This window comes from Collinsella aerofaciens (genome assembly GCF_901212495.1).
GTDB classification, from domain to species: domain Bacteria; phylum Actinomycetota; class Coriobacteriia; order Coriobacteriales; family Coriobacteriaceae; genus Collinsella; species Collinsella aerofaciens_H.
This window is the reverse complement of the sequence record NZ_CAAKNY010000082.1, coordinates 20,632-63,241: the sequence shown is the minus strand read 5'-3', so window position 1 is coordinate 63,241 and position 42,610 is coordinate 20,632. Positions and strand designations below refer to the sequence as shown.

35 protein-coding genes and 2 tRNA genes are annotated in these 42,610 nt (G+C 61.9%); 4 read left to right on the top strand and 33 right to left on the bottom strand.

Annotation, left to right across the window (positions count from 1 at the left end):
* Positions 1-12 precede the first annotated feature (12 nt).
* The 16 genes from SFLMC1_RS10090 to SFLMC1_RS10015 form a co-directional block, all read right to left on the bottom strand.
* Positions 13-85: transfer RNA gene (locus tag SFLMC1_RS10090), tRNA-Phe, on the bottom strand.
* A 135-nt stretch (positions 86-220) separates the two neighbouring features.
* Positions 221-505, bottom strand: a complete 285-nt coding sequence (locus tag SFLMC1_RS10085) for a ribbon-helix-helix domain-containing protein (protein ID WP_152074060.1) — start codon at positions 503-505, stop codon at positions 221-223.
* Positions 506-825: 320 nt separating this feature from the next.
* Positions 826-1,185 (bottom strand): DUF192 domain-containing protein, encoded by a 360-nt coding sequence (locus SFLMC1_RS10080; RefSeq protein WP_226814251.1) that lies wholly within the window; start codon positions 1,183-1,185, stop codon positions 826-828.
* Positions 1,182-1,658 carry a hypothetical protein gene (locus SFLMC1_RS10075; protein WP_152074062.1) on the bottom strand — a complete coding sequence of 159 codons (477 nt, stop codon included), beginning with the start codon at positions 1,656-1,658 and terminating at the stop codon, positions 1,182-1,184. The genes SFLMC1_RS10080 and SFLMC1_RS10075 overlap by 4 nt, the downstream gene beginning before the upstream one ends.
* A complete protein-coding gene (locus SFLMC1_RS10070) occupies positions 1,658-3,823 on the bottom strand; it encodes a hypothetical protein (RefSeq protein WP_226814252.1) in 2,166 nt (721 codons plus the stop codon). The genes SFLMC1_RS10075 and SFLMC1_RS10070 overlap by 1 nt, the downstream gene beginning before the upstream one ends.
* On the bottom strand, positions 3,795-4,295 hold the full coding sequence (locus tag SFLMC1_RS10065) for a TadE/TadG family type IV pilus assembly protein (RefSeq protein WP_226814253.1): 501 nt from the start codon (positions 4,293-4,295) through the stop codon (positions 3,795-3,797). Before SFLMC1_RS10065 ends, SFLMC1_RS10070 begins: the two co-directional genes overlap by 29 nt.
* A complete protein-coding gene (locus tag SFLMC1_RS10060; RefSeq protein ID WP_152074064.1) occupies positions 4,270-4,488 on the bottom strand; it encodes a hypothetical protein in 219 nt (72 codons plus the stop codon). Before SFLMC1_RS10060 ends, SFLMC1_RS10065 begins: the two co-directional genes overlap by 26 nt.
* A 1-nt stretch (position 4,489) precedes the next feature.
* Entirely contained in the window at positions 4,490-4,849 is a 360-nt protein-coding gene (locus tag SFLMC1_RS10055; RefSeq protein WP_152074065.1) for a hypothetical protein, read from the bottom strand.
* 164 nt (positions 4,850-5,013) lie between these two features.
* Positions 5,014-5,247, bottom strand: coding sequence for a hypothetical protein (locus SFLMC1_RS10050; protein WP_152074066.1), 234 nt, complete (start codon positions 5,245-5,247; stop codon positions 5,014-5,016).
* Positions 5,248-5,257: 10 nt separating this feature from the next.
* A complete protein-coding gene (locus SFLMC1_RS10045) occupies positions 5,258-5,899 on the bottom strand; it encodes a type II secretion system F family protein (RefSeq protein ID WP_152074067.1) in 642 nt (213 codons plus the stop codon).
* A complete protein-coding gene (locus SFLMC1_RS10040) occupies positions 5,896-6,810 on the bottom strand; it encodes a type II secretion system F family protein (protein WP_261981437.1) in 915 nt (304 codons plus the stop codon). The genes SFLMC1_RS10045 and SFLMC1_RS10040 overlap by 4 nt, the downstream gene beginning before the upstream one ends.
* A complete protein-coding gene (locus SFLMC1_RS10035; RefSeq protein ID WP_152074069.1) occupies positions 6,795-8,123 on the bottom strand; it encodes a CpaF family protein in 1,329 nt (442 codons plus the stop codon). The genes SFLMC1_RS10040 and SFLMC1_RS10035 overlap by 16 nt, the downstream gene beginning before the upstream one ends.
* The gene (locus SFLMC1_RS10030) at positions 8,120-9,769 is read right to left on the bottom strand and encodes a P-loop NTPase (protein ID WP_152074070.1); all 1,650 of its coding nucleotides are present in this window, start codon (positions 9,767-9,769) and stop codon (positions 8,120-8,122) included. Before SFLMC1_RS10030 ends, SFLMC1_RS10035 begins: the two co-directional genes overlap by 4 nt.
* Entirely contained in the window at positions 9,769-10,428 is a 660-nt protein-coding gene (cpaB, locus tag SFLMC1_RS10025; RefSeq protein ID WP_226814254.1) for a Flp pilus assembly protein CpaB, read from the bottom strand. Before cpaB ends, SFLMC1_RS10030 begins: the two co-directional genes overlap by 1 nt.
* 252 nt (positions 10,429-10,680) lie before the next feature.
* Entirely contained in the window at positions 10,681-11,634 is a 954-nt protein-coding gene (rsgA, locus tag SFLMC1_RS10020) for a ribosome small subunit-dependent GTPase A (protein WP_187323949.1), read from the bottom strand.
* Positions 11,635-12,112: 478 nt separating this feature from the next.
* Positions 12,113-14,794 (bottom strand): cation-translocating P-type ATPase, encoded by a 2,682-nt coding sequence (locus tag SFLMC1_RS10015; protein WP_152074071.1) that lies wholly within the window; start codon positions 14,792-14,794, stop codon positions 12,113-12,115.
* A gap of 441 nt (positions 14,795-15,235) precedes the next feature.
* Here SFLMC1_RS10015 and pyk point away from each other — a divergent pair, with 441 nt between their 5' ends.
* Together pyk and SFLMC1_RS10005 are read left to right on the top strand one after the other, a co-directional pair.
* Positions 15,236-16,696 (top strand): pyruvate kinase, encoded by a 1,461-nt coding sequence (gene pyk, locus SFLMC1_RS10010; protein WP_152074072.1) that lies wholly within the window; start codon positions 15,236-15,238, stop codon positions 16,694-16,696.
* A 422-nt stretch (positions 16,697-17,118) separates the two neighbouring features.
* A complete protein-coding gene (locus SFLMC1_RS10005; RefSeq protein WP_152074073.1) occupies positions 17,119-18,192 on the top strand; it encodes a hypothetical protein in 1,074 nt (357 codons plus the stop codon).
* Here the strand turns inward: SFLMC1_RS10005 and SFLMC1_RS10000 are convergent.
* From SFLMC1_RS10000 to pheS, 6 genes are all read right to left on the bottom strand, one after another.
* Complete coding sequence (locus tag SFLMC1_RS10000) at positions 18,189-19,037, bottom strand: hypothetical protein (protein ID WP_152074074.1); 849 nt, start codon at positions 19,035-19,037, stop codon at positions 18,189-18,191. The genes SFLMC1_RS10005 and SFLMC1_RS10000 overlap by 4 nt on opposite strands.
* 79 nt (positions 19,038-19,116) lie before the next feature.
* Complete coding sequence (locus SFLMC1_RS09995; protein WP_152074075.1) at positions 19,117-19,887, bottom strand: energy-coupling factor ABC transporter ATP-binding protein; 771 nt, start codon at positions 19,885-19,887, stop codon at positions 19,117-19,119.
* 44 nt (positions 19,888-19,931) lie between these two features.
* Positions 19,932-20,768: an energy-coupling factor transporter transmembrane component T family protein gene (locus SFLMC1_RS09990; RefSeq protein ID WP_152074076.1), complete on the bottom strand. Its 837-nt coding sequence runs from the start codon at positions 20,766-20,768 to the stop codon at positions 19,932-19,934.
* Between the two features lie 4 nt (positions 20,769-20,772).
* Positions 20,773-21,831: a cobalt transporter CbiM gene (gene cbiM / locus SFLMC1_RS09985; protein WP_152074077.1), complete on the bottom strand. Its 1,059-nt coding sequence runs from the start codon at positions 21,829-21,831 to the stop codon at positions 20,773-20,775.
* Between the two features lie 248 nt (positions 21,832-22,079).
* On the bottom strand, positions 22,080-24,533 hold the full coding sequence (gene pheT / locus SFLMC1_RS09980) for a phenylalanine--tRNA ligase subunit beta (protein ID WP_152074078.1): 2,454 nt from the start codon (positions 24,531-24,533) through the stop codon (positions 22,080-22,082).
* A gap of 184 nt (positions 24,534-24,717) precedes the next feature.
* Positions 24,718-25,794, bottom strand: a complete 1,077-nt coding sequence (gene pheS / locus SFLMC1_RS09975) for a phenylalanine--tRNA ligase subunit alpha (protein WP_040359117.1) — start codon at positions 25,792-25,794, stop codon at positions 24,718-24,720.
* A 505-nt stretch (positions 25,795-26,299) separates the two neighbouring features.
* Here pheS and SFLMC1_RS09970 point away from each other — a divergent pair.
* Positions 26,300-27,877: a carboxypeptidase M32 gene (locus tag SFLMC1_RS09970; protein ID WP_152074079.1), complete on the top strand. Its 1,578-nt coding sequence runs from the start codon at positions 26,300-26,302 to the stop codon at positions 27,875-27,877.
* A 304-nt stretch (positions 27,878-28,181) separates the two neighbouring features.
* Here SFLMC1_RS09970 and glmM read toward each other — a convergent pair whose 3' ends face one another.
* From glmM to SFLMC1_RS09915, 11 genes are all read right to left on the bottom strand, one after another.
* The gene (glmM, locus tag SFLMC1_RS09965) at positions 28,182-29,513 is read right to left on the bottom strand and encodes a phosphoglucosamine mutase (RefSeq protein ID WP_152074080.1); all 1,332 of its coding nucleotides are present in this window, start codon (positions 29,511-29,513) and stop codon (positions 28,182-28,184) included.
* Positions 29,514-29,516: 3 nt separating this feature from the next.
* Complete coding sequence (locus tag SFLMC1_RS09960) at positions 29,517-31,874, bottom strand: DUF4012 domain-containing protein (protein WP_152074081.1); 2,358 nt, start codon at positions 31,872-31,874, stop codon at positions 29,517-29,519.
* A 139-nt stretch (positions 31,875-32,013) separates the two neighbouring features.
* Entirely contained in the window at positions 32,014-33,036 is a 1,023-nt protein-coding gene (locus SFLMC1_RS09955; RefSeq protein WP_187323947.1) for a DMT family transporter, read from the bottom strand.
* A gap of 125 nt (positions 33,037-33,161) precedes the next feature.
* Entirely contained in the window at positions 33,162-33,866 is a 705-nt protein-coding gene (locus SFLMC1_RS09950; RefSeq protein ID WP_152074082.1) for a signal peptidase I, read from the bottom strand.
* Positions 33,866-35,926, bottom strand: a complete 2,061-nt coding sequence (locus tag SFLMC1_RS09945) for a DUF2357 domain-containing protein (RefSeq protein ID WP_152074083.1) — start codon at positions 35,924-35,926, stop codon at positions 33,866-33,868. Before SFLMC1_RS09945 ends, SFLMC1_RS09950 begins: the two co-directional genes overlap by 1 nt.
* Positions 35,927-35,995: 69 nt before the next feature.
* Positions 35,996-37,687, bottom strand: a complete 1,692-nt coding sequence (locus SFLMC1_RS09940; protein WP_152074084.1) for a hypothetical protein — start codon at positions 37,685-37,687, stop codon at positions 35,996-35,998.
* Positions 37,680-38,423, bottom strand: a complete 744-nt coding sequence (locus SFLMC1_RS09935; RefSeq protein WP_152074085.1) for a signal peptidase I — start codon at positions 38,421-38,423, stop codon at positions 37,680-37,682. The genes SFLMC1_RS09940 and SFLMC1_RS09935 overlap by 8 nt, the downstream gene beginning before the upstream one ends.
* A gap of 60 nt (positions 38,424-38,483) precedes the next feature.
* Positions 38,484-39,287, bottom strand: a complete 804-nt coding sequence (locus SFLMC1_RS09930) for a hypothetical protein (RefSeq protein WP_152074086.1) — start codon at positions 39,285-39,287, stop codon at positions 38,484-38,486.
* A gap of 2 nt (positions 39,288-39,289) precedes the next feature.
* Positions 39,290-40,276, bottom strand: a complete 987-nt coding sequence (locus SFLMC1_RS09925) for a hypothetical protein (RefSeq protein ID WP_152074087.1) — start codon at positions 40,274-40,276, stop codon at positions 39,290-39,292.
* Between the two features lie 13 nt (positions 40,277-40,289).
* A complete protein-coding gene (locus tag SFLMC1_RS09920) occupies positions 40,290-41,126 on the bottom strand; it encodes a hypothetical protein (protein ID WP_152074088.1) in 837 nt (278 codons plus the stop codon).
* A gap of 11 nt (positions 41,127-41,137) precedes the next feature.
* Entirely contained in the window at positions 41,138-42,022 is an 885-nt protein-coding gene (locus SFLMC1_RS09915) for a hypothetical protein (RefSeq protein WP_152074089.1), read from the bottom strand.
* Between the two features lie 230 nt (positions 42,023-42,252).
* Between SFLMC1_RS09915 and SFLMC1_RS09910 the strand changes: the two genes are divergently transcribed.
* Positions 42,253-42,327: transfer RNA gene (locus tag SFLMC1_RS09910), tRNA-Val, on the top strand.
* Positions 42,328-42,610 lie beyond the last annotated feature (283 nt).

Here is a 42,610-nt window from a genome sequence, read left to right as displayed (position 1 = left end):
GTCAATTCAAGGTGGCGGGGAAGGGAATCGAACCCCTGACACGAGGATTTTCAGTCCTCTGCTCTACCAACTGAGCTACCCAGCCATTTGAGGCGTGCCTTGTTTCAAGGCTTGATTAGTATAACCAAGGACGTGCTCCGGTCAACCGAGAATTTTAAAAAAGTTTTTGAGCGCGCCATCGGCCACGACCTCGATCCTATAGAGCGGCACGTCAGAGGCATCAACCCGCCGCAAGAAGTTTTTCACTCAGGGCCGCACGGGCAAACTCACTTGGCGTCATCCCCTCGGCAGCCGCCCGTCGACGAATAGCTTCCTTCATTCCCAGAGGAATCTTGACCGATAACGTTGCCGTTCCCTCACCCGAGAGTGGGGGCCGTCCATGCACGAGCCCACCAACGGTGTGTTCGCCATCCGGAAACTCTCCGCGCTCGTACGACTCACACCACGCGTCAATCATTTCATCCGTTACAACCTGACCATTGGCGGTCGTATATGTCTTGCCCATCATCGACCCCTTTGCCGAGCTCGCTCGATCTCTTGCCAGAATTTCTTCTGAACCGGAGACAAGGCATGAATAATGAGCCATCCACGAATAAGTTCGACCGCAACAAGTTCCACACTTCGACCATCAGGAAGCCATCCAATGGCAAGCCATCTCGGCGGCTCGTCTTCCGCCTCGCGGCAAATACACTCAGAAACCGCGAGCCAGGCACCAAGCACCTGTTTTCCGTCAGGTGCTTTTTGGCGTTGGGATGGATCTCAACATCCATGTATCTCCTCCATCTTACCCAATTTCGTATGACGAAAGTCATCTGTCGCCAATTCTTACGCCGGCACTTGTTGAAAGGCAGGGGGCGCGGTGAGAATTGAGGGGCGCTCCAGCGTGGCCCAGGCGCATGGGTGGGAGCACATGCGCCATGGGCGAACGTTTTCGCAGCAAGCAAGGACATTGCCATTGCGATCGATAAAGGCGATATCGATGGGATAGGCCATAAAGCAGGTGTGAACCGAGGAACAGCGCGGAAACGCCATGACAAGCGGCAGTCCGCTGGCGGCAATCGGCCGCCGTCCCAGCATGCCGCGCAGACGTACGGTAAACGACTCCGCCACCACAAACTCGGCCGGCGTCCAGCCCAACCTATTGAGCGCCCGCGCGTAGGCGATATAGGACGAGACCGCGGTCACATGACCACCCCCGGACGCCATGGATCGACCATCACCGCGCGTTCATGCGTGAGCACGGCCGGCGCCCCCAGAGAAACGCCGGCGATGCTCAGCGAACTCGGCCACGGCTCGTAGTGCATGGTGCAGGTATAGGTCCTAAACGTGCCAGAAAGAGAGAGCAGACCACCATCCGATGACGTCGTGCCTTGCTCGCTCGAGACCTCGACCTGTAGGTCATATCCCTCCATGGCATCCTGAATCTGAACTTGAACGGTCGCGGAAGCGTCAATGGAGCTCTCGTCACCCTCCCCGCCCGGCGCCACAGCGTGCGCCAGCACGATGTCGGGCACCACGCGGTCGAAGCGCGCGACCGCGCCGGCAAAGATCATGACGTTGTACGCGATGAGAGCCAGCACGAGCAGGACAGGCGTGACCACGGCCATCTCGACCGTCGCCTGGGCACGCTCCTCGCGCAAGCCCGTGCGAATGCCCATTACGACCCACCGCCAAAAGCTCCCACCAGCGTGGCAACATCGACCGTGAGTGGGATGGAGCCGCCGCCGGGCAGCGGGATCTCCGCAAGTGTGAACACCGCGCCGCTGATGGTGCGCTCGACGTGATATTCCAAGGCCTCGCAAAGTGCCTTGGGGTCAGTCACGCCCAAGGGGATTTTTCGCAGGGTATCTTGAGTTTTGGAGATGCCTGCGATATCGGATCCCGGACTTTTGATGACATTGGCGGTATCGGTCAGCACCGGTTTTCGCAGACGCAAATCGCACGGTTCGAGTCCCAGCGCCGCCACGGAGGACGAGACGGTATCACCGAGCCAGGACGCGATGGAGCCCAACGCGCCGCTACCCCCTCCCAAGCCACCGATCAGCTCTCCCATAAGCTCGTCGGCCGCACCCTGGATGTCTCCGTACCCCACGAGCAGGCGGCCCCAAACATCCATAACGCCGTCGAGCACGCCGGCAACGCCGCCCGAACGCTCCTCCAGCGTCGAGAAAAACCGCGAGAGAACGTTATTTTGTGCCGTCGCATCATCGGGCGCGAGCACTGCAGCAGAAATTGCACCACGATCGCCAAGCTCAACTGCCGTGTTAAACGAAGAGTTGAGCTCGTCGGGACTGGAGATGGCGCCCGAGACCGCAAAGGCGACCACGCCGTTGCGGCCGGGCGGGGCGATGCGCGGGCGCTCACCGGAAAGTTCTTTGATGGCGGTATCGAACGCATTGCCCGCACGGTCGGCTTCATCCTCGGTCTGGCGCTCGAGTTCGAGCTCCTTGTTACGACAGTCGACATAGTCCTCCAGGGCGTCTTTAAACTTGTCAAAGTGATACTCGAAGCCGTTTTCGATAGAGGTTGAAGGCGCCGCAACAGCACCAAGCGACGAAACGCCAAAATGGCATTTGCTGCATTTGTCCTGTCCATCGTAATCGGCAACCGAAGCAAATCCGCTCGGCGTTCCTTTCTTATAGTTAGGGCAACTTGTTCCGTAATGCAGGTACGTTTTGCCATCGTTCACGCTAGTCGGCCACACCGCATCGGTATAGAGTTCCGTCGCCCGAACCTCATCAGAGTTGCGCGGCAGCAACGGAATATAGGAGGAGACCCTGTCTCCGTTCTCGGTTATAAATGCCCGATCGACCTCCGCGCTCGCATAGGTATAAAACGCCTTACGCGCCGCAGACTCCGCCTTCATCTCGACACTCGGGCCTTGGGGCTTCTCATTTGTCAGACGCCAATGGTAGTAGTCCTTCGCGCGATCAAGGGCAACTTGAGGCTCCCATGTAACGCTCGATGAATAATGCGGATTTTGAACACCGGAGAGATCCGTTAGACTTTTTGCGCGCTCCCACATACACGAACAGCTGCCGACCGAACCTTTATCCGATCCACCGCAATCCGCTAGCCAGGCGCGCTCTTTAGCCTTTGCCGTCTCCTCCGATGCTTTTTGTAGCTCCTCGGCCGCGCGCTCCAGATCTTCCGACGCATCTTTAATGGCATCAGTCGAGATTTCGGATCCTTCGAGCGCAACAAAATCCGACTCGGATGTTCTGGGCACGGCAAGCGCCGTACCGGTATAGGTCACGCCATCGGTATCCTGCGCCGACACTGCCTGCATGGCGCGCGCGGCAACCAGGTACGGCAAGGCAGTCTCGATCTTTTGCAGGCCCTTTGCCGCGCTTTTGGCAAACTTGTTACGCATTTTAATGATCTGGGTTCCCGTATCGATGATATCGCTGCCGACAACCTCGGCGCCCGGAATGAGAATGGCAACCAAGCCGGTGCCGATCGTGGCAAACCCCGCCAGGCCCAAACTCAAAATGCTCGCATCCACCACCGTGGCGGCTGTGTGATAGGACGACACCACGTTGGCGCCCGCCAGTGCACCGCTATCGGCCGCCACCTGGGTGTCTCCAGCGCGCGACATGCTCCATATCGCCGCGGTCGACGAAAACAGCAGCGTAAGCACCACCAGAATGACGACCGCAGAGGAGAGCGTGGTATAGGCACCGTCTTCGATAAACAAGTCGATACCGGCACGGCCCATAAAGCCGCCCCGCTTGCGGCGAGTGCCTGGTCGACGGCGGGCCGCAAACCCTTGCGTCACCCGCAGCAGGCAGCGCCTAATCCCACGCAGCAATCCATGAATCATAATCTCCCTCCAGCCATTCGGGACGCGATCGATACGAGACGTCAACCTTGAGCTCGACATAGCCGCCCTCACCCGCACTGCCCATGGCCTGCACAAATGCACCGATCACGGGCAGCGGCTTAACCTCGCCGGCAACAGACACGGACGAAACGCCACCGGTACCGGCCCGCCCCAACTCGATATCCCACGACAGCGGCCCGCCGGCATGAAAAATCGAGACGTTGGGCACCGCGGCAAGTCTGCGGCGAGTGAACTCCTTAAGGCCATCGTCGTCCTCCACCGTCGTCGTGGTCATAAGCCGCGCGGTCTCGGCGGCGGCAGACTCCATGACCGCGCGCGTATAGAGCAGGCACACCGGCTGCAACGCGAGCAAGATAAGCGTCAAAAACATCGGCAGCAAAAAGGCGGCCTCGACCGTAGACTGCGCCCGATCCTCGCACGCGATATCAATACAGAGCGATGTCCTTGGCACCCGTCGCGGCATCGATAACCGACGATGGGGCGACGCCATGAGACGCTGCCCGCTCGACCAGTGCCGCCAAGCGCCCATCGGCGCCAGCGCGCCAAAGCCCCGCAATCGCCAACACAATCGATAACAACGCCACGGTGACGATGGCGTATTCGACGGTCGACTGAGCAGATTCCTCACGCAGGACATTAGGCATTTCACGACCCCTCCTTTGACTCCGTTGCTTGCGGAACCAGACGCACGGCACGCAGGCGGCACGAGGCATCGCCGGCATCCGCAGCAACCGTCACCATATCGACCCAGCCCCGCCCATCGCGCACGATGGCGCCCCATACGTTGCCTTTAATATCGAGATAGCCGCTCAGGGCGAGCTGGGCCGTGGGCACCTCGCGGTAGGCGCGCAACAGGTCTGCCGCCGCCTCGGTCATCGGCCGGTCCTCGGACCATGCGAGTCGAACCGCGATCGTGTTGTCTGCAGACGACTCCGCGCTGGCCGCCCGCTCGTCGAGTGTCTGCAAAAAGGTCCGAGCCGTGACGGCGGCATTCTGACCGCCCATATCTCCCGCGTCTTCCGCTTGTGACACCGCTGCCGAGCCCGATCCCAAATCGGCAGGAGCACCTGGACGCTGCTGCCGCGCAACACCCAGCCCCCAAAGCGTCACCGCTATCGCCACGAGCAAACAGACGAGCACCAGCGGCGAACCAACAGGCCGCCTGCCTCCTACAGGCTGTTGATGCCGTCTTTGATCGCGTTCCATAGTTCTTCGACTTTGCTCTTAAACGCGACGATGGCGATAATCGCGATCACTACGAGCACGCCGACCAAGATGGCGTATTCGGTCGTGCCCTGCGCGCTCTCCTCCCGCAACAGCGCCTTGGCACGCTGGCGAGCGCGGATTGCCCGGCAAAAAGCCCAGCTCCAAGCCTTGCCCGCCATGTCGGTCATCGTATTCATGTATTCCTCCCTACATCATCCCGCCTGCTCCCAGCAGCGGGCCCAATATGGACAGAAGCAACGCCGGTAAAATGAGCGTGCCGGTGGGAATCAGCAACTTGACCGGCGCACGCTCGATCTCGCGCTCGACTGCGGCGCGATGGGCCGCACGGATCTCGCGACTTTGAGCAGCCAGCGTCTCGGCCAGCGGAGCGCCTAGGGCAAGCGCCTGCCCCACCGTGATGGCAAAGGTCTCGAGCGCCCTCACGTCCAAATCACGCGCGGCAGCCAACAGCTCGGCCTCGCGCGTCCCCACGCCCACCTGCCACGCCATGCAGGCTCGCTCAAGACGGACGGCCAGCGCCGACCGACGATTGGCACAGAAAATCTCGAGCGCCGCGTCAAACGAAAGGCCGGCAGAAAGCCCCAGGCGCACCACGTCGATCATCTCGGACACCTCACCGAGCGACACCCGCGCCGGGCCGCCCGCCCCAATCACGCTCTTCATTCGCGCGGTCAGGGCATCAATCACCGAGCAGCCCACAGCAATGACCAGTACCGCCTCACGCTTGCACGTCTCTACAATCTTGCGAGCATCCGCTCGCTCCAAACCTGTCGCGGCAAATACGCTCAGGGCACACAGACAAGCCGCGACCCCGACCAGGGCGCTCATAACTCCACCCGCATAATGCGCCGGATAACTACCAGGGCAACGACGTTGAGGGCAAGTCCCAGCACCACGGCGCCCGCACCAGCCGGCGTCGCAAGACCGCGACGAAAGTCTGCCGAAAGCAAGGCCAGTACCGCACACATGCCTGCCGGCATCGCCGCGACCATGTGTGCCGACATACGCGCCTGTGACGTCTTAACGTCCAGACGGCGTTTGAGCTCAATGCGCTCACCCACCATGCTCGACGCCTCGGACAGCAAGCCGGCAAGCGGAGCCCCGGTACGCTGCGATACTTTGAGTGCCAAGGTGACAAGCGAGAGGCCGGGGGCATCGATGCGAACGAGTAGGTCATCGAGTGCGTCGGTCGCCGAGATACCGCAATCGATTGCCGCCGCCACCCGCAAAAACTCGGTATGCACCGGCTCTTGCGCATGGGCGCCCACAAAGCGCATGCCCTGTGCCAGCGAATGCCCCGAGGCAAGCGACATGGACAACGCTGTGAATGCCTCGGGCATGGCCTCTTCTACATCATGCTGTTCGCGTCGGCGATCGAAGGTGTCACGCGCGGCGCCCACGCCAAACGGCGTCGCCAGCCCCAAGACAAAGCCGATGAGCGACAACGACGCAACGGCCAGCAAAACGCTGCAGATACCGCTCGACAGCAGCAGAAATGACAGACGAGACGCGTTATCCTCAATAGCAAGCCCAAGGCGATCTGTGGGGATCAGCGACACCCACGAGCGGGCAATCTTTGTCAGCAGGTCGTTTTCCGCCACCTCACGCGGCAGCTTCTCCGCCATCGATTCGAGCGTCTGGCGCGCCAGCTCCGCCGGCGGCATCCGCGGCACACGAGGTTCTACCCCACACGCCGTCGCGACAGAAAGCCCCGCCAAACCCCCTACGACGAGGGACATAGCGATCTCCATTCGTCCACCTCCTCTTGTGTGAGCGTTCCCGACCGCAAGCCCTCCGCAATAAACGGCGGCTCGCGGTCGAGCGTCCAGGTGCGTTCGGCGGCATCGAACGTCACATAGCGTTCGAGCTCAACACCGCCCGACACGCCGCGGCGAACCCCCGAATATGAAGCCACAAAGCGCCTGCCATCTGCATGACGCGCGGACATCACGATGCCGTCGAGCGCCATGGCGATCTGCTCTTCGATAAGCTCACTCGGCAAATCGATGCCGTAGCGCGCAAGCAGCGTCAGGCGAACCACGGTCTCCTGCTCGGTACCCGCATGGAGCGTGGTGAGCGAGCCGTCGTGGCCCGTGTTCATGGCTTGCAGCATGTCGCAGCACTCGGCACCGCGCACCTCGCCCACGACGATGCGGTCGGGGCGCATGCGCAGAGCATTGGTCACCAGGTCGCGAATCGTCACCGCACCCTCGCCCTCGATTGACGCCTCACGCGCCTCCAGACGAACAACGTGTGGGTGATGTGCAAACTTGAGCTCGGCGGAATCCTCGATCGTCACGATGCGCTCGCCGGTGGAAATCTCGCACGACAGCGCGTTGAGCAGCGTGGTCTTGCCCGACCCCGTGCCTCCCGCAACCGCCAAGTCCTGCCGCAACGACACCGCGCACGACAGCAGCTGCGCATACCAAAGCGGCAGTGACCCCAACCCCACAAGCTCGTCCAACGAACAGATACGGTCCGAGAACTTACGGATGGTGAGGATTGGCCCGTCGATCGCCACGGGTGGAATCACCGCGTTGACGCGATAACCCGTCTTGAGGCGGGCGTTGACGATGGGGCTACGCTCGTCGATACGACGGCCGAGCGGCGAGATGATGCGGTCGATGAGCACACGGATCTGCTCGTCGTCCTCAAACGCATGCTCGATGGGATACAAAACGCCGCTGCGCTCAAAAAAGGCAGAGCGACAGCCGTTGATCATGATTTCGGTAACGGTGTCGTCCTCGATGAGCGGCTGCAGCGGTCCCAGGCCCACCACGTCATCTAGGATCTCGTCGATGATGGTCTCACGCTCAGGCGTCGCCAAGTCGGTCGGCTCTTCCACGTTGAGCGCCGCTTCCACCGCCGGACGTAGCTCAGAGCGGGCAAGGGCCGGATCGACGTAGGCACTGATGCGCGCCACCTCGTCGTAGCCCATGCGGTCCATCACCGCACGCTTGGTGCGGCGTTTAACGGCACGGTGGCGTCCCGCATCAACGGGGGCAGCCGCGGCGACCGCGCCAGCGGCTTTAATCCTCGTCTGCAGACTCATCGCGAATCACCCTCACGCGACCAGGGAAGACGAATGCGCGGGCGCTCGGTGCGGGTCGCGCGGTCGGCGACCATATCGCTCCAGGGACCGACGGCGCAGCCCAGCTCCACGAGCATCTCGCGCGTGGCCTCGCGCACGCTGGTCGCAAAAGCGCTCGTCTGACCCACCGCCTCGTCGGCGCGACCGAATGCCATGAGCGCGGCCAAGTCCTGACCGCCATCGGCAATGCGGATCTTGGAGCTCAGTGCGCAGGCGATCTCGAAGCGCATGGCGACGTCCTCGTCGGCACCGCGCGCACCAAACCGGTTGAACACGGCGCTCATGCGCGTGCGTGGCACGCCCACACGGCTCGCCAGCTCAATGACGCGCGAAGCGGATGTCGCGGACGATACCGCTGCATCGCCTACGACCAGGCAACGGTCGCTCGCCGCCACCGCGGCGGCCACGGCATCACCCCAAAAGACCGAGGTGTCGACAAAGACCACGTCGGATTCGCGACACAAAACATCGAGCAATAACTCCACCGGACGTGCCATGAGCTCGGCCTTCTCGGGGGCCGCGACAGGTCCCCAGAGCGTGAGGCCCGGGGCGACGCGCATCGATGCGGCCACGATATCCGGCTCGGCAAGTGCGCCCGCCGCCGACGGCTCGATAAGCATCGCCATATCGTGCGGGGCATCGACACCCAGCAGATCGTATAGGTTTCCAAACATGAGGTCCAAGTCGAGCACAGCGGCACGCAAACCCAACAGCGACGCCGCATGCGCCATGGTGGCAACGATCGTCGACTTGCCGCAACCGCCCGAACCCGAAACGGCGCAGACAACCGGTGCCCGACGCGACGGAATCGAAGCGCCCGCCGACGGCGCGGGAGCTGACGGTGCAGGAACCGGCGACACGGACGCGGGCGACAACATCCCCGTCTCCCCCGCCGCGGTCACGCGCCGAGCCCAAGCCGGCATGGCAGGCTGCCCGGGCTGCGGTTCCGAAGCCAAAGACGCAACGGCACACGGCTCGTCAGCCCCGGCAAAACCCTCGACCTCGTCGAGCTCATCAGCCAGATTTACGCCGTGCACGTATCCCATTTCTTCAGCCAGAACGTCATCGCCATACGGTACCGGCCCTCCAGCGTCATCGTATGCAAGGGGATCCCGGGGGCGCCGACCATGCTCGGCTTCCGCTTTTCCATATTCATCAACACGCGGGCCTCTTGTAGCGCGAGGCGCCCCTGGTTCCCTATCAACAAAAGCATCGGGCTCATTCGTCATGCGCCGATCGGAATCAACCGCTCCCTCACCCGCGCGCCCGTTGCCGCACAAACTGTGCGCAGCGATGACCTCGGTCGCCCCCGCGCGAAACAGCCCTTCGATATCCGACGGGTCGAGTGTCTCGATCAACACGACGACGCGACTCACACGGCCCTCGGCCGTCAGGCGCGCAACGGTCTTCCGCACGTCTTCGGTATCGAACAGAGACGCCGCGATGATGGCGGCACCGCGGCGCGACGGAAACGCCCGCGCCATGGAGACCAGCCCGTCCAGGTCGCCCACGCGAAGCACCTGCGCGCCCACATCGCGACCCTCGACTTCCTGCTGTAGCAGCCCGTAATCGCCGCACGCGCAGCACGCAAGCCAGATCGCCTTCATCACTCGTCGCCTCCGCTCTTTTTGCCGCGCGCCGTGGCGGGAATCGTCAAGCTGACCGTTCCCTTTCCCGAGGCTCCCAGCAATTCCTTGACATCTTCGGGATCTGCCGCCAGCGTCACCCACTCGATCTTGCCTTCACGCGTGGTGCCGGCATCCTCGCTGGTATCGATCACGTACGCGCCGCACAAACGATCGGTTACGCCATCTTTTTGCACGTACACGTCCACATAGCTGCCCACGCCCGTGGCGCCGCCGACCGAGTGCTCGGCATCGACCGCCACCGAAACGGCGACCTTGCCTTTAGGCACCTCGAGCTTGCGGCTCTCGGCCTTGGTGTAGACGTTGCAAATCACGGCGTTTTTGGGAATGCACGAGGTCGTCACGTCGCCGCGCACCTGACGCAGCTCGGTCGCCGCATCACGCGGCAACAGGCTCGCCAGCCATTCCTGAGTTATGACATTCGTCTCGTCAAGGGTCTCGCCGGCATCGATATCGCGCGCCGCGACGCACACCTCAACGCGGTCGCCGCCGTATTTTGCCAACGTCTCGGCCTGGGCCTGCTCGGCTTGCGAGCGGATCGACGAGCTGTAGACCATGCAGAGCGCCGCGGCAAGCACGCCCGCGACCAGACTGATAGCGATGCGCTTGCTCTTGTTCACGGCCGCTCCTCTCATGGCGGTGCCGGGCAAATGCCCGTACCACCATTGTCTGGGCGACCAGGACGCAAAGCGGCGCAATCGCAATCTTGGTTTTCGATGTCAAACCAATTGCTGACCAAAAGCTGACCAGCCCGTCAAGCTCGTGGCAAGGTTTTGGTCAGAACGTCGGCAAAACGCATATTTCAAGGCGCTTTGGCAGCAAAAAAGCCGCCTCCCAAGCAGTTGGGAGGCGGCTGTCATAGGAAAAATCAATTACAGATGGACATCGGGGTCGAGTATTTGGGCACTCACGCGCATGGATGACGCCAGGTTTTGGAACGTCTCCAGACGCAGGCTGTCGATCTGCCCCGCGTCCTCGGCCTCGCGAACGGCACAACCCGGCTCATGGGTGTGCGTGCAATCGCCAAACCGGCACGCACGCGACGCCTCGACGATCTCGGGGAAGGCGCGCGCCAGACCCCGCTCGTGACCCACGAGCGGCAGGCTGCGCAGGCCCGGGGCATCGGCGATCACGCCGGCGTCGCCCGGCAGCGCCACCATCACGCGCGCAACCGTGGTGTGGCGACCTTGGTCATCACGCTCGCGCACGCCGCCGGTGGCCAGCGCATCGTGGCCCAGCAACGCATTGAGCAGCGTTGACTTGCCGGCACCCGACTCGCCCAAGATCATGGCACAGCTCCCAGCCGGCACGCAGGCGCGCACCTCGTCCAGGCCGAGGCCCTCGGCAGAAGACGTCACGATCACGCGCGCGTCCGGACCCACCAGACGGCGCACGCGGTCCAGATCGCGCTCGAGCTCATCGGCGTCGCAGCGGTCGGCCTTGGTGAGCACCACCACCGGCTCGGCATCGCAATCGAGCGCCAACACCAGTGAGCGCGCCACGCGATCGAGCAGCACCTCGCCGGCGCCGAGCGCCTGCACGATCAGCACGCTATCCACATTGGAGCAAAGCACCTGACGTTCGCCGCGAGCGCGTCCGCGCCAACGCTCAAAACTCGTACGGCGTGGCAGCACGCACTCGATTACGCCCATGTCATGCCCGGGCGCACGACGCACCGCCACGCGGTCGCCCACGGCGGGCAGCAGAACTTCGTCCTCGCCACGCGACTTGGCAAACCCCACGGCATGCTCGGCACGGAAGGTATCACCGGCAGTCGCCACCAGCGGAAAACCGCGGTCGAGGCGCACCACGGCACCCAGCTGCATCTGCTCGGATTTCTCAGCATGAGTGCAAAAATCATCGAAGGCAGCCTGCTGAGCCGCATCGACCGGCAGATCGTCGAACGCCGGAATATCCTGCAGTGCGTCAAGCCCCGGTACGCTTGCCAGCAACTCCTCAGCAGATGCGGGGGCCTCGGTCGCGAGCTTCCGACGACGGTCACGCTTAGCCCGCGCCCCCGTTGTCTTTTTCTTCGCCTTAGCCTTAGCCTTAGCCACAAACGCCTCCCAGCACCCAAAATCACAACTGAGCAGGTATTTTAAATCAAAAAGAGCCGGCCGGGCAAAGCCCGACCAGCTCACAAACTTTCCCTCAGCCCTTTTCATCCGCACGGGAGAAAAGCCAGCAAGGATACCGCAGGGCCCGCCCGCCGGGAGGGGTTTCCTAAGGGCACATCCCGCAGCCGCAAAGCGGCGAGGACGTGCCCGTGGAAACCCCGCAGGCGGTCGGGCCCGGACAGGAACGTTACTCTTTTTCGACCGCGCGCATGATCGCCTTGTAAATCTCCATCAGCGGAATGATCAGGAAGGCAAGTCCCAGCGCGGCGATAACGCCCTTGAGTTCAAGCGTCACGGGGCCAAAGAACATCTCGGCAAGCGTCGGCTGCACGGTCACGATCACCGTCAGCACCAGCGCCAGCGCGGCCGATGCCCACAGCCACTTGTTCTGCTTCTTCATCTTAAACAGCGACGTGCGACGGCTGCGCATATTGAAGCAGTGGAAGATCTCGACCATGTTGAGCGTGATGAAGGCCATCATCACGCCTTCCTCGTCGGCATTGCCGGCGATCATATCGGCGATGTGGATGTAGCCCATGTCAAAGTACACGCCCACAAAGAAGCTCGCCAGCACCAGCACGGTGATGATCAGGCCCTGGACCACGCAGTCCAGACCCATGTTGCCGGCAAAGACGCCGTCCTTGGCGTTGCGCGGCTTGCGCTTCATGATGTCGCCCTCGGCGTCCTCCATGCCCAGTGCAAGCGCAGGGAAGCAGTCGGTGACCAGGTTCACCCACAGCAGCTGCACCGGCTGGAAGATGGTAAAGCCGATGAGCGTGGCGATAAACACCGAGAACACCTCGGCAAGGTTGGCCGAAAGCAGGAACTGGATGACCTTGCGGATGTTGTCGTAGATACGGCGACCCTCTTCGCAGGCACCGATGATGGTGGCGAAGTTGTCGTCGGCAAGCACCATGTCGGAGACGTTCTTGGTAACGTCGGTGCCGGTGATGCCCATACCCACGCCGATGTCGGCGCGCTTGATGGACGGGGCGTCGTTGACGCCGTCGCCCGTCATGGCGACGATCTGGTCACGCGACTTCCAAGCCTCGACGATACGGGTCTTGTGCTCGGGCTGGACACGGGCGTACACGCCGTAGTCCTCGATGTGTGCATCGAGCTCCTCGTCACTCATGCGATCGAGGTCGGCACCGGTGATGGCCTGGCTGCGATTGGCGACGATGCCCAGCTGCTTGGCGATGGCCACGGCGGTGTCGATATGGTCGCCCGTGATCATGACGGTGCGGATACCGGCGTCGTGCGCCTCGCGGATGGCGTCGGCCACCTCGGGACGGACCGGGTCGATCATGCCGGACAGGCCGCAGAAGACCAGGTCGTGCTCGAGCGCAGCGGGGCTGCAGTCGGCGGGAACCTCGGCGTAGGTGCGGCTCGCCAGCGCCAGCACGCGCAGGGCCTCGTCGGCCATGGCCTTGTTGGCTGCCACGAGCTCGGCGCGGCGCTCCTCAGTCAGCGGAACGACCTTCTCACCGTCATAGATGTGGGTGCACAGGCCGATCACCACGTCGGGCGCGCCCTTGGTGTACTGCTCGTACTCGCCGTCCAGGGTCTCGACGACCACGGACATCATCTTACGGCCCGAGTCGAACGGCGCCTCGCCCACGCGCGGGTGCTCGGCAGTCAGACCAGTAAGACCAGCCTTGCCGGCATCATTGACGAGTGCGCACTCGGTCGGCTCGCCCACGGCCTCGCCCAGCTCCTCGTCCCACTGGGCATCGGAGCACAGCGCCATGCCGGCCAGGAACTTCTCCTTGGGCGCAGCGAGCTCGTGCTTGACGACGGTCATTTTGTTCTGGGTAAGCGTGCCGGTCTTGTCCGAGCAGATGGTCTGCGTGCAGCCGAGCGTCTCGACGGCAGAGAGTTTGCGGATGATCGCCTGGCGCTTGGCCATCTTGGTCACGCCGAGCGAAAGCACGATGGTCACGACGGCGACCAGGCCCTCGGGGATGGCGGCGACGGCGAGCGAGACGGCAACCATAAAGGTGTCGAGCAGGGCAGTCGGGTCGGTAAGGACGTTGCCCACGCCGTGGCGGAGGATGTCAACGCCAAAGATCACGACGCAGATGACAAGCACCATAATGGTGAGGATGCGGCTGAGCTCGGCAAGCTTCACCTGCAGCGGCGTGAGCTCTTCCTTGGCCTCGGCCAGGGCGCCGGCAATCTTGCCCATCTCGGTGTTCATACCGGTGCCGACCACGACGGCGCGACCACGGCCGTACACCACGGTGGAACCCATGTAGCACATGTTCTTGCGGTCGCCGAGCGGCACGTCGTCGGTGCCCGCGGCGAGCTCGATCACGTTGGCGTGCTTCTCGACCGGCACGGACTCGCCGGTGAGTGCGGCCTCCTCGATCTTCATCGTGGCGCTCTCGAGGACGCGGCAGTCGGCCGGGACGGAATCGCCAGCCTCGAGCATGATCACGTCGCCGGGCACGAGCTCGGAGCTCGGCAGGTGCACGAGCTTGCCGTCGCGCAGCACCTTGGACTGCGCTGCGCTCATCTCCTGCAGCGCCTCGAGGGCCTCCTCGCTTTTAGCCTCCTGGACCACGCCCAGCACCGAGTTGACGATAACGACGAACATGATGATGGCGACGTCGGCAAAATCGGGCTCGCCCTTGACCATGCCCGTGAGCGCGCTGATAACCGCGGCCGCGATCAACATGATGACCATGGGGTCTGCCATCTGCTCAAAGAACCGCTTCCACAGCGGTGTCTTCTCGGCTTCCTCAAGCTTGTTAGGGCCTGTCTTGGCAAGACGCGATGAAGCCTCGCCGGTGCTCAAGCCGAGGTCCTCATCGACACCTTGGTCGCTGAGCACCTCCGCCGCGGCGGACAGGTATTCCTTTTGCATATAGAGTCCCCTCCTGGGATTCGGGCCACTCAGCAGATTGATGCCCGATCATAATTCCCAGGAGAAGGGCAAGGGCTCATCAAGGCTGCCGTGCTGAGCGGCAGTTGATAGTGGAGCTATGGTACCCCAAAGCAGCGCGTCTAGCCAAAACAATCCATTTGGAAATACGGACTGTAAGCAACGGCGCAGACCGTGTGATGTTCGACATTGATAAAACGCTTTTTCTTCAGCGCATCGTCAAACTGAAATATCGCCCAGATAGCAGCGGTTAGAACGGTTGATAAAGATTTTTCATATACCGTTTTCCTGCAAAAAATGAACTTCTAATTCGGCATGCGGGCGATTTTTTGGGGTATTCGGTCGGCATTTCGTTATAATCATCTCGGTTTTATTTCTTATGGTTTATCTATCAGCGCAAGACGATGTCAGATGGAGGTCTGAATGTACAAGCGCACCAAGATTGTATGCACCATGGGTCCCGCCTGCGATAGCGACGAGACCATCCGCGAGATGATCAAGGCGGGCATGAACGTCGCCCGTTTTAACTTCTCGCACGGCTCCTACGACGAGCACCACGATCGCATCGAGCGCGTCCGCCGTATTTCCAAGGAGCTCGGCATGCCCGTCGGCATCCTGCTCGACACCAAGGGCCCCGAGGTCCGCACCGGCCTTTTGGTCGACGGCAAGAAGGTTGCCGTCAAGACCGGCGACAAGATCGTCGTCACCGCTCAGCCCACGTCCGAGGATTTCCACGGCACCGCTGAGCACATCTCCCTCGACTACCTGGCTCTGCCCTCCGAGGTCGAGAAGGGCTCCCTCATCCTGATCGATGACGGCCTGGTTGCCCTCGAGGTCGAGTCCGTCAGCGGCCAGGACATGACCTGCGTCGTTAAGAACGACGGCCTGATCGGCGAGCGCAAGGGCGTCAACATGCCCAACGTCAACATCTCACTGCCCGCCATCACCGAGCGCGATCGTCAGGACATCCTCTTCGGCCTGACCGAGAACATCGACTACATCGCGGCTTCCTTCATCCGTGACGGCGAGTCCGTCCGCGGCATCCGCGAGCTTTGCCGCGAGAACGGTGGCGAGCACGTGACGATCTTCCCGAAGATCGAGTGCGCCCTGGGCGTCGAGAACTTCGACGATATCCTCGAGGCTTCCGACGGCATCATGGTCGCCCGTGGCGACCTGGGCATCGAGATCAAGCCCGAGCTCGTTCCCCACATCCAGAAGGAGATCATCGCCAAGTGCAACGCGGCCTACAAGCCCGTCATCACCGCTACGCAGATGCTCGACTCCATGCAGCAGAACCCGCGCCCGACGCGCGCCGAGGTTGCCGACGTTGCTAACGCCATCTACGACGGCACCGACGCCGTTATGCTCTCTGGCGAGTCCGCTGCCGGTAAGTACCCGGTCGAGGCTGTTAAGATGCAGGCCTGCATTGCTCTCGAGACCGAGAAGTACCTCCCGGCCCACGCTCCGCTCGAGGTTCCGGCTGATGCTCACGGCACCCGTGTCGTTAACAACGTTGTGGGCCTGTCCGCTGTGAACATGGCCACCACCGTTGGCGCCAAGTGCATCACCGTGCCGACGACCACCGGTCGTACCGCTCGCCTGATCTCGCACTTCCGTCCCAACATGCCGATCTGCGCATTCTCCCGCCACGAGTGGGCCGTTCAGCAGATGATCATGTACTGGGGCGTTATCCCGCATCAGGCTGCCATCACGCAGGGCACCGTCAATGGCACGATCGTCAAGGCAATCGAGACCGCTAAGGAGCTCGGCTACGTCGAGACCGGCGATCTGACCGTCGCCACCGCCGGCGATCCCCGCATGAGTGTCCAGCTCGAGGACAAAGTCTCCTCGACCAACGTCGCTTACGTCGCTCAGGTGCGCTAAGTCGTACTTGCAAGCAGATTTGCATTGTAAAGGGCTCGGAAGGCAATGCCTTCCGAGCCCTTTTTCTGTGCCAATGCCGGCACACGGCAAAACACGCACTCATTTCTTTACCAAAAGCGCGAAATCCACCCTTCGAGGCCCCAAAAATAAAGTCCCAAACGCTAAAAGTGTTCGCCCGGTGGCAAACCCACACTTTAACCGACGCCGCTAAATCGTTTTAGCAAGAGCCGGATCGACCGTGTTTTCGGAAGTATGCGGCAAATTCTGAGACCTCCGAGCACACCCCGTTTTTTCGCAACAAAATGCCTGATAAACTGGCCTCAAAAGCCAGGTCTGCTCACAGGATTCAGATTTTGCCGCATACTTCCGAATTGACACTGGCATCGCACGGCCCAAAAGCACATTTCGACCAGGAGGACGTCATGGACCTGACGCTATGCGGTCAATCCGCTTTTTGCTATCACCGTATCCCGCCGCAGGTATTAGGCCTTTACCCCGCCATTAGCCTTGGCAATATGGATCGCAGATGTTGCGGCCTCGGAAGTCATGCATTTGTAAAAGACCTGCTTCACGCACCGCTTCACAGGCTTGTATTTACTCGGGCACAATCTGGGTCGCGAAGCCTGTTTAAATCGCACCTCCTGACCCAAGAGCCGCCTCCCGGGTCGTTTAGGCAGACTGAGCATGGGTTTGATGTCACATCCCCGGAGTTCACACTGCTCAACCTTTCTACGCAGGTCTCACGCAACCAGCTACTCATGGCTTGCTACGAGATGTGCGGCTCCTTTGCAGTGTTTAGGCCCTGCGAGCGAACGCAACAACAACTTGATGAAGCTATTTCGCTTAAGTTCATTCCGCCTGACTGTGGTTGGAAACGCGTTGTCGACAACAACGGCAATGACACCAATTTGTGGAAGCGCACGCCGCTTCTTTCCGCAGCGGATATCTCCGCGTTCGCCAAGCAGGCCGCAGGCCTGCGCGGCGTTAAACAACTGCGCTGGGCGGCCGAGCACATGACGGGGCAGACCGCCTCGCCCTTCGAAGTACAGACCTCCATGCTTGTCTCGCTCCCCCGCAACGAGGGCGGCATGGGCATCAACATCGCAAACAACGTGCGCATCCCACTCAGCGACGCCGCGCGCTCACTGTATGATAAAACCTGCTGCTACGCCGATATCCTCATCGAGAGCAACACCGACAGCATGGGCGTCATCTTGGAATGCCAAGGCCGTTCCGCCCACAATGGCGAAGCCGCAAGCCTCTCCGATGCCGAGCGCACCACCGCCCTCACCAGCATGGGCTATGACGTTATCCAGATAACCTATGAGCAAATCAAAGACACGAAGAGCTTTAACAACATCGCCGAGCTCATTCATAAAAAGGCGGGGCTCCCCTACATCCCAAAGACCGATCAGGAACGCGCCAGCGAAGATGCCCTGCGACGGGAGCTGTTGGTCAATTGGGATGAATTGTTCACCGTTAAGCCAACCGGCTAGCAGATAGCGATCAGGGGGACTGCGGGAACGTCAGGAGCGGCGACGCGAGCCGCATATCCTGCCTCGGTCAGCTCGATGACCTCGGTAAATGTTGCGTCGAAGAACTCCTTGGTCAGTAGGCGATACGGCGGATGATCGGGCTCGCCGGGGTTTTCGCGTACAATCTCGTGCATGACGCCGATGGTCTTGAGAACATACTCCTTATGGATGGGATACTGCCCAAAACGCGTCGCAGCGGTATACAGGCGATCAGTCGCACGCGGGATGGAAACAATGCCCAGCGTCTTACCAAACCAGTCAAAGTCGCCTTGCTTTTTAATGCGGAACTCCTCACACGGCTTGCCGCCGTGCGCCTCCAGATACTGGTTCACACGCGTGTTCCATACCGTGTCGGCCACCAGATGTGACCAGACGCCCAGCGTTAAATCGAGCAGCGACTGCGCCACATCTTCGGACGCAAGCGAGAACTCACAGGCGCCGGGACCGGCAACCGGCTCGGCATCCTTGTAGCGCTGGGGATAGTGCACGCGGTTCAATCGCTCGCGTTCCTCGATAATCGAGGTCGCCGCGGCCGGCGCACCGGTGGGCGAACCTTTAAGCAACGGTGCCACATAGGTATCCCAGAACTCATGCTCACGAGGCTTTGGGATGGGCTCAGGCTTGGCAAAGTGTGTAATGCGGTACGGGATGGGATCGGCGATGCCAGGGACCATATAGCCCACGAAGATATCCGGAACCACGCAGCCAAACAAAAAGGCATTGCGGTCGCGCACGCTATTGGCAAGCGCTCCGGTGCGCTCCAGCAAACGCTCCGTCTGAGCGATATGAATGTTCCAGCTTGGCATAGCCACCCCCATAAAAACCTGGATAACTATACCATCACGGCAAAGCCGCGCGGGCGGCTACGCACGCTCTACGCAGCAACTAGTCCGTAGCACCGCTTTCGGTTCCATACGACGGTGAAGGCACCTCGACCACATGGTGATATCGATCGATATAGATTGCACGGGCACCCAGACGTCGCACCAAATCCTGGTGATGTGTGCTCATCAAGACCGTCTTACCCGCCGCGACGTAGGCCAGCAAGAAGTTGACCACGATGTCGCATGAATCCTCATCGAGCCCATTGGTAGGCTCGTCGAGGACCAAGATATCCGGGTTCATCGACACCACCGCAGCGAGTGCAACGCGCTTCTTTTGCCCGCCCGAGAGCTGATAGGGAGAGGCGTCGGCAAGGTCGGCAACCTGGAACAGCCCCATGGCATCGCGCACGCGGCGCTCGAGCTCGTCTGCCGGCAACCCCATCTGCCCGGGACCAAAAGCAACTTCCTCGCCCACCGTAGCGCAGAACAGCTGGGCGTCGGCATTCTGGAACACAAAGCCCACGCGCTGATGAAAACGCTGAGCGGCCGCGGCATCCTTTAGAAACGCCGCATCGATCACGTGCCCGTCAAACAGGTATGCCCCTGCATCCGCGAGTTCAAGGCCATTAATAAGGCGCATAATCGTCGTCTTACCGCAGCCGTTGGGACCGAGCAGGGCAACGAGCTCCCCACGATCGACCTGCAGCGACACGCCATCGACAACCGTATGCCCCGCATAGGAAAACACCACGTCGCGCAGCTCGATGAGCGGCGTGGCCTCGGCGCTAGCAGCACCGCACACGCCCATCGCGCCATTCGTATCCCTTGCCAAAACGTCGCCCTTCCCTATTCATATCGACGGTCCGACCGCCCGCACTACAGCACAGCGCACAGCACCGCAAACAGCGCCACGGCGGCCGTATAGACCGCGTCGCGCCAGCCAAAGCCGCTCCGTGCAGGCGCCGGATACACGCCGGCAAAGCCGCGGCACAGCATGGCCTCGTCCATCGCGTGGCTGCATTCCATCGCCTTGATAAACGTCATGCCCATGATACCCGCCAGCGAGTCAGTGCGCGAAAAACCCGCAGGCGCGGAACCGACGCTGCGCAGCATGACCGATTCGCACAGATCATGCGCCGTGCGGCCCAGCACCTCGATATGCTTGAGTGCCATATCAAACGTAAAGATGACCTCGTCGGGTAGATGCAGCATCTTGAGTGCCGCCGACATGCGGCTCCACGTGAGGGTCCACGAAACGCCCAGCACCAGCGACACATTAATGAACGTCTTGAGCGCGATCTTGAGCATGGCACCCGTGGCAGACGCGCCCAGCAGCAGGGCAGGCAGCGCCAGAACCACCGCAAGCCCCATGGCGCCGAGCGCCGGTACAAAGGTCGCGCGCAGCCCGCGTGCGGGGCGCACCGCAACCAGCACCAACGCGATCGCCGCCATCAACATCAGATACAGCGGGCTTTGCGTCAGACACACGCACAGAACGCAGACGAACATCCCCACCAAACGTACCGGAGCCGAAACGGAAGAAAGGGCGCGGTCGATTATCGACCCGCCCTCGTGAGCGCCTCCGCCCAGGCGAACCCGCTCAAGCAGGCTCGCCAGGTGCAGGACGTTCTTTTGCATCACACGATGCCGAGCCCCCGCGGGCTCGTATCGCTGCTCGACCGCAAGCCAGCTAGGCAGCTCGACCATCTGCATGCGCTCAGTTTTCCTTAACCGTCAACGAAATCAGACGGAATGCGATGGTGAGCACCGCCACGCCAATCACACCGGAAAGGATATACATGGCAGCCTGGCCGGCAAAGCCAAGGCCCTGCTCCTCGGAATAGGCCTGCAGATAATCGCCCGTAGGCAGAGCGTCGGCAAAGGTCGGGGTATCGAGGCCGACCGAAGCCTGCAGGCTGTTGTCGCCAGCCTCCTGAACGGCGGTCGCGGCGCCCTCGGCGTCCCACTCACCCCAAGCGTCACCCGTGGCCAGCAGGCCCAGCGGCGTGGCCACGACAAGCACGGCAACCAAGATGAGCGTGGGAACCAGAGAAGTCTTCTTGGCGGTTGCGCCCTCGGCAGCAAGCTGGCCATCGACGGCCTCAGGCCCGACGATAATGCTCGGCGCCGTCTTCTTAATGAAACCGAAGATGGCGGCCGTCGCCACGCCCTCGACTACGCCGGCAACCAGCATATGCGGGATCAACATGGCCGGAATAGCCACGGACAGCGGGAAGGGGCAGTAAAGCGGAGCACCCGAGGCGTTGGTGAAGAGCATCGGCTGAATGCCAAACTCGATCGCCGCGCACAGGGCCGCCAGGCACAGGCCGACCCAACCGCTCACGATGGCAGAAACCGAGGTGCCCCAGCTCTTGTCGTGCAGACGGCTGTTGAGCGCACGGAACACGATAGCAGCGACAAACGGCAGCACAAAGGCCATGTTAAAGCAGTTGGCGCCAAAGGACAGAACGCCGCCATCGCCAAACAGCAGCGCCTGCAGCGCGAGTGCAACCGAGACTGCAATGGCAGCAGCCTCGGGGCCCAGCAGCAGCGCGATGAGCGAGCCGCCAACAGCGTGACCAGTGGTGCCGCCAGGTAGCGGCACGTTGAACATCATGAGCAAAAAGGAGAATGCGGCGCAAATGCCCAAGAACGCCATGTGCTCGCGATCGAGCGTGGCACGCACCTTCTTGATGCAGTGGACCCATACGGGCACCATCGCCACCGCCATAACGGCATCGGTCTGTGGGGACAGGTAGTTGTCTGGAATGTGCATATACGCCTCCCGGTTATCGGCGCACGGAATTGCAACGCCGCTTGAATCACCTTGCCAGTGTTACGTAATATCATATTCGTAACACGCCGCGGGCTATCATAGCAAACCGGCGCGCTGCCGACAAAGCAGCACGCCGTTTTGTAATGCGCGTGTCATATATGCAGGATCAACGGTGCCTTATTCCGAACACCGCGGTCACGCAGAGCCCACAGCAACCGCCACTAGGCCCTGCGCTCCCGGCGCAAGCTCTAGCCGCGGACCTCGCCGTTTACGCCCTTGCACACCTTGGTGACGATCTTCTGGTGCGCCTTCTCGACCTCCTCGCTGGTGAGCGTATGGTCATCGGAGCGATACGTAAGCGCGAAGGCCATGGACTTTTTGCCCACGCCCACGCGGACCGGATCGCGGTAGACGTCGAACAGGCGCACGCCCTCGAGCAGCTTGCCGCCGGCGCTGGTAATACGGCGCTCAAGATCCTCGCAGGTCACGGAATTATCGACCACGATAGCCAGGTCGTGCTCAACAGCCGGGTACTGCGAGAACTCGCGGTAGTTCTCCTGGTTGCGGGCGCCCTTGATCAGCTTGTCCAGATCGAGCTCAAAGGCAACGACGACCTCATCGATGCCGCAGGCCTCGCGCGCCTCGGGGTGGATCTCGCCGACCCAGCCCAGCACGGTGCCGCCGGACAGAACCTCGGCGGCACGACCCGGCTGCAAGAAAGCGTAGCCCTCGCCCTCGACGGGACGGAAGCGAACCTTCTCGATGCGCAGCTGGGCGAGCAGCTCCTCGACAATGCCCTTGCCAAAGAAGAAGCGCAGCTTGCGGTACTTCATATTCCAGGACTGATCGCTCCACTGGCCCGAGAGCACGCCCGCCACGGACTTGGTCTCCTTGGGCAGGCTGGCGTTCGCGCGGCCGTGGAACAGGCTCCCGACCTCATACAGGTGCACGTTGGGCGTACCGTGGGCCTCGTTGTAGGCCACGGACTGCAGCAGGCCCGGCAGCAGCGAACGACGCATCTCGGTCTGCTCGGCCACCAGCGGGTTCATGAGCACCACGGGGCAACCGCGGCCCTCGGTGGACATACCGATCTTCTCCAGGTCGCCCGGGGCGGCAAAGCCAAAAGTCGTGGTCTCGTTGAGGCCGCAGGCGCGCAGGATCTCGCCGACCTTACGGGTGAGCTTCTGCTCGCGGGTCAGGCCGCCGATGTGGTTCTTGGCAGCCGGGATGGTTGCCGTCACGCGGCCCATGCCCCACAGGCGCAGGACCTCCTCGATCAGGTCGATCTCGCGCGGCAGGTCGGGACGGAAGCTCGGCGGGGTGACCATGAAGTCCTCGCCGTCGCGCTCGACGGTGCAGCCCAGACGGGTGAGCGAACGCTCGATAAAGTCGGGCTCGATGTCGGCACCGCAGATGGCGCGCACGCGGGCCAGGCGCAGCTTAATGCTGTCGATGATCTTGGGCGCGGGGAAAACGTCGACATAGCCGGGAGCGACCTCGCCGCCGGCGATCTCCTCGATAAGCGCGCACGTGACGTTGGCGACGTCCACGCAGCCGGTTTCGTCAACCTGGCGCTCAAAGCGAATGGAGGCGTCGGAGATCAGTGACAGGTCGCGGCTGGTGTGCGAGGTGCGGCCGGCGTTGAAGCAGGCGCTCTCAACCATCACGTCGACGGTATCGTCCTCGATCTCGGAATCCATGCCGCCCATAACGCCGGCCAGCGCCACGGGGCGCTCGCCGTCGGTAATCAGGCCCATGCCGGCGTCGAGCACGCGCTCCTCGCCGTCGAGCGTCGTGAACTTCTCATCCTGCTGGGCGGCGCGAACCACCACGCGGCGATGGCCATCGCGCGCGGCAAAGGTGTCCAGATCAAAGGCGTGCAGCGGCTGACCGGTGAGCATCATCACATAGTTGGTGATGTCGACGATGTTGTTGTGCGGGCGCACGCCCAGGGCGTTGAGGCGCTTGACCATCCAGTCGGGCGACGGACCGACCTTCACATTGCGCACGATGCGGGCAACGTAGCGGTCGCACAGGCCCTCGTCGGCAATCTCGACCGAAAGCTCGTCGTCGGTCGCGCGGCCGGTCTCGGCCTTGATGGCGGGCAGCTCAACGTGGAAATCGCGATCGAAGATGGCGCCGGTCTCGCGGGCCATGCCGATCATGGACAGGCAATCGGGACGGTTGGGCGTGATCTCGCAGTCGAGCACGGTGTCGCTCGAGCCCACGTACTCGGCAAACGGCATGCCGCAGGGCGTGTCCTCGGGCAGGATCATGATGCCGGAGTGGTCACCGCCCAGACCGAGCTCGCGCGCGGAACAGTTCATGCCCATGGACACGACGCCGCGAAGCTTGCTCTTCTTGATCTTGACGTCGCCGGGCAGGACAGCGCCGATCATGGCCGTGACGATGTGATCGCCGGCCTCGAAGTTCTGCGCGCCGCAGACGATCTGCAGCGGAGCGGGATTGCCGTCAGCGTCGAGGTTCTTGTCACCCACGTCGACCGAGCACACATACATATGGTCGCTATCGGGGTGCGGGGTCTTGGTGAGCACCTTGGCAGTCACCACGTGGTCAAAGGACTCGCCCACGGTGTCGATCGCCTCGACCTCGGTGCCGGTACGGATATATTCGTCCGAAAGGGTCTTGGGATCCTCCGGAATATCGATCATGGTCTTGAGCCAGTCGTAAGAAACACGCATCTAGCTCTCCTTTCATACTGAAAGCCTGCGAAGAGATGCAGGTGGAAACTTCAACTTTGTGAACATTCCTTACAAAGCGAGGGTTGTCCAAGTGCGGCAGATCGGCCCGAAAGAGGAGCGCCGCGTACTTTGGTACGCAAGCGACGAATGAGCGCCGAGGTGCCGTGCTTGGGCAAGCCGCAGCCTAGAACTGATTCAGGAAACGCATATCGCCCGTCATCAGCGTTCTGAGGTCGGGCAAGTCGTAGCGCAGGGCTGCGACGCGCTCGGCGCCAATACCAAAGGCGAAGCCGGTGTACTTCTCGGGGTCGATGCCGCAGTTGATCAGGACGTTGGGGTCAACCATGCCGCAGCCCAGGATCTCGATCCAGCCGCTATGCTTGCAGAAGTTGCAGCCCTTGCCGCCGCACACGTGGCAGCTCACGTCCACCTCGCAGGAAGGCTCGGTGAAGGGGAAGAAGTGCGGACGGTAGCGCGTCTTGCGGTCCTCGCCAAACATGCACTTGACGAAGTAGTCGAGCGTGCCCTTCAGGTCGCCAAAGGTGATACCCTCGTCGACGACCAGGCCCTCGATCTGGTTGAACTGCGGCAGATGGCAGGCGTCGGCCGTGTCGGGACGGTAGACGGTGCCCGGGCAGATCATGTAGATGGGCGGCTTTTGCGACTCCATGGTGTGGATCTGCACGCCCGAAGTCTGGGTGCGCAGCAGCACGTCGGACTCGCCGTGGGCGTGAGCCTCGGGGTGCGCGACGCTGCCGGGGTTGTTGTCGACCACGTAGAAGGTATCGCGGGCCGAGCGGCTCGGGTGATCCATGGGGGCGTTGAGCGCAGTGAAGTTGTAATAGGAGGTGTCGACCATGGGGCCGGACTCGACGGTGTAGCCGATACCGCAGAAGATGTCCTCGGCCTCCTCGATAATCTGCTTGATCAGGTGCTGGTGACCGATCTGCGGACGGATGCCCGGCAGCGTGATGTCGACGGCCTCGTGCTCGAGTGCGTGCTTGAGGGCGGCGGCCTTCATCTCGGTCGTGCGCTCGTCGAGCATGCCCTCGATCAGCTGGCGCATCTCGTTGGCGCGCTTGCCCATCACGGGACGATCCTCGGGGGCGAGCTTGCCCATCATGCGCATCAGGCCGGTGATGCGGCCCTTGCGGCCGAGCAGCTCAACGCGCGCGGCCTCGAGCTTGGCGGCGTCGTCGGCGCCTGCGACGAGCTCCTTGGCCTCTTCCTCGAGTTTGACCAGGTCATCAATCAGACTCATGTCTTCCCTTTCGTCTCTCGCGCTCCCCGCTTGCCGAGGCGGCTGCCGCCGTCTGACGTTGCGAAAACGCGGCCCGGTTCGGTAACAAAAAACCGCCCTCGGGCATGTGCATTGCCCAAGGACGGTTGAATTCCGCGGTACCACCTTGTTTGACCCGACGGATGTCTGGCCCGCCGCGCCCACTCTTTGCCCCTTGTCGCGAGGCTCACGGCTTCCCTACTGGGGACATCGCCGCCGCTGGCCGCGCGCCCGTTGAGGTCGCTGCTCGGGAGTGAACGCTTGGCCCTTGTCACCGCAGGAAGGCTTGCAGCCCATGACCTTCCCTCTCTTGCCGGCGACGCGGCGGGCAAAACCCTCTCCGTCAACGCATTGGGCTATAGGATACCACATTGTGTGGGCGTATCGCCGCGTTCCGTTTTGTTTGTGCTGGGTACAAAGCAGGTAGCTGTGCAAACTGGCCGTGCGCCCGCCTGCGGCGCTCGGCCTGCGAGATTAAGGATACAGTATGGGAAAGAAACTCGATAAGAAGGCCAAGGGCGCCGTGGCAAAGGCCGCCAAGGGCGCCGCTAAAGTCAACAAAGCCGTCAAAAAATTCCGCAAGCTCGAGGGCAAGCTGTGGACCCGCGAATACCTGCTCAAGATTGCCGAGTTTGACGGCGCGACCATTGCTCCCGCCAACGGCGCTGCGGCGCGCGCCGACGCCATGGGCACCCTTGCCGGCGAGCATCACAAGCTGCTGACCAGCAAAAAGTCTGTCGAACTTGTGCACTCGCTGGCACGCGAGACCGTTGCCGGCGGCAAGATCGACGACCCGCAGCTGCTCGATGAAATCCGCGTGCTCGGCCGCGACCAGCACGAGGCCAGCGTCATTCCCACCGAGGAGGCCGAGACCTGGACCAGGCTCACCTGCGAGGCCGACGCCGTGTGGCACAAGGCCAAGACGGCCAATGACTGGGCGAGCTTTGAGCCCTATGTGGATAGAATCATCACCCAGCTTAAGCATCAGGCCGAGCTCATGGACCCCAAGCGCGACCCATACGATGTTTGGCTCGACCAGTACGAGCGCGGCCTTTCCGCCAAGAGTTTCGATGCGTTTTGCGACGAGGTCAAGGCCACGGTCGTGCCGCTCGTGCACGCCATCGGCGAGCGCGGCCAGCAGCCGGCTGCCGACTTTTTGCACGCCCGCGTGCCCGAGGCTGCCCAGCGTGCCGTGAGCTTCGACCTGATGAAGCTTGTCGGCCTGGACCTGGACGACACCACGCTTGCCTTTACCGAGCACCCGTTTAGCGAGGGCTTTGCTGTGGGTGACGCGCGCGTCGCGACGCACATCTACGAGGACGATTGCATCTCCAACGTCTACAGCATCATCCACGAGGCAGGCCACGCCATGTACGAGCTGGGCGTCAATCCCGCCTATGCGCGCACCTGTCTTGAGGGTGGAACCTCCATGGGCATCCACGAGAGCCAGAGCCGCTTTTTCGAAAACACCGTGGGCCGCAGTCGCGCCTTTATGGGACCGCTGCTCGAGGTGCTGCGCCGCCACGCACCCGAGATCTACGGCGACGTCGACGAGGACACACTCTACCGCGCCGTGAACATCGCGCAGCCTTCACTGATCCGCACCGAGGCCGACGAACTCACCTATCCGCTGCACATTATGGTGCGCTACCAGATTGAGCGCATGTTGTTTGCCGGCGAGGCCACGGCCGAGGACATCCCCGCGCTTTGGAACCGCTTCATGGATGAGTACCTGGGCATTCCCGTTCCCGACGACACGCACGGCTGCCTGCAGGATACGCACTGGAGCGGCGGTTCGTTTGGCTACTTCCCCACCTATGCGCTGGGCAGCGCCTACGACGCCATGTTCGTGCCGGCCATGTGCCGCGACGGCGTCGACCTTACCGGTGCCTGCGCGGACGGCGATCTGGCGCCCGTCCGTGCCTGGCTGGGCGAGCACATTTGGCAGTGGGGCCGCGCCAAGGACGCGCCGGAGCTCATCAAGGGCGCCTGCGGCATGGCCTTTGACGCCCATTACTACTGCAGCTACCTGCAGGACAAGTTCACCACGCTGTACCAACTGTAAAGCTTAAGCAACACGCAACGCAAAGGGGCGCCGCAGGATCTATCCCGCGGCGCCCCTTTTTCCACCTAGTCATTGGGGACGTTCTTTAGTCATTGGGGACGTTCTTAAATGACTACTCTTTGAACGTCAACCATGTTGACGCCGATGTCCTGGCAACGTCAGCGAAAACGGCCCCAAGCGAGCAAGGTGACGTGAAATGAAAGAGCGCTGACCTTCTGGTCGCGCCCTTGAAATTGAACGTCAGATTGCCGCTTGGGTCCGTTTGCAGCGTCGAGCAGTTACGCGGTTTGGTAAAACCGCGTAACTACAGAGCCTCGAGTGCGTTGGCGATGCGCTTCATGGCGGCGTCGGCGGCCGATTGGTCCGGAGCCTCAGCCAGCACGCGAATCACCGACTCGGTTCCGCTCTTGCGCACGAGCACGCGGCCCTCGCCCGCCAGCGCGGCCTCAGCCTCGGCGATGGCAGCCTGCACGCCCATGTTGCCCAATGCGGCGTCCTTGTCGGCCACGCGCACGGCAACCTGCGCTTGCGGCAGCAGCTTGCACGGAACCGTGAGCTGCGAGAGCGTCTCGCGCTCGGCGCGAATCACTTCCATCACGCGCAGCGAGGTCATAATGCCGTCACCCGTGCGCTCGATATCGCCAAAGATCGTATGGCCCGTCTGCTCGCCGCCCAGGCTGTAGCCGCCCTCGCGCATCTTGGCATACACATGACGGTCGCCCACGCCGCTGGTCACGGCACTCAGACCGGCAAGCTCCAACGACTTGACCAGGCCAAAGTTGCTGGCGATCGTCGGCACCACGGTACCGCCCGAAAGGCGACCGTGCTTGTTCAGGTACACACCGCACACGTACAGGATCTGGTCGCCATCGACCACGCGACCGCGCTCGTCCACGGCCAAGCAGCGATCGGCGTCGCCGTCGTAGGCAAAGCCCACGTCCAGGCCCTGCTCCACCACGTGGCGCTGTAGGCGCTCCATATGCGTGGAGCCGCAGTCGACGTTGATGTTAAAGCCATCAGGCGCGGCGTTAATCACGCGCACGTCGGCGCCCAGTGCGTCGAACACCGGCTTGGCCACCGAAGACGCCGAGCCGTTGGCGCAGTCGATGCCGATCTTGACGCCCTGCAGCGAAAAGTTCGCGCTCGCGATGAGCGAGGCAATATAGCGGTTGCGGCCCTGCATGTAATCGACCGTGGCGCCAATGTGGTTGCCCGTGGCCAGCGGCACCTCGCTCTTGCCATCGATGTAATCCTCGATGAGTTCCAGCACGTCCTCGTCCATCTTAAAGCCGTCGCTGTTGACGAGCTTAATGCCGTTATCGCAAAACGGGTTGTGGCTCGCGCTGATCATGATGCCGCAATCGAAGCAGCCCTCCACAGTCTGATGCGCCACGCCCGGCGTTGGGATCACATGCAGCATATATGCGTCCGCACCGCTCGCGACCAGGCCGCTCACCAGCGCCGCCTCGAACATATAGCTCGAGCGACGCGTGTCCTTGCCCACGATGACGCGCGCCTTGCGCTCGCGGTTGGCACCGTAATACCAGCCCACAAAACGGCCAATCTTATAAGCGTGTTCTACCGTCAGCCCAACGTTGGCCTCACCGCGAAAACCGTCGGTGCCAAAGTACTTCATATCTTACTTATCCTGTTCGAACGTTTGAGCGGTTGGCGTGGTGCGAACCTTAAGCTCTTTGTGCCCAGAGTCCTTCGAAGTCGTGACCGTGTACTCGACCTTTATGTCCTGTCCAAGAAGCATGTGGACACCGCCCCATGCAACCTTCAGGCCATCGTGCGTCGCTTCGTTCATCTCGATAGAACCGGAGCCCGAAGTCTTAATGTCCGAAATGCTGCCTCCCGCAGGAGCATAGAGATAAAGCCTCAGCACCTCATCATCAATATCCTGGCTAATGCCGTTATGGCCCTGGAAATAACCAGGCATCTCGGCCTTCTCCTGGGGGGTCATCGTGTTCTTGAGCGTGGTGGTCACTCGATACGTCGTCGAGCCATCGGCATTTTCAACCGAAGAATCGATGGTGACTCGCTTATCGAGGAACCAATCCATCTTTGAATAGCTGTAGTTGTTCACATAGACGCCCAAGATCGGAGCCTCCGACGTATCGGTTTGGAGGGCGCCCGATATTCCAAGAGCCTTCGCGGCCTTTTCCTCGTCATCATTTCTCGAATACATGAGGATGCGACCCTCGGAAGCACCCTTTTCGATGGCGGCAGCGATCTTAGTAATATCGCTGGACCCCAGTTCGTTCACAATTTTGTTAAAAGCCGATCCAGCGACGGCCGCAAAAATGGCGTCCTGTTCCTCTACCGGGTAATTCCAATAAATATCGTGCAGCAGCACCTTTGCGGCGTTGCTTCCATCGACAACGGTGCCGTCGGGAAGCTGCGTGCCGCCCACAATGCTGAGCATATACTGCAAAAATACCGGATCAACCGCAAATACGCCGTCGATGTCATCTCCGACAATGGCCTTCTGCATATCGCTGGCAAGCTGAGCCGCACGCGGATAATCGGGTGTCATCGTAACGTCGCCCATCGTGTATCCGAGCGTGTTGAATCCGGTCAGGCCCCATCCGGTCGTGAACAAGTTTGCCTCTTCATCCGTGATTGGAAGCGGGCTCAAAGGCTCTTTCATCATGTCGACTTTGACAAAATCGCCCAGTTCGAGCTTACCGTCAGTCACCGACATCACGCCGCGAGAACCGGGGAAACCGCCGCAGGCACGGATCTCGACATTGCTCATCGCGAGCACAAGATAATGACGCGTCTGGCCGTTGGCGCCGAGCATCTGGGGAAGGACGGGGGCGACCTTCTCCGCCGCGTCAACCGCGCCGTTGAGGGTGGCAAAGCCGTCCTTTGCTTTATCGACCAGCTCGGTCACCTGGGAAATATGAGTATCGCCAATGCTCTGGATCTTCTCGTTGGCGCTCTTGAACACCTTCGAGCTATCGGAGAGCGAATCGGCGACCGCCTGCAGCGCGGACACATTGATTGTCCCGTCCTGGAACAGCTTGCCGGGCGTTGCCTGAGCGAGATTATCGGCCATGGGGACCAGCGCGCCGCTCGAAACATCGGACAGAGCATCGACCATGGTGCGGACGGCGTTAATGTCGCTGCCATACACTGGAATGAACGAAGCCATCGTCCACACCGGGCTCGCGGTCTCCTTCTTCATGCTGCCGCAGAGCTCATCGATCTTCTTCGCTTCGTCAGGCAGCGTCGAAAAATCGCCCGACGTGACCTTGTCCTTAAGGCCACCGACGATCTCGACGGTTTCCTTTGCCTGGCTCTTCACGGTTTTTGCCGAGTTAAGCAGCATGAAACCATTCACGCCAAACGCGACAAGAACCACCGCGACGATAGCGGCGACGACGGCTGCAATGCGGCGATTCTTGCGCTCGCCCTTGCGATGGCGATGGCGAACCAGGCCGTTCGAGGTCGAGCTCGACGAAGAATCGCCGCCGTAGTTCAAGCCAAAATCGTAATATTCTTCTTTAGAGCCCGAGCCCTTAAACTCGGCACCGTTATCATCCAGGCGGGCGAACGTGCCAGTCTCGGAGGCGCCCGTATAGATAGTGCCCAGGTTACCCGTAAGCCCTGCGTCTCCAGAAGAAGAAGCACTCTTGGCGGGATTGGCAGAGTTGATGGGGCTGGTGTTGCGGGCGCGATGAGCGTTGTTAGCGGGGCCAGTGGGACCGGCGACATTCGCACCGCCCGTTGGCGCCGGACGGACCCCAGCCGACGACGCCGCAGAGCCCGCCCCACCCGGAAATGCCTGCCTGCCTACGCGACCAGCCTGTTTTGCCTTTTGAGACTGTTCGTACAGAGCGGCAAACATCGCCGTTTCGCCCGGAGACGTACGGTTGCCAGCGCCGTTTTGGATGGATCCACTCGGTACGCCAGCGTTTCCAATCCCATTTGAACGCGGCGGAACTGCAGAGCGCTCGTCGTCGCCGTTCTTAAAGTGGTTACCAGCCATAGAGGAATCCTCGCAATACTAAAAGTCAATTACGCTATTAGTTTATGACATATTTGGCATCGTCAGTTAAACTCCAGACGCAGGCACCAATTCCCAGAATTGTGGTGCAACACCGCGTCCGTCTAGGCAGCGGCGTGCGCTACACCGTTAAAAACACCATCGCGATAATCATGGCAAAACCCGCCAGGTCGGTGGGCAGAAACACCGTTCCCAGCATGAGGGCGCTGGTGATGGTAGCCGAAACCGGCTCCATGGTTCCAATGAGACTCGCGCGCACCGAGCCGATCTCCTTAACACCCTGCATATAGAACATATAGGCAAAGAACGATCCGACCACGATGAACACCGCAAGCGCGACGACGCCCGAGGGCTCGAGCGCCGGTACGTGGACCCACGGCTGGGTGAAGATGCTCAGCACGATTCCGGCAGAGAGCATGGCCGAACCCGTGACGACCGGGCTGCCGTATTCCTTGAGGATTCCGGCCGGGATAATTGCCATGCAGGCACCACCCACGGCGCACAGAAGGCCCGCGAGCAGGCCCATCGGCGAAATGCTCAGTGTACTGGGGTCGCCGCCCGTGGCGATAAGAAACGTTCCGCCCAAGGCGAGCAAAACACCAAGCGTCTCGCGCGTGCGCGGAAGTCGATGCGTGGTAACACAGGCATACCCCATGACGACCACCAGCTGCAGGCACTGGAACACCGTCGCCGTGCCCGCGTTGGTTAGGCGCACGGCCGACAGATAGCAAATCTGGTTGAACAGCAAGCCAAAAATCGTAAACAGGATGAGCTGCTTGCGGTCGGCGGGGGTGGTCCACAGTTTAACCAAGCGGTCGCGATCCTTTTTGAGCACGACGAGCATAAAGAGCAGGCCGGCGCAAACCTGGCGCACGCTCATGAGCCAAAACGTCTCGATATGACACACGTCAAAGAGGTAGCTGGCGCTGGTGCCAGAAAAGCCCCAAAACGTTCCGCCGGCAGCCGCGGCGAGCACACCCAGGGCCATCTTGCGCGACGACGCATCGTTGAGGCGGTCGCGCCATGCACGGCGGGTGCTGCGGCTGAGCTCGTCAGTCCCCTCGGGCACGACAAAATCGGACGCCGCCGTCATCGGCACCGAAGCCTTTTCGCATGCACGCTGCGCCGAGCGCTCCTGTTCCATTCCACTCCCCCGAAATCAATTGGCAACAAAGCGCTCAAACTGTAGCACGAATATTGGTATGGAAAAGTAGACGATTCGGAACATCTACGAGCGTCCAAATGGTGGGGATGAAAGACGCCGATGAGCTATGCCGAGCGGTTGGAATCGTCGAGGGCACCGGGGTCGGCTTCCGCACTTCCCTCAGCATGCCCACCGTCGCCCTGCTCCTTGTCGCTGTCCTGGCCTTCCTGCTCGCGACGGCGCTTTTCGCGAATCTGCTCCACGGCAGCACGCAGGGCGGCCTCGTCCTCGGCACGCGCCACCTCTTGCGTGGCTTTAACCATATGGCGAATCTCGAGCACCAGCAGCACAATCAACGGCACCACGATACACGGAAAGAACAGCAGCGGGTTGGTGAACAGCGACACCACCACGCCCAGGCCTGCCGAGACAAAGACCACGCGGCCCACCACATCGGCGGCGGGCACGGGCGCGGCGTCCTCGACCGGATTGGCATCGCCCTTAGTGTGATAGACCAGCGAGCCGTCGGACGCGGCCTCCACGGATACGATACGGTGCGTGTTGAGCGAACCCTCCAGCGCGTCATCAGACGAATGGAAGGTGATGATATCGCCCGCTTGGTAGACCCGGCTGTTGTCGGTATCGACGACGATAAACGAATGCACGGGAATCGCCGGCTCCATCGAGCCGGTCAGCGTACGCATAAAGCCATAGCCCATGATGGTGGGGATCTCGCCGGCGGGCGTGAACACCGTGCGCAGCAGCACCACAAAGGCGGCCAGGATCACCACGGTCGCCAGCACGTTGATCACGCGGAGCACGTGCTTCATCACTTGTCGGCGTCCTTTGCGGAAGTCTCGGGGTCGGCAGCGACCTCGGCCCCGGTGGCATCCGTCGCAGAAGCGCCATCCTCGTCAGGCGCGGCGGCCACGCCCTCGCCAGCCTCGCCGCGCAGGCGAGCCAGCAGGTAGCGCGACAGGCTGTTGCCCTCGGCACGGCGCTCGGCACGCTCGCGATTGCGCTCGGCTTGCTCCAGCTCTTGCGCCAGTGCATCCAGGCGCCGCTGCATCTCCGCGCGAGCGGCTTCGACTTCGCGCTCGCAAGCGGCGCGAACGGCGGCGACCTCCTGCTCGATGCGCTCCCCGGCCTCGAGCCCGGCGGCGGCAATGCGCGCATCGGCATCGGCACGAGCTTCCTCGGCGGCACGCGCGGCGGCGTCGCGCTCGGCGGCAGCGGTGGCGACCTTTTCGTTGGCATCCACCGCAGCCTGCTCAACGGCAGAGTCGGCGGCGGCGCGGGCAGCATCGATCGCGGCATCGGCGGCCTGCTGGGCGGCGGAAACCTTCGCCTCGGCCGCGGCGACGGTGTCGGCGAGCTTCTGCTCCGCTACAGCAGCGGCGGCGTCGGCCGCTTCCTGCGCGGCGCGGGCATCGCGCTCTGCCGTCAGCTGTACCTCCTCGACCTGCAGCTTGGCGGCAGCAATCTTGGCATCGGCATCGGCGCGAGCGGCCGTGACCTCGGCATCGGCCTCGGCACGCATCTGCGCCAGCTGGGCCGCCGCGGTCTCACGCGCCTCGACAGCGTCGGCCTCGGCGGCTTTCTTGCCCGCCTCGACATCCTCCAGCGAAGCGCGCAGCTCCTCAACATCAGCCTCGGCCATCTGAGCGCGCTGCGTCAACGCCAGCTCACGCGTCTTTGCCTCGTCCAGCTCGTCGGCCAGATCATCGCGCTCATCGGTCAGCGCATGGGCCTGAACCTTCCAAGACTTAAGCTGCCCCTGCAGCTCCTCAATATGCTCGCGGGCCTCGGCCAGCGCCTGCTCGGCATCGAGCTGGGCCTGCGTGACCTCCTCCACAAACACGCGACGGACCTCGACATCGGGCAGGTCGGGGCTATCGACCTGCACCTCCTGAATCTCCTTGATAAACTTGGGCGCCACCGGCGCGTGTTGCACGCTCTCGAGCTCCTGCAGGTTGCGCTCGTCGTCGGTCAGGCTCTTAAAGACGGTGTAGTTGTTGATAAGGTTGGTGTACATCTGCACCATGTACTCGTCATCGAACGCCAGCGCCTGCTGCTGCACGTCGATGTTGTAGCCCACCTTGTCGTAGCGCTCCATAAACTGCCACAGCTGGTAACACTTGCGATAGTTGGGATCTTTCATGATGAGGTTGGTGCGCTGAATGGGGCTGCGGACCGCGCTGCACCCGTTCATGATCTGGCAGAACGACGCACCGCGCAGCGCCATGACCAGGCGGCGCACGCGGTCGATGCGCATAAAGACGTCCATGTTGTCGGCGTCGTTCTCGGCAAAGCTCTGGCGGTTCTTGACCGTCATCTCGACGTTGTACTCGATCTCCTCGTACGCGTCGTCGATCTTGCTGTGCATCTTAAAGCGGTTGCGGATCTCGTTGCCCGTCGACCAAAAGATCACGTCGGTACGCTTGTCCACAAACGTCAGCAGGCGCTGAATCAGGTGGTAGATAAAGCGATTCTCATACAGGTCGTACGTCTCGACGGTATTGACGTTGAGGATGCGCGTAGGGTGGACGCCGCCATCGTCGCTCGGCGCCAGGAACTGCGTGTTCTGGCTCAGGTGACGGACACTGTCGGCGCTGATCTTTTTGGCGAGCGAGACCGGCACCACCTCTTCCTCGGTGGTGATGAAGCGGCGCGGCTTTTCGATAATGGTGTTGATGGCGTCGAGCGAGTCCTCGATCATGCTGATCCATTCCTCGTCCACCACCTTGACGAGCTCCTCGCGCTGCTGCTCGATCGTGGTGCCCGAGGCCTGCGCCATCTCGAACAGATAGTGGAAGTAGCGGCTGTCCTCCTGGATGGGCTCCATCTGCTCGGAGAAGCTGGTATAGAGGTCCTGAATGGTCTCGGACATGGGTTACTCCATAGGTTGGATCGATCGGAAAGGGGCGGGGGCGACGTCACGCCCCCCGCACTTACGCCATTAGTAGAAGTTCTGGATCCGCTGCAGGTACATGACGGAATCGGGCAGGCCGCCCTCGCCAAAGGTCTTCTCGATGTACTCGATCAGGCCCTTCATCTCGTCGCGCACAAAGCTCACGTTCATGGACTCAAACTTCTTGAGCACCTTGCGGGCAATGATGTAGTCCATGCCGCCCAGCTCGGTGCCGCCGCACGCCACGTACACGGGGATAAAGTCGTACATCTGCTTGATGATACGGTTGCCAAAGGCCAGCTTAAAGCGGGTCTGCAGGTACTGGTCCAGCTTGTGCATCTTCTGGAGCAGCTCGTCGTCGATCACGTACTCGACCTTGGCCTTCTGGAACAGATACTGCAGGTGGTCGGCCGTCACGTGCACGCGCTCGTGCGGCTCGCACTCAAACGCGTCGGCGCGCTCGTTGAGCTCGATGGGGATCGCGCGGTCGTACACCTTGTCCGTGATGGTAAAGGTGGAGTCGTCGTTGTTGGCGGTGCCAATGAACCACAGGCTGTCGGGAATGGTGAGCTTGCCGTCGTGCAGGCCCTTGGGGTCGGCGGCCCACTGGGTGGGGACCAGATCGAGTACCCACTCGTCGTGGCTGGGCATCTCGAGCACCGACAGGATCTCGGCAAAGTAGTACTCCACGCGGGCGAGGTTCATCTCGTCAAGCACGATCATGGACGGGTCCTGGCGCAGGCCCGCCTCGTACACGGCGCGGAGGAACTCGGTCTCGTTAAAGCGCTTGGAGAACTCGTTAAAGTAGCCGAGCACCTCGGTGCGGTCGCGGAAGCTCGGCTGCACCGACACGATGGTCGCGGGGTTGTCCAGGTAGCGGCTAAAGCTGTAGGGCAGCGACGTCTTACCGGTACCCGAGATGCCCTCCAGGATCAGCAGCTTGGAGGCGGCCATGCCGGCCACAAAGCGGCGGATGATCTCGGGTGTGTAGTAGAGCTTCATCTGGCTGCAGGCGAACGCGCGGAAGCTTTCGACAAAGTCCTCCAGCGAGATGGCATCGTCGTAGACCGGCGATTCCCAGTCGCGGTACTTAAGGTCCACAAGGGACAGCTTGGGGAAGCGGTTGGCCTGGGCGATCTCTTTTTCCTCGGCAAGGGTCTTGGCCTCGACGGTAGCCTTGGCCATGGCGGCCGCGGCATCCTTGACGCCCTCGCCATCGAGCGCGAGCGACGCGTTGCCCGACACCACGGCAGCCGTGGCGCCCTCGCCCGCGGGCACACCCGTAGCGGCGCCCACCACGTTGCCCACCGTGGGCAGATGGTCGTCGGCAAGAGCCGAGGCACCCACGTACGGAATCTGCTTGGTGCCGCCCATGGCATTGACCTTAAGCGCCAGCAGCTTATTCTTCTCGTCCATCAGGTCGAGCACCTGCTTGTTCAGGCGGCCGATCTCGCGGTAGAGCGCCTTGTTGGACGTATCGTCGCGATGCAGGCGGCGGTTGATACGGTAACGGTGGACCAGAATGGCCACGATCAGCACGGGAACCGCGATGAGCATGGCAAACAGAATGACCGCGCCAATCTTGCCCACCAGGTCGAACGTGGTGAAGTAGGTCATAAAGATGTTGAAGTACTCAACCCAGCCAAACACCAGCAGGTTAAGGATAGAGCTCACGACGGCAACGACGTTGTAGACGACCTTTGCCAGCAGCTCCCAGGCAAATCCCAGAAACTCACTCACCGTCGGTACCCTCCTGCTTGGTCGCGTTCATCGCCGCCTCGGCCTCGGCCTTCAGACGACGGGCTTCCGCGAGCTTGGCCTCGGCCTGGGCGAGCTGCTCGGCGGCATTATCGGCGGTGACAGTAGTGCCCTTGCCCTCGGCGTCCACGATGGCAGCCGCGGCGGCCAGGCGATCCTCCTCGGCCATAGCGCGCTTGAGGTTCATGCCCACCACGATGAGGTGATACACCTGGTAGATAAAGAACAGCAGCATGGGCAGCACGATCACAACAAGGAAGCCCATGGAGCTGGACAGGAAGTCCATGACCTTGCCCATCTGCGGCAACGCGAACACGTACTTGCCCACGATGTCGCCGTCGCTGATGATGTGCGTATCGGCCACGTCGTTGTTGTCGCCCTTGGTGGTAAAGCTGCGCATGCCGTTGACCTCGTCGATCGCGGCGATACGGTGCGTGTTGAGCGCGTACTCGTTGTCGATGATGGTGTGGAACGTCACGATGTCGCCCACCTCGAGCTTTGAGGTGTCGCACTTTTGGATGATGATGAGGTCGCCCTTGTTAAACGTGGGCGCCATGGAGTCGGACTGCACGGCGAGCGGGGTGAAGCCAGCGATGTCGGAGACGCTGCCGTCCTCGTGCGTGGCGAGCGTGGTAAACGCATACAAGGCCGCCACCAGGATGATGATCCACATGACGACACTCAGCGCGATGGATGCGACTTTTTTAACAGATTGCATGATGTCCCTTACTACCGTGTCTGACTAGGTCGTGCGCGGCCCGGTGGCCGCCGTGCGTATCTACTGTTCCTCGATGCCCTCAAAGCGCATCGAAACCGAATAGTTAGCTCCCTTTAGCATATTAGTGCAATTTGGGTCCGTTCCCTCGAGCCATATGCGAACGGTCACCGGCTTATCCGTATCTTTTATCAGGTCGAACATATCGCTGGCCGCGGTGGCAGCGCCCGAGTCGAGCCCAAAGACCGTGACAGAACCCGATGAGCCCCCGCCCCCGTTGGGGTTATAGACCCAGGTGTGGCCGTCGGCGGTAAAGCTCATGCGCATGGCGCTGGCCATGCCCTGCGTATCGGAGCCAAACCGCGTGCCGGATGCGCCGTTGTCGCCGTCCTGGCCGGTCAGGCGCACGCGCAGGTCCGTGCTGCTCATAAAGTGCAGCGTAAACTCCAGGTAGGCGCCGGTGGCGGGATCGGCGGTGGAACCATCCTCGAAGGTAAAGGTCTGGTAGTCGCTCGTGGTGACGGGTTTGAGCTTGGATGCGTCGATGTCCACGCCCTTTTCGCTGGCGATGCGCGCCGAGATCTGGTCGAAGCCCAGGCTGTGGATGTATTCGTCGAAGGTGGCATGCTCGTCCAGGTCAAAGCGCAGCGAACCGTCAGCGTTGGCGTCGATCATGAGCATGCGGGTTTTGGCGCTATCGGCGATGGAGAACCAGGCAAAGGTTGCCATGGCTATCGCCACCAGGGCAAACAGGACCAGCACCACGGTGGTGGTGAGCTTGCGGCGCAGGTCGGTATCGGTGGGTACAGCGGCGTTGGGCTTGCCGGTGGCGGGCGTGCAGTTGGCGGCGGGTTGCTCACACGTCATGGCTACTCACCATCCAAGGTCGCAAAGAGGGCCAGGTGCAGGGTTCCCGGGTCTTGGTGCAGGTAGTCGGCGCTATCGGGGTCGGTGCCCTCGATGTAGTAATAGATATCCAGACGATAGGTCTGGCCCAGCGCCAGCGTGGCGAGCGAGTTTTGCGGGCGCTCGGCCGTCTCGCTCGTGTCCAGCGTAAAGGTGGCCGGGTCCTGTGTCACGTTGGCACCGCAGGCAAGTTGGCCGTTTTGCCAGCCCAGGAGCATGCCCTCGGTGTAGCCGGCAAGGCCAGCCGGGACGGTCATGGGATGCTCGCCGCGATGGCCGCTGTCGGAACTGTCGAGCTCAAAGATGTTGGTGGCGAGCACCTGGCTGCCGCTCGAGATCTTGATGCCCACGCGGGCCGCGCGCAGCAGCTCGGCGTCGGCACCCTGTGGAACCAGCGACTCGGCCAGATACAGGCTCACCTTGCCCTTAACCTTGTTGGCGCCCGTGCCCGTGATGGTGGGACGCAGGTCGATCCAGCCGTGATAAAACGCGGAGCCGTTGTCTTTTGCCTGCTCAAATACCGTGGCATCACCGTTGGAATTGTTCTGCGCGCAGGCAGCAAAGCCGTTGAGGTCGAAGGTCGAGACCGGATAGAGCGTCGCGGCCCCGCTCGCGGTGGAGGCCAGAGATGCATCGCCTTGCTGCGACCAGCTGCCGGCATCGGCGTCGCCCAGCTCCAATACCAGCTTGGACGTGTCGCTGTGCACGCTCACCGAGTTGGTGTTGACCTTCATGTTGCTGGTGAACCAGGCATAGGTTGCGGCACTCAGCGTGGCGGCGAGCGCCACCATGACGAGCGCGATGTAGGCACGCGCGCGGCGGGCGTGGCGGCGGGCGGCGACACCCTCGAGGCGTGCACGCTCGGCGGACGCGCTGGAGGGGGCTGCGGGGCCCGTGCTCTGGGTTTTGGCCTTGCGGTTATCTGCTGGCATATGCTTCTGGTCTTCCATGTCGCTCGCCCCCTTATGCCTTGGCCGCGGCAAAGGCAAGCTGCAGTACCACATCGCGGGCCTGAGCCTCATCGATGCAATTGGCATCGCAGCCTTCCATGTACACAACGTAGCGAACGCTTGCCACCTCGTTGGCGGCCAGCGTGCAGATGGGCGTGGCGCCCGCGCGCGCTGCGGGCGTGTCACCGGTGCCGTCCATGCTGTAGGCGCTTATGGCGTGCGCAGGGTCGGCAGCGTAGCTCCAGCCCGAGGCGCCGCCCGCTACGACCACGCCGTCTTGCGCCGTGGTGCGCCTGCTGGTGGCACCCGCGGTATTGCCTAGGTCGTCGCAGGTAAAGATATGCGTCTGCGTACCCGACTGGGTCGTGATGACCAGGCCCAGGCGCAGCGCGGCCAGCAGCTGTGGATCACTCGTCACGCTCATCTGGCCCTGATACAGGTACACGTTGAGGGCGCTGTCACTGCCTTTAAGGTACAGCGTGCCAGTGAGGGCATAGTCGTCCAGCTGCGCGGTGCAATCGGAGTAGTCGGTCGTAATGCCCGCGGCATTTTGGAACGTGCCGCGCCAAAAACGGGAAAGATCGGCCGTCGAGATGGGATAGAGCGTTTTGTCGGCGGCGGCAAGCGTTGCCGTTGTGTCCCATGGTCCGTTGGCCGAAAGGCCAATCTGCAGGTCGGAGCCCTCGTCGCTTACCGTGCGCGCCACGGGTGTCACGTTGGTGTAACGCGAGTTGCTAAACCAGGCGTAGGTGGCGGCGCTCAGGACGGTCACCAGCACGAACATCCATGCAGCGGCAGCCGCCATGCGGCGACGCGAGCTTAGGATGTCTCTGATGTTCGACGTACTCATCCCTGGCCCCCTTACGAACGCTTGCCGGCAAAGCGCAGCGCCAGCGATTGCAAGCTGGTGGCGGCCAGGTTGTTGGTGCAATCGGGGTCGCAGCCTTCCAGCCACACGTATACATCCACACGCACGGGCGTGCTACGGTTGGCGCCCTTGGCAGCGACGGGCAGGCTGCAGATCTTGGTCGTGGCCTCCTTGAGACCAACCACGCCGGTGTTTTCGTTGTAGTCGCAGAAGTTTGCGCTGGTCAGCTGGTCAAAATGGATCGTGGAACCATCGGAGCGGGTACTGTCGAGCACCAAGTGGTTCTGCTCGTTTTCGCCGGCGTCCTTGCCGTCGAGTGTGTTGTAGCGCGCCTGGGGGTTGTGCTCGCCCGAGACCTCAAAGACGTACTGGCCGGTAACGGTATCGCTTTTGCCCGGAGCATAGGCGACCAGCCCCACGCGCAGGGCGGTGGAGATGGGGTTTGCCGGATCCTGCTCGGTAAAGTCGATGCCCGACAGGTACACGTCGGTTGCGGCCGAGTTGGTGGCCAGGTACAGGGAGGTCTTGGTGTAGTCGGAATGCTTGGCCGCGCCAAACATGTTGGCGAACAGGGAGTCCTGCGTGGTTCCACCGGTAAAGCCCGTTACCTTTTGGAACCCGTTGAGCACGTTATCGGTCGAGACGGGATCGAGCAGGCCCGCAAAGCTCAGACCGGCGTTGGTCTTGTACTCACCGTCGTACTCGTTGGAGATGAGGAAGGTCACGCCCGTGCCCGCGGCCATCTTGACGTCGGTGATATGGCGGTTGGCGTTGTAGATGTACCAGGCATACGTTACGGCTCCGGCAGCAGCAAGCGCCACCAGCAACGTGGCGAGCATGCGATTGAACTGTTTTCGCAGCGAGCGCGCGTCCGACATGCCCCTCCCCCATTTGCCGCGTTGTAAACTGCCTGGGCACGACTTGCCCATAATGGAACCATTTTACGCGAACGCGCAGTTCATCGGGGGTACAAACGCGACTTTCCGCGTGCTGTTCGCGCTGCATCGGAGCGGATAGGATCGCAAATCGGCGCATTTTAAAAAATAGTTCTTGCCACTGGGTGGGAGCTCCGTTATATTATTTCCTGCGCACTCGCGCACCCTTGATCGGGCGTTTAGCTCAGGGGGAGAGCGCTTCCCTGACACGGAAGAGGTCAGAAGTTCAAATCTTCTAACGCCCACCAAATGTTCGCAGCTCAGAGGCTTCGCCTCTGAGCTGTTTTGTTTTATACCGCCCAGCCAAAAGGACGCCGCGGCACCCAAAACCACCTCAACAGCCCCAATAACCATCCCAGACAAGACCGATGCCGCCCCCGCACCTCTGGCAACCATTCCAACCGGGCCCAAGCCGTCTCGATACCGCCGCAGCAAACCCAACCAAGCCCACAGTTGCCCAAACAGTCTTGGCGACCGCCTCAACCGGGCCTGGATGGGCCTCGATGCCACATCCGGACAACCTTCCTATAG

What these genes read in the sequence shown, in the direction of transcription:
- SFLMC1_RS10015 (WP_152074071.1), bottom strand. Translation starts at nt 14,794, where the DNA reads ATGCAAAAGGAATACCTGTCCGCCGCGGCGGAGGTGCTCAGCGACCAA.
- SFLMC1_RS10085 (WP_152074060.1), bottom strand. Translation starts at nt 505, where the DNA reads ATGGGCAAGACATATACGACCGCCAATGGTCAGGTTGTAACGGATGAA.
- SFLMC1_RS09970 (WP_152074079.1), top strand. Translation starts at nt 26,300, where the DNA reads ATGGGAAAGAAACTCGATAAGAAGGCCAAGGGCGCCGTGGCAAAGGCC.
- SFLMC1_RS10060 (WP_152074064.1), bottom strand. Translation starts at nt 4,488, where the DNA reads ATGCCTAATGTCCTGCGTGAGGAATCTGCTCAGTCGACCGTCGAATAC.
- SFLMC1_RS10005 (WP_152074073.1), top strand. Translation starts at nt 17,119, where the DNA reads ATGGACCTGACGCTATGCGGTCAATCCGCTTTTTGCTATCACCGTATC.
- SFLMC1_RS10050 (WP_152074066.1), bottom strand. Translation starts at nt 5,247, where the DNA reads ATGAATACGATGACCGACATGGCGGGCAAGGCTTGGAGCTGGGCTTTT.
- SFLMC1_RS09925 (WP_152074087.1), bottom strand. Translation starts at nt 40,276, where the DNA reads ATGGAAGACCAGAAGCATATGCCAGCAGATAACCGCAAGGCCAAAACC.
- SFLMC1_RS09935 (WP_152074085.1), bottom strand. Translation starts at nt 38,423, where the DNA reads ATGCAATCTGTTAAAAAAGTCGCATCCATCGCGCTGAGTGTCGTCATG.
- cbiM (WP_152074077.1), bottom strand. Translation starts at nt 21,831, where the DNA reads ATGCACATTCCAGACAACTACCTGTCCCCACAGACCGATGCCGTTATG.
- SFLMC1_RS10000 (WP_152074074.1), bottom strand. Translation starts at nt 19,037, where the DNA reads ATGCCAAGCTGGAACATTCATATCGCTCAGACGGAGCGTTTGCTGGAG.
- SFLMC1_RS10055 (WP_152074065.1), bottom strand. Translation starts at nt 4,849, where the DNA reads ATGGGCGGTCAGAATGCCGCCGTCACGGCTCGGACCTTTTTGCAGACA.
- SFLMC1_RS09960 (WP_152074081.1), bottom strand. Translation starts at nt 31,874, where the DNA reads ATGGCTGGTAACCACTTTAAGAACGGCGACGACGAGCGCTCTGCAGTT.
- SFLMC1_RS10045 (WP_152074067.1), bottom strand. Translation starts at nt 5,899, where the DNA reads ATGAGCGCCCTGGTCGGGGTCGCGGCTTGTCTGTGTGCCCTGAGCGTA.
- rsgA (WP_187323949.1), bottom strand. Translation starts at nt 11,634, where the DNA reads ATGCAGCTGGGTGCCGTGGTGCGCCTCGACCGCGGTTTTCCGCTGGTG.
- SFLMC1_RS09930 (WP_152074086.1), bottom strand. Translation starts at nt 39,287, where the DNA reads ATGACGTGTGAGCAACCCGCCGCCAACTGCACGCCCGCCACCGGCAAG.
- SFLMC1_RS10040 (WP_261981437.1), bottom strand. Translation starts at nt 6,810, where the DNA reads ATGTCCCTCGTCGTAGGGGGTTTGGCGGGGCTTTCTGTCGCGACGGCG.
- SFLMC1_RS09945 (WP_152074083.1), bottom strand. Translation starts at nt 35,926, where the DNA reads ATGTCCGAGACCATTCAGGACCTCTATACCAGCTTCTCCGAGCAGATG.
- pyk (WP_152074072.1), top strand. Translation starts at nt 15,236, where the DNA reads ATGTACAAGCGCACCAAGATTGTATGCACCATGGGTCCCGCCTGCGAT.
- SFLMC1_RS09920 (WP_152074088.1), bottom strand. Translation starts at nt 41,126, where the DNA reads ATGAGTACGTCGAACATCAGAGACATCCTAAGCTCGCGTCGCCGCATG.
- SFLMC1_RS10075 (WP_152074062.1), bottom strand. Translation starts at nt 1,658, where the DNA reads ATGGGCATTCGCACGGGCTTGCGCGAGGAGCGTGCCCAGGCGACGGTC.
- SFLMC1_RS09990 (WP_152074076.1), bottom strand. Translation starts at nt 20,768, where the DNA reads ATGCAGATGGTCGAGCTGCCTAGCTGGCTTGCGGTCGAGCAGCGATAC.
- SFLMC1_RS09915 (WP_152074089.1), bottom strand. Translation starts at nt 42,022, where the DNA reads ATGTCGGACGCGCGCTCGCTGCGAAAACAGTTCAATCGCATGCTCGCC.
- SFLMC1_RS10070 (WP_226814252.1), bottom strand. Translation starts at nt 3,823, where the DNA reads ATGATTCATGGATTGCTGCGTGGGATTAGGCGCTGCCTGCTGCGGGTG.
- SFLMC1_RS09950 (WP_152074082.1), bottom strand. Translation starts at nt 33,866, where the DNA reads ATGAAGCACGTGCTCCGCGTGATCAACGTGCTGGCGACCGTGGTGATC.
- SFLMC1_RS10035 (WP_152074069.1), bottom strand. Translation starts at nt 8,123, where the DNA reads ATGAGTCTGCAGACGAGGATTAAAGCCGCTGGCGCGGTCGCCGCGGCT.
- SFLMC1_RS10030 (WP_152074070.1), bottom strand. Translation starts at nt 9,769, where the DNA reads ATGAAGGCGATCTGGCTTGCGTGCTGCGCGTGCGGCGATTACGGGCTG.
- pheS (WP_040359117.1), bottom strand. Translation starts at nt 25,794, where the DNA reads ATGAGTCTGATTGATGACCTGGTCAAACTCGAGGAAGAGGCCAAGGAG.
- SFLMC1_RS09955 (WP_187323947.1), bottom strand. Translation starts at nt 33,036, where the DNA reads ATGGAACAGGAGCGCTCGGCGCAGCGTGCATGCGAAAAGGCTTCGGTG.
- glmM (WP_152074080.1), bottom strand. Translation starts at nt 29,513, where the DNA reads ATGAAGTACTTTGGCACCGACGGTTTTCGCGGTGAGGCCAACGTTGGG.
- pheT (WP_152074078.1), bottom strand. Translation starts at nt 24,533, where the DNA reads ATGCGTGTTTCTTACGACTGGCTCAAGACCATGATCGATATTCCGGAG.